This window comes from Roseiarcus fermentans, from assembly GCF_003315135.1.
In the GTDB taxonomy this organism is placed as follows: domain Bacteria; phylum Pseudomonadota; class Alphaproteobacteria; order Rhizobiales; family Beijerinckiaceae; genus Roseiarcus; species Roseiarcus fermentans.
In genome coordinates this window covers 1-54,611 of the sequence record NZ_QNRK01000025.1, presented here as the reverse complement: position 1 = coordinate 54,611, position 54,611 = coordinate 1, and the positions used below count along the sequence as shown (strand labels likewise).

Genomic DNA, 54,611 nt, shown 5'->3' with positions numbered 1-54,611 from the left:
CAGCGGGTTGCCGACCAGCACGTAGGGGCTGAGGTCGTGGAAATGATAGGCCATGAACGAGGCGGTGGCGCTGGTGGCGCAGGCGGTCGCGAGCAGCAGCGCCTGCGGCCTGTGCAGCAGTTCCGACAGGAGCGAGCGCGGCGGCGGACGCCCCCGCTGCGGCAGCCAGGGATCGGGGTCGGTCTCCAGCGCCGAAAGCCGCGCCTCCATCACCGCAACCAGCGCCGCGACCGCGGCGAAGGAGAGCTGGAAGCTCACCCCCATGATCGCCTCCGGCTCGATCGCGATCACCGCGAACACGGCGAAGGCGAGGTTGCGCATGGTCAGCGCCCGGCGGTCGAGGACCACGGCCCCGAGCACGATCAGCGTCATCACCAGCGCCCGCTCGGTGCCGACGCGCGAGCCGGTCGCGATATCGTAAAAGAGCGAGCCCGCCATGGCGACCACGGCCGCCCACTTCTTGATCGGATGGTTCAAGGCGAGCGTCGGCGACAGCGCGAGCAGCCGGCGCGTCACGAAGAAGACGATGCCCGCGACCAGCGTCATCTGCACGCCGGAGATGGTGATGATGTGGAAGATCCCGGCCTCGCGGATCAAATCCTTGGCGTCGTTCGAGAGGAAGTCGCGCTTGCCCGTCACCATCGCAGCGGCGATCGCGCCCTCGTCGCCGCCGATAATGCGGTCGACCCTGACCGCGAGGCGGTTGCGCGCCCGGTCGATCGCCGCGGCGAAACGCTGCCTCAGGCTGGCGTCCTGCGGCGGCGGCAGAATTTCGATCGCCCCGAGGGTCGAGCCGACCGCGCCGACGCCGGCGAAGAACGCATCGCGGGCGAAGTCGTAGCCGCCCGGCAGCGCCGCGTGCGAGGGCGGCAGGAGCCGGGCTTTCAGGGCGACGAAGTCGCCTGCGACCGCGCCGGGGGCCTTTCGGGTGGTCACCCGGACCCGACGCGGAACCTTTTCGGCGGGCATGCCGTCGGCGCTCGAAACCGCGATCACGAGCCGCGCCCCGACCGTCCTGAGGTCGACCTCCTCGACGGCGCCTTCGAGCGACACGATCCGGATGCGGTCGAGCACGGGCGCAGCGACCCGCGCGGTCCTGAGCGACATGGCGAGAAAGCCGCCGAACAGGGCGGCCAGCGCGAGCGCGACGCCGAATGCGATCGGCCGCGACCGCGCGACGAAGGCGAGGCCGGCGAACACGAGGGTCAGCGCCGCCGGCGCCCAGAGCGCCGGCTCGCTGTCGGCTGCGAGGTTCAGCGCCACGCCGCCCATGGCCGCGACCGGCAGCCACAGGAAGAACCGCCGCTCCTCGACCTCGCGCGCCAGCGCGCCGTCGAAGGCCGCCCGCCAGCCGACCGCCCACGACGACGCGCGGCTCAGGCCCGCGACGCCGGTCAGAACGCCACTGCGCCCCGAAGTAGACATGACGTTAGATAAGCACGGCGGAGGAATGGTGGAAAGCGTGGACTTCGAGGCGGAGCGCAGGGGACGCGCCGACAAGCAGCGGACGATGTCGGTCTCGGAGCCGGTCCACGATGTCTCGAGGCGACCGGGAATTCCCGCAGCGCAAGCGCCGTGACGACCAGAGAGGCGGCGTGCCCGCCGCCGGGGTGCGCGAGACGGGCGCCCTCCGGGAGGGACGGCGTCTCGCCGTCCAGCTCAGCTTCCTCCTGCGCGTTCTCGTCGGACCGACGGACCGGCGCGACACGCGCATCGAAAGAAAACGCCGAGGGTCGAGGCGACCGGCGTCCGAAGCGCGGCAGCGTCGGCGGCGCCCCGGCCGCGAACGCCCGGGCGGAGCCTTACCGGAACGTCGGCATCTCGCGCAGGTTGAGGTCGCGGATCTTCTTGCGCAGGGTGTTGCGGTTGAGGCCGAGGATCTCGGCGGCCTTGATCTGGTTTCCCCGCGTCAGCGCGAGGGTCGCAGCGATCAGCGGCGCCTCGAGATCGTGCAGCACGCGGTGATAGAGGCCGACCTGCGGGCTCGCCGCGCCGAACGAGCGGAACAGGTCGGCGATCGCATGTTCCATCGCCGCGTTGAAGCCTTCTCCCCCCGCAGGCGCGTTGGACGGCGCCGCGCGCGGGCGAAGGTCGTCGGCCGGCGTCGGAGCGGGCGCGAGGGACGGCGCGCCGGCGGCGGTGAGCTCCGCCTCGATCAGCGCCTCGCCGATCACGTCCTGCGGGTAGAGCGCCGCGAGCCTGCGCGTGAGGTTCTCGAGTTCGCGCACGTTGCCCGGCCAGGAATAGCGCTTCATGCGCTCCATCGCCGCCGGTTCGATCGACTTCAGCGGCAGCCCCTCGGCCACGCCGCGCAGGAAGAAGGAGCGCACCAGGTCGGCGATGTCCTCCGGCCGCTCGCGCAGCGGCGGCAGCCGGATCGGCACCACATTCAGGCGGAAGAACAGGTCCTCGCGGAAAGAGCCCTGCTGGATGGCGAAGCGCAGGTCCTTGTTGGTCGCCGACACGATGCGCACGTTGGTCTTGATCGGCGTCCGTCCGCCCACGGTGGTGTATTCGCCCTGCTGCAGCACCCTGAGCAGCCGCGTCTGCGCCTCCATCGGCATGTCGCCGATCTCGTCGAGGAACAGGGTTCCGCCCTCGGCCTGCTCGAACCGGCCGACCGAGCGCGCCGCCGCCCCGGTGAAGGCGCCCTTCTCGTGGCCGAACAGCTCGCTTTCGATCAGGTCGCGCGGAATGGCGGCCATGTTGATGGCGACGAACGGACCGTTCTTGCGCTTGCCGTAGTCGTGCAGGGCGCGCGCGACCAGTTCCTTGCCCGTGCCCGACTCGCCCGAGATCATCACGGTGAGGTCGGTCTGCATCAGCCGCGCCAGCACCCGGAAGATGTCCTGCATCGCCGGCGAGCGGCCGACGATCGGCATGACCTCGGTCGGGGCGTGGTCGTCCTCCTCGTCGCGCCGGCGCTTCGGCTCGGCGAGCGCGCGCCCGACGATCGAGACCAGTTCGCGCAGGTCGAAGGGCTTCGGCAGATACTCGTAGGCGCCCCGCTCCGAGGCCTTGATCGCCGTCATGAAGGTGTTCTGCGCGCTCATCACGATGATCGGCAGGTCGGGCCGGATGCGCTTGATCCGCGGCAGGAGATCGAAGGCGTTGTCGTCGGGCATAACTACGTCGGTGATGACGAGATCGCCCTCGCCCGCCGCGACCCAGCGCCACAGGCCCGCCACCGTCCCGGTCGCGCGGACCTCGTAGCCCGCCCGCGACAGCGCCTGGTTCAACACGGTGCGGATACCCGCGTCGTCGTCGGCGACCAGAATCTGACCAGCCGGCATGCTCACAGCTCCTAAAGCCAGCCCCGCTCACTCCCTCTCAGGCGGAGGGACGGGCGCGTGTCGACGGCAATGGCATCAGGACGCGAAAAGTCGTTCGCCGCGGATGCGACTCGCACTCGACGATGCCGCCGTGATCGCCGACGAGTTTGGCAACCAGTGCAAGTCCCAGACCAGAGCCCTGCGCCTTGGTGGTGACGAACGGATCGAACAGGTTGGCGGCGATCTCCGGGGCGATCCCCGGGCCGTTGTCGCGCACGCAGATCTCGAGCGGCAGCGACACCGGCTCGGCGTACTGCCCGGTGCGCAGACGAACGCCGGGACGGTAGGCCGTGGTCAGCGTGATCTCGCCGTCAATGCCATCTTCGCCAATGGCTTCGGCGGCGTTCTTGACCAAATTGAGGAAGATCTGGATCAGTTGGTCGCGCGATCCGTGGATGTGCGGCAGCGACGGATCGTAGGTCTCGGTCAGGCGGACGTGCCGTGCGAAACCGGCCTGGGCGAGCCGCTTCACGTGGTCGAGCACGGCGTGAATGTTGAGGCTCTCCCACTGCGACGGCGTCGAATCGGCGAACGACTGCATACGGTCGACGAGCTTCACGATCCGGTCGGTCTCGTCGCAAATCAGACGCGTCAGCGCGCGGTCGTCGTCGCCGACGCTTCCTTCCAGCAACTGCGCCGCCCCGCGGATTCCCGACAGCGGGTTCTTGATTTCGTGCGCGAGCATGGCGCCGAGCGCCGTGACCGAGCGAGCGGCGCTCCGATGCGTCAGTTGCCTGTCTATTTTTTCAGCAATTGCCCGCTCCTGCACCATGATTGCGACGGAATCGCCCGGCTGCGGCAAAGGCGCGATGAAAATGTCGACAGGCCCGCGGTTCCCCGTCCTCGGCGTGGAGATGTCGATCTTGTGGCCGGCGACCGTCGCGTGGTTCCTGCGCGCCTCCTCGACGAGTTCGAACACCGGCGAGCCGAACGGCAGCAGGTCGGCCAGCCGCGATCGCAGCAAGGCGATGCGGCCCATGTCGAAAAACGTCTCGGCCGCGACGTTGGCCTCGATCACCAGATCCTGGGCCTCGATCGTGATCAGCGGCTGCGCCAGCGCGTTCAGGACCTTGGCCGGGTCGGAGCGCCCCTTGTGGAACAGCGCCGTCATGCGGCGTCCTCCAGCCGCGTCGTTTCGAAGGCCTGGCCGAGCAGGCTCGTCGCGCGCGCGGGATCGTCGGTGGTCACCAGTTCGCGGCGGAGCGAGGCCGGCGCGCCTTCCGCTTCGGCGTAGGCCGCGAGGTGCTTGCGCGCGTGGCGCAGGCCCGCGCGCGATCCGAGCTTGCCGAGCAGCCAGTCGAGATGTCCGATCGCCGCCTCCCGGCGCTCCCCGACCGGAGGCGGTCGCAGCGGCCCGCCGTCGGCGAGCGCCCGGGCGACCGCCCCCACGAGCCACGGCGCCCCGACCGCGGCGCGGCCGATCATGACGCCCTGCGCGCCCGATCGGGCGAGCATCGCGCGCGCGTCCTCGACGCCCGCACAGTCACCGTTGACGACGACCGGCAGGGACACCGCGTCCACCACCGCCCGGACGGCGGCCCAGTCGGCCCGGCCTTCGTAGAACTGCGCCCGCGTCCGGCCGTGGACGATCACCATTGTGACGCCGGCGCGCTCCGCCCGGCCGGCGAGGTCGGGCGCGTTGATCAGGCTTTCGTCCCAGCCGAGGCGCATCTTGAGGGTCACCGGCACGCCGACCGCCTCGACCACGGCGGACACCAGACGCTCGGCGTGATCGAGGTCGCGCATCAGCGCAGCGCCGGCGAGCGCGCCCGCGACCCGGCGCGACGGGCAGCCCATGTTGATGTCGATGACAGCGGCGCCGGCGCCCTCGACCCGGCGCGCGGTCTCGGCCATGGCGCGGGCCTCACGCCCGACGATCTGGACCGCGTGAGGGACGACTCCTTCGCCCTCCGAACGAATCGCCGCCTCGGCGTCGCCGTCGAGATAGGTCTCCGCCGCGACCATTTCCGAAAACGCCAGCGCGGCGCCGAACCGACGCGCGGAGCGACGCATGCCGAGATCCGACACGCCCGACATCGGCGCGAGCATCGCCGCGCCTTCGAGCCGAAGCCCGCCGACAGCGATCGGTTCGCGTCTGCCTATTTTCTGAGCAATTTTCATGTTGCCTATAGTGTAACCATCGACCGCACGAACGCAAGGATCAAGGCGCTGTTTTCAGCGTTATGGGCTTGACCGGAGTTGTCGCAGGCCCTCCACGGGAGCAAAACCATGATCGACGTGGCCAAAATGACGCTGCGGGCCGCAACACCGCTCGCGATCGCGGTCGCAGCGCTCGCGGCTGACCCGCCAACCTCGCAAGCCGTGCTGAGCATCGCGCAGGCGAATTCCTGCTCGGACGCCTACCAACTGAAAAACATCGCGTTCGACGCCCGGATGACCGCGGTCATGATGTATTACAAGGGCTTCATCCAGAACGCGGGCGATCGCGAACGACAGGACTGCCTCAGAACGCACGTGCTTCGGGACGGCGGTTCTGTCGTGATCGACCGGACCATGGACCTCATCGACAGCCAATGCCTGCCGATCGAGGCCGCCGCCAGACAGGCGCTGGCGGACCTCTGCCCGTGACTTGACGGCGCGCCCCGGCTCGACCAAGGACGAACGATGACCCCCTCGCCCGACTCCAGACCCTCCCTCGACGCCGTGATCTTCGGGCTCTGCTCGGAAGCGCCGGCGGGCCGGACCATCTGCCCGACCGACGCCGCCAAGGCCTACGCCGAATCCCGCGGCGAGGACGAACTCGGCTGGCGCTCGCATCTGACCGAGGTGCGCCGGGCGGCGGTGCGCCTCGCCAACCAGGGCCGGCTCGTGATCACCCGCAAGGGCAAGGCCGTCGACCCCAACGACTTCCGCGGCGTCTACCGCCTCGGCGCGCCGTCGTCGGAGTAGCGCGCCGCGCCATTGGCGTCGCCGAGACGCAACTCGGGCGGATCGCGCGTCGTTGTCGACGCGGCCGCGGGCCGCATACCGCGCTCAACGAGCGCGGCGACCAGGGCGCCGGGCGCCCGCAAGTCCGCTCTCGTTACCCCGAGACCCGGGGCGCGCGGTCGTCCGGCCCCGGAAACAGCCGGTCGATCCGGCCGGTCGCGCGGTAGGCGGCGAGGCCGATCCATTCCTTGGCCGCGGTGGCGAACGTCCGCAGGTTCTCCGCCGCGTCGAGCGACCACAGCAGCGGCTGGCCGGGACCGAGCGTGCGGAAGGCGACCGGAAACGCGGCCACGTCGAAGCCGGCCTTCTCGAACAGGCCCATCGATCGCGGCATGTGGAAGGCGGAGGTCACCAGAAGCCACCGCTGACCCGGCTCGGGGTGAACCATCGCCGCGGTGAAGCGCGCGTTTTCGTCGGTATTCCGCGATCGTTCTTCCAGCGTCACCCGGGCGGGATCGACGCCGAGTTCAATCAGCAGCTTCCGCGCTTCCTGCGCCTCCACGTTGTGTCCGGGAAGCAGCGAGCCGTCTCCGCCGGTGAAGACGATCCGCGCGTCGGGATAGCGGCGCGCCAGAATCGCGGCCTCGACCAGCCGCTCGCCTTCGTCGAATACGGCCTGACCGCGCGCGCGCGATTCAGCGCCCTTGATCGCGCCGCCCAGGACGATGACGCCATAGGGCGCCGGCGCGCTGGCGGCGGGCGAGGAAAAGCGGTCTTCCAGCGGCGCGATCAGCGCCCGGCCGACCGGCGTCAGCGCGAGGACGAGCAGCGCCAGCGCCGCGACGGCCGCGAGCGCGCGCCCGAACCGCGCCGCGCGGGTCGCCGTCAGGATCGCCCCCACGAGCGTGAGCAGGATCAGCAGCGGAAGGGGCGAGAGGAACGATTCGTAGATCTTGGAGAGGGTGAAGAACATCGGCCGCTCCTGGAACGGGCGACCTTCTGGCAGCCGCGCGGGCTTGTCGCAACCCGCCCGCGCGTCCTATCGTCCGGTTCGATCGAGGGAACCAAGCCATGACCTTTCATCGCGATGTCGTCGGCGCCATCGGGCGGACGCCGCTGATCCGCCTGCGCGCCGCGTCGGAGGCGACCGGCTGCACCATTCTCGGCAAGGCCGAGTTCATGAACCCCGGCGGGTCGGTCAAGGACCGCGCCGCGCTCGCGATCGTCCGGGACGCGGTCCAGCGCGGCGCCCTCCGGCCCGGCGGCGTCATCGTCGAGGGCACCGCGGGCAATACCGGGATCGGCATCGCGATGGTGGCGGGCGCGCTCGGCTACCGGGCGGTGATCGTCATTCCCGACACCCAGTCACAGGAAAAGAAGGCCATGCTGCGCCTCGCCGGCGCCGAACTGATCGAAGTCCCCGCGGTTCCCTACGCCAATCCCGACAATTACGTGCGCTATTCCGGCCGCCTCGCCGAGGCGCTGGCGAAGACCGAGCCCGGCGGCGCGGTGTGGGCCAACCAGTTCGACAACGTCGCCAACCGGCGCGGGCACTACGAGACCACCGGCCCCGAGATCTTCGACGATCTCGACGGCAAGGTGGACGGCTTCGTCAGCGCGGTCGGCACCGGCGGAACGCTCGCCGGCGTCGGCATGGCCCTCAAGGAGCGCAACCGGGACATCACGATCGCGCTCGCCGACCCCCCCGGCGCCGCGCTCTACGCCTGGTACACGAGCGGCGCGCTGAAGAGCGCCGGCTCGTCGGTCACCGAAGGCATCGGCCAGAACCGGGTGACGGCCAACCTCGACGGCGCGCCGGTGGACCTCGCCTATCACATCCCGGACGAGGAGGCGCTGCCGATCGTGTTCGATCTCGTCGTCAACGAGGGCCTGCTGCTCGGCGGCTCCTCCGGCGTCAACATCGCCGGCGCGATTCGGCTCGCGCGCGACCTCGGGCCGGGCCACACCATCGTGACGATCCTGTGCGATTCCGGCGCCCGCTACGCCTCGAAGCTTTTCAATCCGGACTTCCTGCGCGAGAAGAACCTGCCCGTGCCGGCCTGGCTCGAGGCGAAAGGCCGCGCTCCACGGGTGTTCGTCGGATGACCGAAATCTTGTTCCGCGACGACGCCTACCGGCGCGAGGCCGAGGCGACCGTCCTGTCGGCCGACCCGCGCGGCGTCGCGCTCGACCGCACCGTCTTCTATCCCCGGGGCGGCGGACAGCCGGGCGACCAGGGCGAACTGATCGTGGAGGGCGCCGCTCCGGTCGTGATCGTCGACACGACCTACGACGCCGACCGCAAGACCATTCTGCACGTCCCGGCGGACGGCGCCGCCCTGCCCGCCCCCGGCGCCCGGGTCGTCGCCCGGATCGACTGGGAGCGGCGCTACAAGCGGATGCGCGCCCATACGGCGCTGCATCTCCTGTCGGTGGCGCTGCCCTACCCGGTGACCGGCGGCTCGGTCGGCGATGCGGAGGGCCGGCTCGACTTCGACTGCGAGGCGCCGCTCGACAAGGCCGAGGTCGAGCGCAAGCTCAACGAACTCGTCGCGCTCGACGCTCCCGTCGCCCTGCGGTGGATCGCCGACGAGGAGCTCGACGCCAGCCCGGCGCTGGTCAAGACCATGTCGGTGAAGCCGCCGCGCGGGAGCGGGCGCGTCCGGCTGGTCGCCATCGAGGGGCTGGACCTGCAGCCTTGCGGCGGCACGCATGTCGCGCGCACCGGCGAGATCGGACGCGCTTCCGTCATCCAGATCGAGAAAAAGGGACGCCTGAACCGCCGCGTGCGGATCGTCCTGTCCCCATCGTGATTGAGGCCCCCATGTCCATGCGCAACTTCTGCACCACCGCCGAGCTTGCGGCCGACCTCGGCAAGCCCGATCTCGGAATCGTCGACGGCTCCTGGCATCTGCCCAACTCCGGCCGGCGCGGCGCGATCGAGTTCCCGCTCGGCCACATCCCGGGCGCGGTCTATTTCGACATCGACACCATCGCCGACAGCGACAGCGGCCTGCCGCACATGCTGCCGAAGCCCGATCTTCTCGCCCGCGAGATGACCGCGCTCGGCCTCGGCGACGGGATGCGCTTCGTCGTCTACGACGCGCTCGGCCTGTTCGCGGCGGCGCGGGTGTGGTGGACGCTGCGCGCCTACGGCGCCGCCGACGTGCGCATCCTCGTCGGCGGCCTGACCCAGTGGATCGTCGAGGGGCGCCCGCTGGAGACCGGGGAGGCGCATCCGACGCCGCGGACCTTTACGCCGCGGCTCGACGACAAGGTGGTGGCCTCGCTCGACGAGGTGAAGGCGGCGCTCGCCAGCGGCTCGGCGCAGGTGGTGGACGCCCGCCCGGCGGACCGGTTTCGCGGCGAAACGGCCGAGCCCCGTCCGGGCCTGAGGAGCGGCCACATGCCGGGGAGCCTCAACCTGCCCTTCAGCGAGGTGGTGGAGCACGGCCGGCTGAAGGCGCCGGAGGCGCTCGCGGCGATCTTCGCCGCGCACGGGGTCGATCTCGCGCGCCCCATCATCACCACCTGCGGCTCGGGCGTCAGCGCGGCGATCCTGGCGCTCGCCGTCGAGGAGGCCGGCGGCCGGATCGAGGGCCTCTACGACGGCTCCTGGGCGGAATGGGGCGGGCGCGAGGACTGCCCGGTCGCGACCGGCGCGGCCTGACCGCCAAGGAGCCGACGGCGTGGCGGTCACGGTCTCGCACGGGGCTCGACCGGCGTTCGCGGGGCTTCGCGCGCAGCCTCGCCTGATTCCGGCGCGCGCGGCCTGCGGCGGCGGCGACGCGCCGAAATCCGCGTCGGTTACGCTCCCTCCGGCGTTTCGGCTTTGCGCTGCCGCTCGCGCGCGCCGTGATCGACCTGTCATGGTTCTCGTCCACGCTTCTCCGGCTCAATCGGCTCGGAGGGGAACCCATGAATGAAGCCGTGTCCCCGACCGGCGCCGCCTTGCGGCGCTCGGTCCAGTCTTACATCGACGAGACCCCGGTCTGGAGCGACGGCACGGCCATCCGCTCGACGCCGATGACCGACATGCAATGGCTGATCTGGACGCTCGCCGCCTGCGGCAAGTTCTTCGAGGGGCTGGTCGTGTTCATGACCGGCGTCGCGCTGCCGCTGATTTCCCAGGAATTCGGCCTCGGCAAGACCGAGCATGGGACGATCGGAGCGGCGAGCCTGTTCGGCATCCTCGTCGGCGCGATCAGTCTCGGCGGTCTTTCCGATGTCTTCGGCCGCAAGCGGATGTTCGTCCTCGAGATGTTCGTCTTCGTCGCTTTCCTGTGCCTGTTGACGGTCAGTCCGAACTATCCGCTGCTCGTCCTGTTCCTGTTCGGCCTCGGCGTCGCGCTCGGATGCGACTATCCGACCGCGCATATGATGATCTCCGAGAGCATTGCGAGTTCGGCGCGCGGCCGTTTCGTGCTCGGCGCGTTCGGCTTCCAGGCGCTGGGCGCGCTGATGGGAACCGTGGTCGGCTATCTCGTGCTGAAGAACGATCCCGAGATCGGCGCCTGGCGGTGGATGTACGCTGTCGTCGTCGTTCCGGCGCTGATCGTCGCCGTCGCGCGCCTCTGGGTCACGGAGAGCCCGCACTGGCTGCTTGCGCGCGGCCGCAAGGCCGAGGCGGAAGGGCAGATGGAGCGCCTGCTGAGCCGCGACCCCGCCTATCCGAAGACCTTGGATCTCGCGCCGCCGGCGAAGGACCACGCCAAGCCCGGCTTCGACAAGCTGTTCGGCCCGAAGCGCCGGCGCGCCACGATCCTCGCCTCCGTCCCCTGGTTCCTGCAGGACCTCGGCACCTATGGGATCGGCATCTTCACCCCCACGATTCTCGCCAGCGCCGTCGGCCACAAGGTCGCGTATGTCCGCAACCTCGCCGACCTGATCGGCAACGACGAACTCGCCGCCCGAGGCTCCGCGCTGATCGACGTCCTGCTGATCGTCGGCATCGTCGCGGCGGTGCTGCTGGTCAACCGGTTCGGCAGCATACGCCTCCAGACCATCGGCTTCGTCGGCTGCGCCGCCGGCCTGGCGATCGCCGCCGCATCGTCCTGGTTCGCCGGCGCGACGCAGATCGCGATGATCTTCGCGGGCTTCATGCTGTTCAACTTCATGACCAACATGGGTCCCAACGCCCAGACCTACCTGCTGGCGGGCGAGGTGTTCCCGACCAAGCTGCGCGGCAAGGGGGCGGGATTCGCCGCGGCTTTCGCCAAGATCGGCGCGGTGACGACGGCGTTCCTGTTCCCGATCCTGCTCGCCGACATCGGACGCGAGGCGCTGCTGTCGATACTCATCGCCACGTCGATCGTCGGCGCGATCGTCACCTGGGCCTTCCGGATCGAAACGACGGGCGTGAATCTCGAAACGATGGGGTCGGAGTAGCGCGCCCGAAAACGGGCCGAGGCCGGGCGAAGGCGCTCATGACCGATTGACGGCGGCGCTCGCGCGCCCGAAGCTCGCGCGGCGGCTCCAGTCCCCGGCCGGGGGACTCCCGCACGGGCAGAGGATCGCAGGATGGCGGACTATCGCAAGGCGTTTCGCGCCGAGCCGGGCGGCAAGATCAACCTCGGCAAGCACGATCCGTCCTTCACCGGCAAGCACGATTCCGAGGAGAGCGCCAAGAAGGAGCTCGCGGCCTACGGCGACGAGTTGTTCAAGCAGCAGGGCCTCCTCTACGCCGAGCACAAGCGCTCGGTTCTGGTCGTGCTGCAGGGCCTCGACGCCGCCGGCAAGGACGGCACGATCAAGCACTGTTTCACCGTGCTCAACCCGCAAGGGGTGAGCGTCGTCGGCTTCAAGCAGCCGACCGCGGAGGAGCTGGCGCACGACTTCCTGTGGCGGATTCATCCGCACGCGCCCGGCAAGGGCTACATCTCGATCTTCAACCGCTCGCACTACGAGGACGTGCTCGTCACCCGGGTCCACAAGCTGATCGACAAGGCGACCTGGACCGAACGCTACAAACGAATCCGCGACTTCGAGGCGCTGCTCGCCGAGAACGGCACGACCGTTCTGAAATTCTTCCTGCACATCAGCCCGGAGGAGCAACTCGCGCGCTTCGCCCAGCGCCTCGACGACCCGAAGCGCAACTGGAAGATCAGCGAGTCGGACTATTCCGAGCGCGCGCTCTGGGACAAGTACATCGAGGCGTTCGAGGACGCGATCGCCGCGACCAGCGTCGAGGACGCGCCCTGGTACGTGATCCCGTCGGACCACAAATGGTTCCGCAACCTCGCCGTGTCGCAGATCATGGCCAACACGATGGAAGACCTGAAGCTCGCCTATCCGAAGCCGACCGTCGACCTCGACGACATCCGGCGCAAGTACCACGCCGCCGAGGCGGAGGAAAAGCCCGGCAAGAAGAAGGGGTGAGCCGCGCGGCCGGCCACCGGGGCCTCGTCAATCCCGACGCGCAATGCCTCTGCAAAGGCCGACGTCTCGCTCGAACCGGGCGGAGGCGCTCGCGATCAGCGCGTCCGTCCCGCGGCGCCGGAATGGAGCGCGCTTTCGCACCGCTCGTCAGGTTCCGAACCTGTAGGCAATGCCGAAGCGGACGATGTCGAGCGATTCCGTCACGCTGTGCGAACCGAGCACGGGGATAGCCGGATACCACTTCGAGGGCATATTGTACTTACGAAAATCGGCAAACCCGATCCAATTGTTGGTGAACGCGTATTCGACGCCCAGGCCGAAGTCGTAACCGGAGCTGAACTGGTCGTATCTGCCGTAGGCATAGGGGTAGAGCGGCTGGTCGATCGTATGGGTGACGTCCATCAGCCCCAGTCCGCCGATGGCGTACACCAGCCAATGATTGAACGCATAGCCGAGCTTGAGGTCGACCGAACCGAAACTGTCGACCTTGTTCGTCGTCGTGTACAACCCGTGCGGCGCGGAGCCGCCCGTGATGTCGGCCAGGTTGTAATCGGCCTGCAGACCCAGCACGATGTTGCTGCTGAACTGATAGTCGTACCCGCCGACGACGCCGCCGAAGCCGCCGTGACGATCGGCCGACCAGGAATTATGCCACATGGCAGGAAGGTAGATGACCTCGCCGTCATAGCCGTAGCCGCCCTGGAGTCCGAGATACGGCCCCGTAAACGAGAAGGGCGGCGGAATGTCGATCGGGGCCGGAGCCGGTTTCTTGGTCGGCAGATCAGCCGCCTGCGCCGCTCCGACCAGCAATGTCAGCGTGACTCCCAACGCCCCGACAACGGACCGCCCGCTCATCCAACCACTCCGCGCATGTCAACATGCAGGAGGGTTCCCGGACTATGTTGTAAAGTCAACCCCGCACCGTCGCCGGACTACAGATTTTCCAACCGCTGTAATATTTTTCCAACACCGCAACTGGAGGGGTCCGGGGTCGCTACCGCCGGATGGCGATCTGCGGCATGGGCGGTATTTTTTGGGGTTCTTCGTCCACGCCCCGGCGCTTGCGTCCGTTGGAAGGCTCGCCACGTCGGGCCTCCGCCACGCAATTGCGACGACGCCGCGATCTTCCCCTGGCTCGGGGAGCCTCTTCGGCGGGCGCCGCCTGCCGAACATCCGGCCCGCTGGCCACGGAACCGCCGAGCCCGCCGACGCCGGCCGGTTCGTTCAGCCGCTTCGAGGCGCCACGGACGGTCGCCGAACCGGCGACGCCGACGGACGTTGACCGAATCAGAGCCGTCCTGCCCGGGGCCTCCTGCGCTCGCTCAGCCGCCGAACTTGTACGTGACGCCGAGGCGGTAGATGGTGTTCACTTCGGTTATGCTGCGCGGCCCCAATACCGGCATGGCCGAGTAAGACTGTGAAGCGCTGCGGAAGTAGCGAACGTCGGCGAACGCGGTCCAATTGGTGTTGACCGCATACTCGACGCCGACGCCGACGTTCGGCATCGCCCTGAAATCGTTGTATTTACCGTAGGCGTACGGGTACAGGGGCTGGTTCAGGGTGTAGCTGACGTTCATCAGCCCCAGACCGCCGAGGGCGTAGACGAGGACGCGGTCGGCAGCATAGCCGAGCTTGAGGTCGACCGCCCCGAAGCTATTAACCGTGCTGGATGTGTTGTACTTGCCGCCGAACGGCGACGCGCCGCCGGTGATATTCGCCACGTTGTAGTCGGCCTGCAGGCCGACCACCACATTGCCCATCTGGTAGTCGTAGCCAGCCAGCGCGCCGCCGAACCCGCCGTGACGCTCGTCGCCCCAATATCTCCACCAGACCGAGGGGAGGTAGACCTCCTGGGAGCCCCAGCCGTATCCGCCCTGGAGACCGACGTAGGCGCCTGTCCAGGAGTACGGCGCCGGCGCCATGATCGGCGCAGGAGCGGACTTTTTCGTCGGCAGATCGGCCGCCTGCGCGCCTCCGGCCAACAACGTCAAGGGGATCGCCAGAGCCCCGAAGATGCACCGCCTATCCATTCGACTACTCCACACCGTAAACTTACGTAAAGTTGACCGCGAAGGTTGAGCGAGTCAACCAAGCGCGTCGCCTCGATTGCAACTCCCGCGCAACTGTCACATTTTGGCAACACTGTTAGCAATTTGTTAGTTATCTGTTCGTTATTTTGAGCCTTTGCGTCGGGACGGGGCGGCCCGGTCTCCGGGGTTGGACGCCCGTCTCGGCCGCGTTTCTGCGTCGAGGCCGTGACAAATGCCGGCGCGGCGCGTTATCGATCGCTCTTGGGCGCGCCAACGAGAAGCGGGCGGAGCGAATGCCGGACCTTGGAACGACCGCCCTGCTCTTTCTCGGCCTTTGCGCCGCGGCCGCCGCCGGATATCTGGTCAAGACCCGCCTGCCGGAACGGCACCGCTCGCACGAGTCGCTCGAACTCGTTCAGCTCACCATCAATCTGTTGGTCACGTTCACCGCGATCGTGCTCGGCCTGCTGACCACCTCGGTCAAGGGCGGCTTCGACCGGTCGTACGACGGATTCAGCACGCTGTCCGGCAACCTCATTCAGATGGATGGCTGCCTGAGCGACTACGGGCCGGAAACGGCGCCGATGCGCGCGAGTCTTCGCCAATACGTCGCCGCCGTGATCGCCACCACGTGGCCCGACGAGAAGCCCCCCAACGGCGTTTCGAACCTGGATCTGCGTGGCGTTCCGATGGTCGGCGAGAGCGTGACGCTCGGCGCCATCCTCGACGAAGTGGGACATCGGTTGCGCGGGCTCGATCCGCCGGACGTCCGGCGCCAGCAGTTGCAGAGGCTTTGCGAGACCCAGTTCGGCGACCTGATCAAAAGCCGCTGGGCGGTCATCGAATCGGTGCGCCCGTCCTTTTCCGCGCCCTTCTACTGGGTGCTGGTGCTGTGGCTGATCATCCTGTTCGCCAGCATCGGCCTGACCGCCCCGGCCAACCCCGTGTCGGTGATCGTGATCGTCCTGTCCGCGGTCTCGATCACCGTCGCCGTGTTCGTGATCCTCGATCTCGATCTTCCGTTCGGCGGCCTGTTCGGCATTCCGAGCGAGCCCATGCGCCACACGCTCGCGGAACTCGACGCGGGCGGCCGGTGACGGCGCGCTTTCCGCCGGCCCGCCTCACGGCGCGACGGAAATGCGCGCCGGCAACTGCGCAAAACCGTGAATGAACGACGAAAAGACCCGTTTCGGCTCGCCCGCCACCTCGATCCTCCACCGGCGGTGAAGGATTTCCTCCCACAGGATCTTCAATTGCATTTCCGCGAGGCTCTTGCCGACGCAGCGGTGAATGCCGAATCCGAACGACAGGTGCTGGCGCGGTCGCGGCCGGTCGACGAGGAAGCGATCCGGCTCGTCGATCGCCTCTTCGTCGCGGTTGCCGGAAATATACCACATGGCGATCTTGTCGCCCTTGCGCACCGCCCGGCCGCCGATCTCCGAATCCTCGAGCGCGGTGCGGCGCATATACGCGATCGGGGTCTGGTAGCGGATGATTTCCGGAACGAGGGAATCGACCAGCTCGGGCTTCGCCCTGAGCTTTGCGAACTCGTCCGGGTTCTCGCTCAGGAACAGGACGCCGCCGCTCATGGAGTTGCGCGTCGTGTCGTTGCCGCCGACGATCAGCAGCAGGACGTTGCCGAGATATTCGCGGGCGCTCATGGTCCGGGTCGCCTGCCCGTGCGCGAGCATGGAGATGAGGTCGGGACGCGGCGCCGCGTTGACCCTTTCCTTCCACAGGGCCATGAAAGCCGCGAGGCAGTCACGGAAGATCGCTTCGCGCTGCTCCTCGCTCTCGACGAGGCCGCCCGGAACGGGAATCGCGGTCCCGACGTCCGACCAATAGCTCAGCTTCCGTCGCTCCTCGAACGGGAAGTCGAACAGCGTCGCCAGCATCTGCGCGGTCAGTTCCACCGAGACTCTGTCGACCCAGTCGAACGGCTCGTCGAGCGGCAGGCCGTCCAGCGTGTCTCGGATGCGGCTGCGGATCAGGTCGTGAAAATTGTCGAGATTGTCCGGCGCGACGATCGGCTGGACGACCTTGCGCTGGGCTTCGTGCTTCGGCGGGTCCATGGCGATGAACATCGGCAGCTCGATTTCGGCCGGGCGGTCGCGCAGGGTGATGCCGCCGAGCGACGAGCTCGACGAGAAGGTCCTGTGCCGCACCTCGACGTCGACGATGTCCTTGTGCTTGGTCACTGACCAGAACGGCCCGACCGGGCTCTGAGGGCAATAATGCACCGGCGCGTCGCGGCGGAGGCGGCGAAAATACGGACCCCAGACGTCCTGCTGGTAGAGCGCGGGATCGCTGACGTCGATCCGGTCGAGCGGCAGCGCCTCGGCGAGGCGCTCGTGAGCGGCGAGACCGGGCCGATCCATGGCGGCTCTCCCTGCGGCGCACGCGGTGACCGCGAACGCCGCCAGGGCCGCATGATGACATTGGGACCGTGGCGGCGCTGTGGCGACCGTCACGCGCCGCGCATCGGCCCGACCGCGCCTACTGGCCCCGGATCGCGACCGGCGTCAGCCCCGCCTGGAAGCACACGCTCATGTGCTCGACCTTGAGGATCGCGGCGCGCGCCGCTTCGGGCGGCAGGACCTCGGCGGCGGTTGCGCGAAAGATCTCGAGCCAGCGGTCGAAATGCTCGGGTTTCAGCTTCAAAGGGAGGTGAACGGTGAAGGGAAAGCCGCGATAGCGGGTCGTGTCGAGCAGCGTGCGCGACCAGAAGTCTTGCACGATCTCGGTGTGCCGCTCCCAGTCGGCGATCGCGCCGGAAAACACCGGGCCGATCAGCCGGTCCTTGCGCGCCGTGGCGTAGAACGCCCGCACCAGGCGGTCGAGCGCCTCTTCGCTCACGGTCGCGCCGTCCGCGCCCGCGACGGCCGGAAAGGCGTCGACGGCGAGATCGGGCGCGAGCGCGGCGATTGCGGCCGGCGCGCGCGCCGAGCGGTCCTCGGTGTTGCGCGGCGGGTTGAGCGCGTGGACGAGGTCGCGGACGATGTGGGCGCGCTGGCGCGCATGAGCCCGCTCCAGCCACAGCCGGCCGACCGCTCCCGGCAGCGGCGGCAGGTCGGCCGCCGCGGCGTCGAGCGCCGCCGCCACGTCCTCGCCCTCGCCGATCACGACGGGAAAGTCGCGGCCGTCGACCGCGAGCGTCAGCGCGAACACGCCCGGCGCATGGGGCGGGGCGGCGCGGCTGAAGGCGAAGCCGCCGAGCGTCGGGGCGGGATCGCCCGCCGCCGGATAGAGCGGCCCGCGCGCATGATGATGCGGGCGCCCTGGGGATGGGGCGGATTCTGTCAGGTTCACGACAAGTCTCCCAGTTGCAAGGCCTTGGCTCCCGCCTCGGCGCTGACCACAGCATTTTCCGGGCCAATCGAGCGCGTGCTTCAGATCCGCCCGGCGTCGCGCAACGGGCCGATTCGCTCGGTCTCGTCGAACAGCGCAGCGATGCGACCGAGAGTCGTCTGCCCCCTGGCGATGGCGACGACCCCGACGATGCTGAAAACGAGCAGCGGGTCGTCCGCCGAGGCGAGAACGCGAGGACCGGTCGCGACCAGCCGCCGCCAGGCGGCATGATAGCCAAAACCGACCCATCATGCCGAGTCTTCCGGCAATCCAAATCGGTCTGTGCGGCATTCGTCGCTGCCGCCGGGCGCGCGGACAGGCCAAACGGCTGACGCTCAATCAGGCTCGAAGCTGGTCGAGCGCGAGAGCGCATCCCAGGCGTCGAGTTCAATCTTCATGGTCTCGAGCTTCTGTTCGACCAGCCCCAGCGCGTCAGCGCCCAGGAACAGCCGGACTGGCGGATCCTCAGCCTCCACCAGCGCGAGCAGGGCCTGCGCGGCCTTCGCCGGGTCGCCGGGCTGTTTGCCGCTCTTGGCCTGCCTGGCGGCGCGGATCGGGTCCATGACTGCGTCATAGTCGGCAATGGCGCGCGGCGTACGCTGCATGGACCGGCCGGCCCAATCGGTGCGGAACTGGCCCGGAGCGAGCGCCGTCACCCGTATCCCGAAACCCGCGAGTTCCTTGCCAAGCGCTTCCGAGATGCCTTCCAGCGCGAACTTGCTGCCGCAGTAGAAGGCGATCCCCGGCATGGTGATGAAGCCGCCCATCGAGGTGACGTTGACGATATGGCCGCGACGCCGTTCGCGCATCCCGGGCAGCACCGCCTTCATCATCGCGACCGGACCGAACACGTTGGCCGCGAACTGACGCTGGAGATCATCCATGGAGGATTCCTCCAGCACGCCCTCATGGCCGTACCCGGCGTTGTTCACCAGCACGTCGATTGCGCCTGCCTGGCGCTCGGCATCCGCCACAGCCGCCGGGACGGCGTCGAAATCGGTCACGTCGAGCGCCAGCGGGTGGGCGCGGCCAGGAGCGAGCGCGGCAAAGGCTTCGACGTCAGCATCCTTGCGCACCGTGCCGATAACCCGATGGCCGGCGTGCAGCGCGCCTTCGGCGAACGCACGGCCCAAGCCGGAGCTGACACCGGTGATGAGAAAAGTCTTGGAAGCGGCGATTGACATGGCTAACTCCAAATTGGCAATAGGCTTATATCATGATATAGATAACGGCATGGCGAATCGCAAGATCGAGCCTTCTTCCCCCGGCGTCCGAGGCGAGCCGCTTCGTCAGCAGGTGATCGACGCGGCCGAACGGCTGCTTCGCGACGGCAAAGCCGATTTCTCGATGCGGGACCTCGCCGCCGAGGCCGGCGTCAGCTTTGCGACCCCCTTCAACCAGTTCGGGAGCAAGGCGGCGATCATGCAGACGCTCTCCACCCGTCGGATCGATACGATGGAGATCCGCTTTGCCGCCGCGCCGCCGCTGACGGACACGGTCGAGCGTGTCCTGCTGGCGATCGATACGGCGGCTGCCGTGATGCTGGAGGAGCCGGAGGTCAACCGCGCTGTGATGGGCTGGCTCGGCGCCGCAACTTCTTCGCCCGGACAGGTCTGGAGGCGTTCGATGGCGCTCTGGACGCTTGCGCTGGGGGCGGGTGACGGGCTGATTGCGGCCCGGCGAGACCGGGCGCTCCGTTGCTTGCCGGGACAACTCGCCTTCGCCTTTCGTGGGGTGCTGTCGTTCTGGACAGCGGGCGAACTGCCCGACGATGCGCTTGCGCCGAATGCGCGAGAACTCGCCAGCACCTTGTTGCTTGGCTTCGCCGAACGGCAGTGATCAGGGGGTCTCGGCTCGCAGCGCCCGGATCACGAACGGCCATTCTCGCAAGGCTCCAACCTCGGCAAGGTGATGTGAACATGACCGCCGCCTGGATGTTTGAAACCGAGGACAATGCCTTATAGCCGCCTGCGTGTCTCCACCCGCCCAATTGCGGGTCGTCCCATTCGAGGCCCGCGGCCTCGTCGCCGCCTCCGAGACTCATCGCCGCCTGTCCCGATTCACCATAGTCTGGCGGGGATCGGCCGATAGGCGCCGGACCTGCGGCGCCACGACGAGCGCAACGCCGGAACCTGAGGGAGACTGTCGATGGGGGCGTGGGGAACCGGAATCTTCGACAACGACACGGCCGCGGACTTTGCCGGAGCCGTCGCCGAAAGCGGCGGCGTGCCCGCGCTGGAGGCGGCTCTGGACCGCGCGCTCGCGGCCGGCGACGTGTATCTCGAAGCCCCGCAGGCGGAAGAAGCCCTCGCCGCGGCGGAGATCGTGGCGCGAACGAGCCAGCCCTCTGCTGGGCCGGACCCCTACACCGCCTCGGTCGACGCCTGGATCGCCGCCAACCATCCGCAGGTCGGCGCCGCGCTCCGGGACAAGGCCAGGCGGGCCATCGCTCGCGTCCTTACCGAGCCGTCCGAGTTGCTGGAGGTCTGGATGGAGTCGGGCCAGTACGAGGCGTGGGCGCACGCCGTGCGCGACGTGTCGAGCCGGCCGTAGCGGCGACCCCCTTCCGGCCGCGGGACGGCTGCTTGTCCGCCCGAGGAGAAAGGCTTGGTCGGCGACCGCGTCGCGGGGAGAGGGCGGCGGCCGGAGGCCGCCCGGCGCGGGTGAGCGAACGTCCCGGGCGTGGGACCGGTCCCGGGCGGCGAGACGCCGCCCCTCCCATCACATCCTGACGAGGGTCGCGACGTAAAAGCCGTCCGTGCCGGTCGTCAGCGGGCTCATCCGGACGCCGGGGCCGAACGGCGAGACGCGCTCGGCGAGCGCGGGAAGGCCGGCCGCGCGCGCCTGCGTCGCCGCGTCCACCGGCAGAAAGTCGTCGTGGCGGGCGAGGAAGTCGGCGACGCGATCCTCGTTCTCGGCCCGCAGCACCGAGCAGGTGACGTAGACGATCCGCCCGCCCTTCTTGACGAAGCGGGTCGCTTTCTCGAGAATTTCGTCCTGATCCTTGATGCGTTGCTCGAGCGCTCCCGGCCGCATCCGCCACTTTGCGTCGGGGTTGCGCCGCCACGCCCCCGAGCCGGTGCAGGGCGCGTCGATCATCACCAGGTCCATGCGGCCTTCGAGGTCGGCGAGCACGTCGGCCCGCCCGCGCGGCGCCCTGACCTGGACGGTGCGCGCGCCGGAGCGGTCGAGGCGATCGAAGATCGGCGTCAGCCGCCGCCCGTCGCTATCGGTGGCGTAGATCTGGCCGTGGTTGCCCATCATCGCGGCCAGCGCCAGCGTCTTGCCGCCGGCGCCGGCGCACAGGTCGAGGACCTGCAGGCCGGGCTTCGCCTCGCTCATCAGCGCGGCCAGTTGCGAGCCCTCGTCCTGCACCTCGACCAGTCCCTTGACGTAGGCGGGCTCGGCGGCGAGCGCCGGCCCCCGCCCGTCCGGCCGGATCGCGATCCGCAGCCCCACCGGAGAGAACGGGGTCGGCTGCGGGTCGAGGTGGGCGAGCGCGGCGAGCGCCTTGTCGCGTGTGGTCTTCAGGAGGTTGGCGCGCAGATCGACCGGCGCGCGCTCGGCGAGCGCCCTGCCCTCGTCGGCTGCGCGCGCGCCGAAGGCGGCCTCGAACTGCGGCGCCAGCCACTCCGGATAGTCGCCCGCGACGTGCGCCGGCGCGCCGTCGAGGCTGGCGGCGGCGAGCCGGTCGCGCTCGCCCTCCGTCAGCGGCTCCGGCGCGTGGCCCTCGCCGGTGAACAGCGCCGCGATCGCCTCGGGCGCGAGCCCGCGGGTATGCCGCAGCGCCCCGAGCATCTCCGCACGAGGCGTGGAGTCGCCCATCAGCCACGCGCTCGACGCCTTTCGCCGCAGCGCGTCGTAGACGAGGGCGGAAATCGCCGCCCGGTCGCCCGACCCGGCGAAGCGATGGGTCAGGCCCCAGTCCTTCACGGAATCGGCGGCGGGGCGGCGGCGGGTTTCGATGTCGGCCAGGATTTCGATGGCGGCGGAGACGCGTGCGGCTGGAGTCATGCGTCCTCATGCCGCAAACCGCGGGCGAAGGAAAGTTTCGCCCCGTCGCCGCGCGCTGTCGCCGCGCTCGCCGAGCGCGGTACACGGCCAGCAACCGCGTCTTTACGGCGCGCGCTCGGCGACCGGCGCTACAATTGCGGGCCGCACTGGCGCAGTTCGTGCTCGGCGCGAAATACGTTGGCGTAGAGGCCGCTGATCCACTGCCGTCCGCTCGACGTCAGGTTCAGGTAGCGGATGGCGTCCTGGATATAGGGGGAGACCGTCCGCCAGTAGAAGCTCGGATATTTGTCGATCAGGTCGGCGGGGGAATCGTAGCCGAGCTGCTTGTTCATGCCGATCTCCTCGAATTCGGCATAGAGGGCGTTGGCCTTGCGCAGATAATGCGGATCGCCGAGCTGGCCGATCAGATCCGCCGCGCGCAACAAATTCGCCTCCTCGCTGACATGAGGGTCCTCGGGCGCGGTCGAATACGGGAACCGCGTGTGCTCGATCGCGTCGGCGACCCGCCGCCCGTCGATTTCCGCGACGCTCGACAGGCGGTCGAGCACGAACAGAATCGACCGTTCCACGTGGTGGGGCGCGAGCGCGGCGTCGGAGGCGCCGCGCGGCAGGACGATCGTGTTCCCGGCCGCGTCGACGACGAATTCGTCCGCCCCGTCCCCGCGGACGATGCCGCGGACATAGCCGATATCGTGACAGAGGCAGGCGACGATGAAGTGGCAGTAGTCGGACGGCGTCGAGGGCTCGAGGAGCGCGCGCCCCTTGAACAGCTCGTGGCCCGCGAGCGTCACCAGCATGGTGTGCTCGACGTTGTGGTAGAGGGCGTCGCTGTTGCCGATGCACTCGAGCGCGAGCTGGGCCCCGAACGGGACGACCTCGGCGAGGCGCGCGTGCGACACGCCGAAGCGATCCTTCATGTCGGCGGCGAGAAAAGTCCCCAGCGCGTCGGCGGCGAGCTTCGGCAACGTGATCATGACGCGCGCTCCGTCGCCGACCCCAGCCTTGCCATCGCCGCCTCCCGGGAACGCCTCCGCCCAAGCCCGCGACGATATCGCAAACGCGGCGCCGGCGCACGCGGTTCCACGGCGGAGCCGATCACGTAGCGGCGCCAGCGGCCGGACACGGCGACCCCGGCGGCCCGCACGGCTTCGCGCAGGCGCGCCAGGGGCCCGGTCTCGCGCCACAGCACGATTCCGAACAGCGCCAGGTCCTGCCCGTCGAAGGGCGGCCGAGGCTCCCACGGCATCGGCGAACGATCGCAGGCGAGGCGCATCAACGCCCCCTCGTCGTCGGGCATCGCGATTTCGACGGAGCCGCGCGCAGGCCGGGACAGGCGCGGAACCTGCATCGAAATCACCTCGGGCAGAATGGCAAGCGCCGACTCGCACGCGTTCTTGCGCCGCGACTCGCCGCCGACCGCGATCCGATACCAGCCCGACGACCGCCGCGCGCGGAACAGGACGCCGACCAGCCGGCCATCGGCGGGAAAGACGGCGGCCGACGGACGGCGCATCTCGACCACAGGGCCGGACAACACCGCCGTCGCGCAGGTCGAGGCGAAGGCGCGGCCGGACGGCCGCGCGCGCGTCGCGTCGACGAACGCCAACGCTCGCCCCGGCGGTGGACCGGGCGGCGCGGCGCCCTTGCGCAGGCCGAGGGCGAGTCGCCGCGCCAGCGCTTCCGCGACCGTGCGCGAGGCGTCCGGCGTCAGATGGTGCAGGTCCAGGTAGTCGCCGTCGCCGATCTCGCGTTCCATCGCGTCGCGCTGGAACAAGGGCGCCGGCAGAGCGAAGGCGCGCGCGACGTCGCAATAGATCGCCGTGACGCGCCGGCTGACGGCGCGTCCGCGCAGGTCCCTCGGTTCGAGGCACAGGAACTGGAGCGCGATTCCGGCGCGCACGCAAAGGCCGGCGACATCCGTCAGGGTGTCGCGCACGAGACGGATCGAGACGACGCGGCCGTGCGCGAGCACGATGTCGTTGAGCGCATATTCGAACACGACCACGTCGGGCAGGCGGCCGCCCTCGCTTTCCAGCCGGTCGAGGCGGAACAGCCCGAACAGCGAGCCGACCGCGCCGAGGAAGCCGTTCGTCATCCGAGCGCCGAGGTCCCGCTCGGCGAGGATGACGAAGTGATGCGCCCAGCCGTCCCAGATTCCGGCGTTCGATCCGCCGATCAGGTGAATGTGCATCCGCCCAACCGCCCGAACCCCCGTTCGCGGTCAGGCGGCGTAGGCGTAGGGCCCGCCACGCACCAGCGCCCTGCGGTAGGCCGGACGGGCGTGGATGCGCTCGACGAAGGCCTCGATCTTGCGCCGGCCCTCGAAGGCGCCGGCCCGCGCGCCGCCGGCTTCCAGCGGAAAGCTCATCATCACGTCGGCCGAGGAAAACTCCTCGCCCGCGAACCACGGCCGGGTGGCGAGCTCGGCCTCGACGAAGTCGAACATGGTTTTCAGATTCGGCGCGGCGTAGGTCAGGCGCGCGGCCTCCGCAGCCGACTTCGCCGCCTCCTGCAGCGCCTCGGGCGCGCGGCCCGGGATGATCGTCAGCATGAGGTCGAGGAGAAGCTGCGGCATCAGCGACCCTTCGGCGAAGTGGCTCCAATAGGTCCAGCGCAGGCGGTCGGGCGTGCCGGCTTCGGGGCGCAGCTTTCCGCCCGACGCCTCCACCAGATAATCGACGATCGCGCCGGTCTCGGCGATGGTCACGCCGTCGTCGACCACAACCGGCGACTTGCCGAGCGGATGAACCGCCTTCAGCGACGGCGGCGCGAGCCGGGTGACCGGATCGCGCTCGTAATACTTGATCTCGTAAGGCAGCTCGAGCTCCTCGAGCAGCCAGAGCACGCGCTGCGAGCGGGAATGGTTGAGATGATGGACGGTGATCATGAGCGCTTGCCTCCCGATCCGGCGATTCCAGATTCTGCCAACGTAAGCGCGCCGGCCCTGCGGCGCCAGCGCCGGCGGTCGCCGCCGCCGGGGGACCCTCGCCGGCCATGGCGCGGGAGCCCGAAGGGCGACGCGGCGATCCGGCCGCCGCCGGCGCGAACGGCGAGGAGCGGCGACGGGCGAAGGGCGCCCTCCCCGACATTGCGACCCGCCCCGCCCGCTCTATACTGGCGCGGGGAGGCCGGAACGAAGGCTGCGACGCGGATGGCCGAGGACGAGATCGACGCGATCCGGGCGCTGCTGGCGTCGAAGCCTCGCCCGGTCGGCTGGGCCGCCCGGCGCGCGCGCCTCGACGAGGTCGGCTCGGTCTGGCCGGTCGCCCCGGACGTGACGCTGGAAACCGTCGACGCCGGAGGCCGGCCCGGCGAGGTCTTGCTCGCCCCCGAAAGCGACCCGACCAAAATTCTGCTGTTCTTCCACGGCGGCGGCTATTGCTCCGGCTCGATCCTCAGCCATCGCCGGATGGTGACCGAGGCGGGCCGCGCCTGCGGCCTGCGCACGCTCGCGCTCGACTACCGGCTGGCGCCGGAGCACCCCTTTCCCGCCGCGCTCGACGATGCGCGCGCCGCCTGGCGCCGTCTTCGCGAGAGCGGCGTCGAGGCCGGCCGGATCGTCGTCGGCGGCGACAGCGCCGGCGCCGGCCTCGCGCTCGCCCTGATGCAGCGCCTGCGCGAGGAGGGCGAAGCGCAGCCGGCCTGCGCCTGGCTGGTTTCCCCGTGGACGGATCTGACGATGTCGGGCGCGACGCTGACCAGCAAGGACGCCGACGATCCGCTGATCCACAAGACGTATCTCGAAGCCCTGGCGTCGGCTTACGTCCCCGACGACATGGACCGCGCGAACCCGAGCCTTTCGCCGCTGTTCGCGGACCTGAGCGGGTTTCCGCCCATGCTGATCCAGGTCGGCTCCGAGGAGACGCTGCTGTCCGACGCTGCGCGCCTCGCCGAAGCCGCAGGCGGCGCCCGGGTCGCGGCGACCCTGGAGGTCTGGCCGCGCATGATCCATGCCTGGCCGCTGTGGAACGCGCGGCTCAATGCCGGGCGCCGCGCGCTCGCGCATCTGGGCGCGTTCGCGCGGTCAGCCCTGTGATCGCCGCCGACCGGCCGGTCAGGCGAAAACCGTCTCCCTCTCGACCTCGTATGCGTGCGCCCTCGCGCTCGCGAGCGCCTCGCACGCCTCGGCGACGAGCTCCTTGATCTTCGGCAGGGCGTCGAGCGCCCGCTCCTCGGCCCGGTCCAGTCCGTCGTCGAAGTCGGACGGCAACGGCCTCATGTGGCTCATCAACTGGCCGACGTGCCACAGCCAGTCGCGCGCGCTGCGCACCGGCGCGACCAGTTCGTCCATTCGGTCGCTCATGACGTCGTCGAGCCCGCCGCTCGCCTCCATGGCGTAGGCGAGTCCGGTCACGAACTCGCACAGCGTGCAGGCGGCGCCATAGCGCGCATTGGAAATCTGCGCATTGGAAAACTGATGATCGAACATTGCTGCGTCCTCCCTGTTCGCCGCCGAAATTCGGAAGCGAACATCGCTGGGCGCGCGCCCGATTGTTTTTGGGACTTGGACGGCGGCCCATGAAAGGAACTGCGAGGGATGGGTGACAACATGCCCGACGCTCGCCGCGCCTTTCACAGCGACTATGCTAGAAGAGCGCGCCTTAACGCCGCAATGCGGCTTATTGTCGCTCAAGGTGTTCTATAACGATTTATCCAGACGTCTGGGACATCTTCGGCGCGAGCGCCCAGCCGTCGCCCGCGAGCCACGCCTCGCTCGCCGGCGCCGGTCCGAACCTGAGCCAGCGCACCCCCTCCGCCCCGCCGCGCCGGAACGCCGCGTCGAGCCTGCGGCCGGCGGCGGGATCCTGCGCGCCCTCGCAGGCGATGAACACGACGCCGCCGAAAAGCCGCGCCGGCCAGGCGTCGCCGCCGTCCCTCGGCCGCGTGATCATGAGCATGGCGCCCGACGACCCCGCCGCCTGCAGCGGGAACAGGAGGCGGCCGCCGGGCGCGAGCGCGTCGAGCCAGGCGCGCACCGGATGGGTCGCGGCGGCGTTGACGATGATCGCCTCGGCCTTCGGCAAGTCCTCGGCCACGCCCGATCCGGCGCGCACCTCGACCTGCGGAAACCCCGCGAGATTGGCGCGCGCCTTGTCCGCGAGGTCGGCCTCGATCTCGTAGGCGACGACCTTGCCGGACGGGCCGACGAGGCGGGCGAGGATGGCGGTGTAATAGCCGGCGCCGGCGCCGACCTGCACGACGGTCTCGCCCTCCTTGACGGCGAGGGCCGCGAGACCGCGGGCGTGCAGCGACGGCTGGCCGTTGTTGATGCCGCGCCGCGCGTCGATCGCCACCAGCACGTCGTCGTAGAGCGCGGCGATGTCGCGGTCGCCGCCGGAGAGGCCGAACAGGCCGCCCGACACGCGCCACGGCGGCGGGCCGACGAAGTCCTCGCGCGGGACGGCCGCGAAAGCGCTCTCGAGACGCGGGTCTCGAACCCCGGCGAGCCGCAGGATCCGGGCGGCGTAGGCCTTGCGCAACGTTTCCGACCGGCTCTGCATCCGCCTCCCCGACAAGGCCCCCCGAGGGGACGGCGCCATGCTCCCGCCGTCTCGAGACCCCAGGCTCCGCAGGCGCCCGCCGGTCCGGCGGGCGCCTGCGCAACCATATACCAGCACGAGGACAACATGCCGACGATCACGACGCGCGAGGGCGTGGAGATTTTCTACAAGGACTGGGGAAGCGGCCGGCCGATCGTGTTCAGCCACGGCTGGCCCCTGTCCGCGGACGACTGGGATCCGCAGATGCTGTTCTTCCTCGCCCACGGCTTTCGCGTCATCGCCCACGACCGGCGCGGTCACGGACGCTCGTCGCAGGTCGCCGACGGGCACGACATGGATCATTACGCCGCCGACCTCGCCGCGCTGACGGAAACGCTCGATCTCCGGGACGCAATCCACGTCGGTCATTCGACCGGCGGCGGCGAGGTCGTCCGCTACGTCGCGCGTCACGGCGCGGGCCGGGTCGCGGCGGCGGCGATCATCGCGGCGGTGCCTCCCCTCATGGTGCGCACGGAGGCCAATCCCGGCGGGCTGCCGAAAGACGTGTTCGACGGCTTGCAGACGCAGGTCGCGACCAACCGCCCCCAGTTCTATTACGACCTGCCCGCCGGTCCCTTCTACGGCTTCAACCGCCCCGGCGCGACGCCGCAGCAGGGCCTGATCTGGAACTGGTGGCGCCAGGGCATGATGGGCGGCGCCAAGGCGCATTTCGACGGGGTCGTCGCCTTTTCGCAAACCGATTTCACCGGGGACCTCGAGGCGATCGCCGTCCCCGTCCTGGTCCAGCACGGCGACGACGACCAGATCGTGCCCTATGCCGATTCCGGCCCGCTGTCGGCGAAGCTTCTGAAGCGAGGAACGCTGAAGACTTATCCCGGCTTCCCGCACGGCATGATCACCACGCACGCGGACACGATCAACGCCGACCTGCTGGCCTTCATCAAGGGCTGAAGGCGTCGCTCGCGCAGCCCCGCGGCGGCGGGACCGCCGCCCCGCGGGCCGTTCGGGGACGCGGCGCGGCCGGCCGCCGGGCGATCCGGCGTTGCGCCGACCGCCCGGCCGAGGCAGGCTGGCGCGCCAGGCCGCAGCCCTCAACGGAGACCCGATGTCCGACGCGCCCGCCTACCCCGTCACCTCGGTCAATCGCGTCAGGCGGCTGCACGAGCGCGGGTCCTACGACCACGCGACCGTCCATGCGATCCTCGACGCCGCAGCGCTCTGCCACATCGCCTATGTCGTCGACGGCCAGCCGTATTGCACGCCGACTCTGTTCTGGCGCGAGGGGGAACGGCTCTACTGGCACGGGTCGAGCGCGAGCCGGATGCTGAGCGGCCAGTCCGGGGGCGAGCCGGTGTGCCTCACCGTCAGCCATCTCGACAGCCTCGTGCTCGCGCGCTCCGGCTTCAACCATTCGGTCGACTATCGTTCGGCGATGGCGTTCGGCCGGGCCCGCATCGTCGACGACGAGCACGAGAAGGCGCGCGCGCTCGCCGCCATGATCGACCGCTTCTACCCCGGGCGCTGGGCCACCTTGCGGCCGGCGACGCAGCAGGAGATCAAGGCCACGCGGGTGATCGGCATGACGATCGAGCAGGCGTCGGCGAAAGTCCGCGCCAAGGGAATCGGCGACGACGAGGCGGACGTCGCCTTGCCGATCTGGGCCGAACGCATCCCGATTCGCACGGTCGTCGGCGCGCCGGAACCCTGCCCGCGCCTCGCGGCCGGCGTCGAACGGCCGGAAACGCTGGCCGGCTACCGCGAGGGGCGCAGGCTCGACGACGCGCTGACGCAAGCCCATGCGACGACGTTTCCGGGCTGACGGCGCGCACGGCGGCGGCTTGTGGTAAAGTCTCCGCCGTCGGTCGGACGACTGAAGAACGCCAGGGTTTCGCGCGAATGACCATGCTCGAGGGCGGCTGCGCCTGCGGCCATGTTCGCTATCGGCTCGCCGCCAAGCCGATGTTCGTCCATTGCTGTCATTGCCGCGAATGCCAGCGGCAGACCGGCAGCGCCTTCGTCGTCAATGGGCTGATCGAGTCGGATCGCGTCGACAGGCTCGCGGGCGAGACGGAGGCGGTCCCGGTCCCGGGGGAGAGCGGAACGCCGCAGATCATCCACCGCTGCCGGCTCTGCAAGGTCGCCCTCTGGAGCCATTACGGCGGGCGGCGGCGGCTGAGCTTCGTTCGCGTCGGGACGCTCGACGAACCCGCGGCGCTGCCCCCGGACGTGCACATCTACACCCGCTCGAGACTGCCCTGGGTCGCCCTGCCCGCGAGCGTCCCCGCGTTCGAGGCCTATTACAATTCGAAGGATCTCTGGCCCGCCGAGAGTCTGGAGCGGCGCAAAGCGATCTTCGGCTGACCGGCGGGCCGTCCTTCGCGGTCTCCGGCTCGCCCTCTCCGGGCGGCTGCCGAGATCCCCGCGACGGGTCGGTCATCGGTCGGCCGCTCGCCATCCGGCCCGATCGGAAGCGGGACTCCGACACCCGGCGCCGCTTCCTCTCGCGGGCCGAGCGGGCGCTCGAATCCCGCCTTCCCGTCATAACACGTCCGCGCCAGACGCGGCGATCGCCGGCCGTTCACCATAACTCTCTGGCGAGAAAGCAGGAACCCGCGCGCCCGAGCGGCGCGCGCCGACGGACGTGACGACGCTGCGACGATTTAGCATCTAGTCAAAGGGCTGAGAATGCTGCATTGCAACATAACCAGAGCGTCCCCATTTCAGGGGCGCCGGCCGGGCGGGAACCCGTAAGGCGGCCAACAATGTCAATATCGATTACGCCCCCAAGGAATCGGTCTGGCCTAGTTTCGCTCGGGACGAAATATTCCCGCCTGCTCGCGGTGATCGAGAAATCGGCGCGCGCCGCCGAAAGCGGGGCCAGAACGACGTCGCCCGATGTCCTCGATCTGCAACGCCGAGCGATCGCGTCGCTTCAGGAATCGGCCGAAATCGCGGTCAGCCTCGCGGAGCGGCTGGGCGACACGTGTCCCCGCGACATCACCTGCCTGCACCTGGGCGACTGGAACCGCTGCAACTCGTGCTTCGACGAGCAGGCCGGCCGGTTTTTCGAGCAGGCCGGCAAATACCTCGCCGCGATCACGACCGCGACCGATCCCACGCCGATCATCAACACGAAAGGCAGGACCGTGCAAAAGTCCTGCGACGCCTTCCCCGAGCGCGCCGCCTCGTTCACCGAGGCCCAGCAGCGGGTGTTCGATCTTCTGGTCACGGGCCTGCCGAACAAGCTGATCGCCTACGAGATCGGGGTTTCCGAGGCGACCATCAAGGCTCACGTCAGCGCGGTGCTCCGAAAGCTCAGGGTGCGCAGCCGGGCGCAGGCGATCGCTCTCTCGTCCGCGTTCGAGCGCACGCGAAACGGAGAGGCGAGTTCCTCCTCCTTGTCGGAACTCGACTAGCCGGTCACGACGACCGCGCCGCGCCCAGCCGGTCGCGCGCGCGCCCTCGTTCACAGCCGCCGCTCCGGCGCGGCCTGCGGCCCCGGCGGGACCGAACAGCGGCATGCCGCTGTAGACCCACTCGTCTTCGCCGGCGGGCGCGAGATAGGTCTCGCGCCAGACTCGCCCTTCCGCGACGCGCCGGTTGAAGCCGACCCGCGCGGCCCATGCGCCTTGTCGCGGGCCCGCGCGTAGCGTCGAGATGATCGAAGCTTCCCCAGGACTGGACGAGCGTCGAAACGATGAAATCTGCGTCGCGCCGCGCCGTCACCCGGCTGTCGAGTACGGCGGCGGTCAGAACCTCGGCCGCCGTTCCGATCGCCGCTCCATCAGAACGCGTAGCGCAGGATCGCGGCCAGCGCCGCCCCGTCGGGAATGTCGGCGCGGCGGGCGGCGACGACCCGGGCGCCGGTCGCCCATGCGCGTCGGGCGATCTCGTCGGTGACGTCGTGGTTCACCGCATCCGCCTTGTCGTCGAACGTGACCGCGCCGGTCTCCTCGTCGACGAAGCCGGGGACGTCCTCGTCCATGTCGATGAGCAGCGTGTCGATCGCGCCGAAGGTCGCAGCCCTGGCCGCCTGGGCGATGTCGGCGGTCGTACGTCCCTGCCCTTTGCGCGTCTCGTACAGGTCACGCAGCGACGCGACTTCCGCGGCGTAGAGCCTGTCGAGGAGAGGCCGGGCCGCGGCGGCGAGTTCGTGGTTGGGCGTCTCGTCGGCGCTGAGCGAAATCGTCTCGGCGACGAGATGCGGATAGCTGCAGACCGAGCGGAAGATCGAGGCCATCGGCTCGCTGGCGACCACGATCAGCGGCCGCTCCTGGCCCGCGAGCGTGGGCCGGAGCGCGGCGTCGACCGCACGGGCGTAGCGGGTGTAGAGGACGGTCTGGTCCGATCGGGCGCCGTCCTGATGCTCCGCCTGGCTGAGCGCATGGCTGCGCCGTCCAGCCGCGTCCGCCGCGCCCTTCGGCAGGCCGGGAACCGAGACCTCGTCCACCGGACCGTCGGGCAGAACCTCGACCAGCCGCGCCGAGCCGATGCTGATCGGCAGCAGGAAGGCGTGATGGGAGAAGGTCACCGCGCGGATGAGTTGGGCGAGCAGGAACCGGTCCGACACCTCGACCGCGTTCGAAAGCCGGTTGGCGAGGCGGAACGCGCGCAGGAAGCCCGGCGCCGCAAACACCGCGAGGCTGTGGGCCTGCTTCGCCCAGAACTCGTCGTCGCCGATCAGGTCCTCGACCCGGTCGCGGATCCCCTCGACGTCGCGCTTGGCGACGCCCGCCGCCTCGACCTGGGCGACGGCGGCTTTCAGCAGGTTCCTGAGCTCGATCCGGTCGCCTTGCGCGTCCTGCGTGACCGGCGTCGTGCGCAGATAGAGCGTCACCGCCGGGTTGCCGCGAAAGCCGATCAGCTTGGCGATTTCGGCCCGGGTGGGAAGGTCGATGTACAGCAAGGCGCGGTCTCCAGATTGCCGGCGCCTCTCTAACATGAAACAACGGCCGCGCGACAACCTCAGGCGCGCGGGGCGTCAGCCCGGCGCGCCGCGTTTCGGACGCGGAACCTGATTGACCTTTTTCTTGGCCGAGGCCTTCGGCGCGGGCTTGGCGGCGACTTTCTCCATGGCGACTTTCTCCATCAGGAAAGTGGTCGATATCGCGCCGTCGGCGGCGCCGAGCGCATTGTCCGACTCCGCCTCGAGGGGCTTCACGCCATGCCGCCACGCGAGATCGAAGATCGCCTTCTGCGGCAGGACGTGCGTCTCCGTCCCGGGGTCCCGCCCGTCGTCGAGCCAACTCTTCAGGTCGAAGGCATAGCCAGCGCGATAGGTTGGAATCTGGAAGAACGCCAGGCCGGGCGCTCGCAAGCCGGCGAACGCGTGGTCGAGTATCTCGGCGATCATCGGCGGGGGGTCGTGCTGCAGGACGCCTTGCGAATAGAAGACGTCCGCTGCGGCAAGAGGACCCAGATCCGCCGCCGACCGCACATGCACGAATTCGACGTTCCCGATTCCTTCGGCCTCGGCTTTCTTGCGCGCCAAATCGAGAAGCGGCGCGGACACGTCCAGCGCGACGACGCGCTGAAATCGCCGCGCCAGCCAGATGGTGCTGCGCCCCACCCCGCACCCCAGTTCGACGCAGGTCGCAGCGCCGTCGGTCGAGACGCCGTTGCGCGCCAGCCAGGCGTCGAAGCGCTGCATGTCCGCAAGACCCGTGGCGTAGAAAGCGTCCAGATTCTTGCCCCCGGTCATTTCGCCCGATTTCCATCGCGGGTTGGGGACGAGGGAATAATACGGCTCCTCGGCTCCCAGCTTCGACCAGACGCTCTCCACGCGATCCCAGAGTCGTCTGCCGTCATCCGGTGTGACGGCGAGTTCGATCGGCAGTGGCTTGGCCGAATCGAGCGGGCGCCAATTGATCTTGGCTGCGAACTTCTTCAGGAATTCCGCGGACTGCACGAAGGATCGAGCCACCTCGGCGGGCGGCGCCCCGTTTTCGACCCTCGCTGCGTTAGACGCGAGTCCCTTCTCGTCCGGACCTCGGCCGAGGATCCCCGTGTATAAGGCCGTAACGAACTGCGTCGCGTCGATCATGAAGAAACCTTTCAGGGCGAACCTAGTCCAGAAGACGGCGCGCACACAATCCCCCGCCATTCGCGACGTCACGGGCGGCGGCGGGAGCGATTTCCGCACTGCGCGCCGGACCGGGACGCGCGCGGCGTCGGTGTAGAAGCGGCCGTCGACTGCGCGGAACTCGCTCGAGCCTGGCGCGCCGCCGAAACCGCCGGCCACGGAATTGCCGCGGTTGTGGTTCGACCTCCGAATCCGGCGGTTTCCATTGACGGCGACCCAGCCTTGTGGCCTTTGCCTCTCGGCCTCGCAAGCGGCCCAGGAGGGGCAAGACCGATGAAGACCGAGATCGCCGTCGCAATTGGGCTGTTCGTCTCGATGCTGGGCGCGCCGGCCCGGGCCCAGCCGGCGGACTACAGCCGCGGCTACTATGACTGTCTCGCGGGGCGCTACGACCCGGACGCCGAGAGCCACGCCTACCGGCAAGGCTGTCGCGCCGCCCAGCGCGAACAGGAGCGCGGACCGGGCGGCCCGCCTCCCCCGGGACCGGGATGGGGTCCGAACGGCGAAAGGCCGGGCGACGGCGGCGGCGGCCCCGGATGGGGACAGAACGGCGGCGGGTGGAACGGCGGCGGGAGGCCTCCCGTCGCGGGAGGCGTCCCCAACGTCCGCGGCCTGCAGCCCGGGCAGGTGATGGGGGCGATGGCGGGGGCCGGATTCCGCAACGTCGGCACCGAAGTGTCCGGCCCGGCGATCTACGGCTTCTACTTCAACCCCGCCACCGGCCAATGCATTCAGGTCGCCAACATGAACGGCCGCGCGATCGGCGCGACGCCGACCGCCAATCCGCGCTGCCGCTGAACGGCCGACGTTGGCAGGGACGGCGTCTCGCCGTCCCGGGCGCGCGACGCGCGCCCTCCCGAGGCCCGGCCTATTCCGAGAGAGTGGACCGCGCCACCGTCGTTTCCGCAGCCCCCGGCGAGCGCGGCGGCGCGACAGGCGGGGCCTACTCCGGCCAGAACGCGTCGTCGACCGCCTGCTCCAACCGAAAGGGTATGGCCCTGGGAAAGGCCGTATCCGGCATGCCCGTTTCCCGCGCAGCGCCGACGACCGCAAGCTCGTAGGCCTCGGCGTACGCCTCGTCGAGCCTCGACTTGAGGCTCGGATTGTCCTTCAAGTGGCTACGCAGGCGAATGCGCTGCTCGCGTATCGTCGAGTTCCAGCTTGGACTGCGGAAGCCCGGCTGAAACTGCCACTTCAGCAGGTGCAGCAACAGGACCGCCAGCCGGTTGACGAGTTCCCGCTTCTCTCCCCGCCCCATGCTCTCGATCTCCTCGGCGATGTTGTCGATGTCCGCCGCATCGAAGCGGCGGGCGCGCAGCAGTTCGGCCTGCTCCATCGCCCATGCGTAAAAATCGCTTTCGTAGACGTTGGACATTTGAGCGCCCGGTGAGGTTTGGCGACGATTATGGACCTTGAGCGCACGTCGGACAAACGCGGCGCGGCGCGAGCATGCGGCTCCCCTTCCCCAGCTTTGGCTGGGGAAGGGGACGCGCAGCGCCGGATGGGGTGTGGAAAGCAGGACTACGGCTGTGAAAACAAGACGGCGACGGTCGTGCAATCCGTCCAGCGTCGAAGCCGCGGCCTACACCCCATCCGTCGCCTACGGCGACACCTTCTCCGCTTCGCGTCGCTTCGCGGAGAAGGTGGGGCGCGATGCATCGGACGCTCACCGCCACTGGCGACGACGACGCTACCCCGGCGCCTCGCCCTGGCCCGTCGCCCCTCCGTCGAGCCCATACCGCGCCCGCACCGCCGCCGCCTCCTCGCCGCGGCCGAGGGCGTCGAGAGCGGCGGCGACGGCGCGGGCCGAGTCTTTCGTCCATGTGTGATCGGCGCGGAGGGCCTTGTCGTGCGCCGCGAGCGCCGCCTCGGCGAGCGCCAGCGCCTCCGCGGGCGCCCCGTCGGCGAGGCGCAGCCGGGCGAGATTGGCGCGGGTCAAGGCAGTGCTCGGATGGCCCGGGCGGAGCGCTGTCTCCCGGATCGCCAGCGCCCGCTCGAACAGCGGCCGCGCGCCGGCGCGGTCGCCCTGGGACTGAAGCAGCTCGGCGAGGCTGTTGAGGCTCGCCGCAGTGTCGGGATGGTCGGGGCCGAGCGCCTTCTCAAGGATCGCCAGCGCCCGCTCCAGCAGCGGCCGCGCGCCGGCGAGGTCGCCCTGGTCCCGAAGCAGGATGCCGAGGTTGTTGAGACTCCTCCCAGTGATCGGGTGGTCGGGGCCGAACGCCTTCTCCAGGATCGCCAGCCCCCGCTCGAAAAGCGGCCGCGCGCCGGCTAGGTCGCCTTGGTCTCGAAGCAGCACAGCGAGGTTGTTGAGGCTCCTACCCGTGGTCGGGTGGTCGTGGCCGAGCGCCTTCTCCAAGATCGCCAGCGCCCGCTCGAGAAGCCGCCGCGCGCCGGCTAGGTCGCCTTGGTGCCGAAGCAATTCGGCAAGGTTGTTCAGGCCCACCGCGGTGTCCGGATGGCCAAGGCCGAGCGCCGTCTCCCAGATCGTCAGCGCCCGCTCGAAAAGCAGCCGCGCGCCGGCGAGGTCGCCCTGCGCCTGAAGCAGGAGAGCGAGGTTATTGAGGCTCGCTGCGGTCGCGGGATGGTCAGGGCCGAGCGCCTTCTCTCTGATCGTCAGCGCCCGCTCGAAAAGCGGCCGCGCCTCGGAATAGGCGGAAAGCGCTCCCTGTCTGTAGCTTGCGAGCCAATCAAGCACGGAGGCCGTTGCCGCCTCCGCGCCGTCCGGCGTCTCGTCCGCTTGCGCCAGATCGACCATGATCGCGTCGAGCCTTCGCGTGCGCGGCCAAGCAGCGGCGTCGCTGTCGACTCCGACCGGATACACGCCCGCCATCGCCTCAATCAGCGCCCGCCTCGTCGCCGACGCGTCGCCCTGCCCGCGCCGCGCCGCAGCCAGCCGCACCAGCTGGTGCAACCGGATCGCATCCGTCGCGATCGACGGATCGCGTTCGTCAGGAATCGTCTCCCGATCGACGAGGGCGAAGGCGCGCAGCGCCGCGACCGCCTCGTCGAGACCGTCGTCGGCGAGCAGCGACGCCAGCGGCTCGCCGAGCTTCTCGCGCCCCTCGGCGAACAGGAACAGCGGGATCGGCTCCGGCGCCAGCAGCGCGGCGAAGACGATTAGCGGCTCGGCGGCGGGATGCAGCTTCGCCGCCTCGTCGATGGCGAGGGCAAAGGTTTTCGCGACCGTCAGGCCGTCGTGATACTCGGCCGGCGCGTGCTTCGCGTCGTCCAGAAACCGTGCCGGCGCGGAGACGAAGCGACGACGGTACTCGGCAAACGGTATTTCGAGCCGCTCGCAATAGGCCGCCGCCTGCTCGTGCGCGAGCGGCAGGCCGCCGAGCGTCTCGGACAGCGCCTCCGCGTCGGCGCGCTCGGCGCCGCGTCCCGTGCGGGCGACGAGATAGTCGGCCCCGACCTCCTTCGGCCAGACCTTGATTTCGACCGGCGCGGCGATCCTGCGCCAGTCGTGCGCGTTGGACGTGACGATCACGCGGGCCGCGCCGGCACGCGGCAGGAATGGCGCGAGACTCTTGGCGTCGACGGCGTTGTCGTAGACGATGAGCAGCCCCTCGCCCTCGTCGCGCAGCTTGTCGAGCACGCGCGCGAGTGCCTCCTCCTCCTTCGCGTCGGCTGAAACCCAGCCGAGCCGAACGCCGAGCGCGACGATGTCGGCGCGCATCGTCTCCGGCGTCTGCGCCCGCACCCACCACGTCGCCCGATACTCCGCGCGCCGACGCGCCACATAGGCCGCCGCCAGCACGGTCTTGCCGACGCCGCGCAGCCCGAAGAGCGCCGTAATCGCCGCCCGCCCGCCGCTTGCCCTCAACGCCGCGTCGATCGCCGCGATGGCAGGCTCGCGGCCGAGGAAATGGCGTGGGACGGTGATGGGGATGTTGGAGACGCAGGTGGGCTTGGCCGGGGTAGCCTCCGGCGCATCCTCTGTGGGCGGGACGTCAACCTGCTCCCCGCGCATACGCTGGACGGCGGCCAAGGCCTCGCGCAGCTGCAGGCGGCAATTGAAATGCTTGCTCGGGTCCGGGCCGAGAAGCACGCGCTCGATCATAATGAGATCGCGAGGCGGATGCCTGTCGCGCCGCCAGTTGTTCACCTACCGCTCGCTGACCCCACACGCGTCGGCGAACGCTTTGTATCCCCATTTGTCGCCGCGCCGGCCGTGGCCCGGGCCGCGCACGCCCTGAATGAGCAGCCATTCGAGCAGCGCTCCGAAGCTCAGGTCCGGCGGCGGGTCGAGATCGTCATGCAGCGACGTCGGAACGCGCCCCCGCGCCCACTTCCGGAAATTTCCATCGAGCGGCGGACCGCTTCCGCCAGTGCCGTATTCTCTGCGCGCCGGGACAACCTAAAAACGGTGCTCGGCCATGTTGAATACGCTCTCGCAAAACTCCGTCGCCCTCCTCTACCTCCTGCAGGCGGCGACCTACGCCGCGGCGGCGCTCTTCGCCCGCCGCGAGGACCACGTCGCGCTCACGCAGTGCTACCTCGCCAGCGCCCTGCTCCACGGTCTGTTCGGCGCCTGCCACGCCATGCATCTGGGATGACGCCGCAGCCGCCGGAGCCGGCCCGCAGGCGCGGGCCGGCTCCGGCCCCGAACGGGTCCAAGGCGGGGTGATCCGATTCACACGGAACACTGTCCTAACGACAGGCGGCGAGACGGGCCGCCTCGAGGCTCAGAGCGAATGGGCGTCCTCGCGCGCCCACGGCCGAATCAACCAGTTTTCCCTTGACGAACTCCGGCGCCATGTTCTATCTTTGTTCTCGACGAGGCGACGCTCCCGCTGCGCCTTGGGCAACCGCTGTTTGACACCGGAATGGCCCTTCCGCCCTGGGCGACGGCGTCTTCCCATGAGAGCGCGAAATCGACGACGGGCGGGTTGGTCGCCTGCGCACGGCGCGGGCGTCGGGCGAACGTCGATTTGATCATGGCGCGCCTCGGGCGCTGGTCGGCTGCCGAGGCGGGGCGCCCGGGCCGTGATCGCTATGACGGCGGAAGCGTCGCGGCCCCGGGATACACGAATCGGAACTCCACCCGCGCGCAACGTCCTGAAAAACCACAAAACGGAATCCGCGGGCTCTTGTCCTGATTTGGCGCCGTCTGGGTTTGGCGCCCGCCCGCTTGCGCCGGAACGGCGGAGCGCCGCCCGGCGGCTGGGCGTCGCCTTCTTCAACGTTTGCGCAGGCGGCCCTTGGATCGCCGCGTCGCCCTTCGGGCTCCTCGCGATGACCGCCGCAACGGCGGCGCCCTCGGCCGTGACAGAGTGACAGGTTTGGGCGCCCAGGTCCTTGAAAAGGCGGCGCGCCTGCCAAGACCGGCGCCGAAGCGAGAGGAGCGCAGAAGCGAGGCGCCGATATCCGAGATCGCTCGGGCGCGCAAAGCTGTGCGCGGGCGCGCATCCGCACTGTCCCTCCCCTCGACCCTCGCCCGCCCGCTTGCGACAATGCCGGCCATGGACTCCTCGATTCTCAAATCCGTCGGCTTCGTTCACCTCCACGTCCACAGCGCCTACTCCTTGCGCGAGGGCGCGCTGCCGATCGAGACGCTGGCGAAACTCGCCAAGGCCGACGCCATGCCGGCGCTGGCCATCACCGACACCAACAATCTGTTCGGCGCCCTGGAATTCTCGGAAAAGCTCGCCAAAGGCGGGATCCAGCCGATCGTCGGCGCGCAGGTCACGGTCGATTTCGGCGACGCGCCGCCGTCCTCGTCTCGTCTTGCCGAGACGCGCCTCGCGCGCGCGCCGATCGTGCTGCTGGCGCAGTCCGAAGCCGGCTACGGCGCCCTGATGAAACTCGTGTCGTCGCTGTGGCTCGACCCGAGGGACGGCGACGAGCCGCATGTCCCGTTCGCCGCGCTCGCGGGCGCGCAGGGGCTGATCGCGCTGACCGGCGGTCCCGCCGGCCCGATCGACCGGGCGTTCGGCGCGCACATGCCCGACCTCGCCGAGACCCGCCTCGGGCGGCTGAGCGGCGTCTTCAGCGACCGCCTTTATGTCGAACTGCAGCGCCACGGCCTCGACGCCGAGATCCTGATCGAACCGGCGCTGATCGACCTCGCCGACGCGCTCGGCCTGCCGCTGGTGGCGACCAACGAACCCTATTTCGCCGCCCGCGCCGACTACGACGCCCACGACGCGCTGCTCTGCATCGCCGAGGGGGCGCTCCTCTCGACCCCCGAGCGCCGGCGGCTGTCGCCCGATCACCGGTTCAAGACCCGGGCGGAGATGGTCGATCTGTTCGCCGACCTGCCCGAGGCGGTGGAGGCGAGCGTCGAGATCGCCATGCGCTGCGCCTACCGTCCGCTGACCCGCAAGCCCATCCTGCCGCATTTCTCGTCGGCGACCGGCGAGTCGGTGGACGAGGTCGAGGAGCTACGCCGGCAGGCGCGCGAGGGGCTCGAGGCGCGGCTCGCCCATCAGGGGCTCGCGCCGGGCCAGACGCGCGAGGACTATGACAACCGCCTCGCCTTCGAGCTCGACGTCATCGTCAAGATGAAGTTTCCCGGCTACTTCCTGATCGTCGCCGACTTCATCAAGTGGGCCAAGGCGCAAGGCATTCCGGTCGGGCCGGGGCGCGGTTCGGGCGCGGGCTCGCTGGTCGCCTGGTCGCTCACCATCACCGACCTCGACCCTATGCGCTTCGCGCTCCTGTTCGAGCGCTTCCTCAATCCCGAGCGCGTGTCGATGCCGGACTTCGACATCGACTTCTGCCAGGAGCGGCGTGACGAGGTGATCGCCTACGTGCGCGACCGCTACGGCGCCGACCGCGTCGCCCAGATCATCACCTTCGGCTCGTTCCTCGCCCGTGGCGTGCTGCGCAACGTCGGGCGGGTGCTCGAAATGCCGCTCGGCCAGGTCGACCGGCTCGCCAAGCTCGTGCCGCAGAACCCGGCCCACCCGGTCACCCTGAAGCAGGCGGTGGCGGACGAGGCCCGCCTGCAACAGGCGGCGGCGGAAGACGAGCGGGTCGCCAACATGCTCGCCATCGCGGAGCGGCTCGAGGGCCTCTATTCCAACGCGTCGACCCACGCCGCCGGCGTCGTCATCGGCGACCGGCCGCTGACAGAGCTCGTGCCGCTCTACCGCGATCCGAAGGCGTCGATGCCGGCGACCGAGTTCAACATGAAGTGGGTCGAGCCCGCCGGGCTCGTCAAGTTCGACTTCCTCGGCCTGAAGACCCTGACCACGCTGCAGAAGGCGATCGACCTCGTCGCGCGCCGCGGCGTCGCGATCGACCTCGGCAAGATCCCGCTCGACGACGCGAAAACCTACGAGATGATGGGGCGCGGCGAGACCATCGGGGTGTTCCAGGTGGAAAGCGCGGGCATGCGCAAGGCGCTCGCCGAAATGCGCGCCGACCGGTTCGAGGACATCATCGCGCTCGTCGCGCTCTACCGCCCGGGCCCGATGGCCAACATCCCCACCTACTGCGCCCGCAAGCTCGGACAGGAGAGGCCGGAATACCTGCACCCTCTGATGGAGCCGTCGCTGCACGAGACCTTCGGCGTCATCATCTACCAGGAGCAGGTGATGCAGATCGCGCAGGCGCTCTCGGGCTATTCGCTCGGCGAAGCCGACATGCTGCGCCGCGCGATGGGAAAGAAGATCAAGAAGGAGATGGACGCCCAGCGCGCCCGCTTCGTCGACGGCGCGATCGAGCGCGGCCTGACCCGGGCCAAGGCGGACGAGATCTTCGACCTCCTGGCCAAATTCGCCGACTACGGCTTCAACAAGAGCCACGCGGCGGCCTATGCGCTGATCGCGTACTGGACCGGCTGGTTCAAGGCCAACCACCCGGCGGAGTTCCTCGCCGCCTCGATGACCCTCGACAAGGGCAACACCGACAAGCTCGCCGAATTCCGCGGCGAGGCGATGCGGCTCGGAATTCCCGTCGCCCCGCCCTCGTCCAACGCCTCGGAGGTCGACTTCGACGTCCGCCTCGCCGCGGACGGCAAGGCGACGATCGTCTACGCCCTGAGCGCGGTCAAGGGCGTCGGCGACGCGCAGGCGGCGGCGTTGGTCGCGGCGCGGGGCGCCCGTCCGTTCGCCTCGCTCGCCGACGTCGCGGCGCGGCTCGATCCGAAGCTCGTCAACAAGAAGGCGCTGGAGAGCCTCGCCGCGGCGGGGACGTTTGACGAGCTGGAAGCCGACCGCGCCGTCGCGTTCGCCTCGATCGAGCCGATGCTGGCGATCGCCAACCGGGGCGCGCTGGAGAAGGAGTCGGGCCAGAACGCATTGTTCGGCGAGGCGGAGGCCGCCCCGCTTCGCGTCCGCGCGACGCCCTGGACCGAGGCCGAACGGCTCAAGCGCGAGTTCGACGCGGTCGGGTTCTTTCTCAGCGGCCATCCGCTCGAAGCCTACGATACCGCGCTGAAGCGGCTTCGCGCCACGCGCTGGGCCGACTTCGTCCGCTCGGTGCGCTCCGGCCACTCGACCGCGCGGCTCGGCGCCAGCGTGCTCGAGCGCGCCGAGCGGCGCACCAAGACCGGCTCGAAGATGGGGATCGTGCAGCTGTCCGACCCATCCGGCCAGTACGAGGCGATCGTGTTCCAGGAAGGGCTGAACCAGTGGCGCGACCTGCTCGAGAAGGGATCGGACGTGCTGGTGACGCTGCAGGCGAATGTCGAGGGCGAGGACGTGCGCGCCCGGATCGTCGGGGTCGAGCGCCTCAACGACGCCGCCGCCAAGGTGCACAGGGGGTTGCGCATCTTCGTGCGCGACGAGAGCCCGCTCGCCTCGATCGAAAGCCGGCTCCGCCCGCAGGGCGACGGCGAGGTGTCGCTGGTCGTCATGCTGGGCCCCAAGGAGGGCGAGGTGGAGATCCGCCTGCCGGGCCGCTACACGGTCAATCCCGCCGTCGCCGGCGCGCTCAAGGCCTCGCCGGGCGTGGTGGCTGTGGAGCACGTGTGATTGCGCGCGGGAAAAGCCGCTCGCGCGTCGCGCGAAAGGCTTGCGTCAGCGCTCCGCCTTCGCTATTGACGCCGCCTGCGCCGGACGCCTCGCCCCGGCGGCCGTTGGGGGATAGTTCAACGGTAGAACAGCGGACTCTGACTCCGTCAATCTTGGTTCGAATCCAGGTCCCCCAGCCACCTAAATCATTGAAATAATTATCTTTCGTAAACTCGTGTCACAGAGAGCCGGTTCTGTGTCACCGTCATGTCACGACATGGCGCAGAATCGCGCCGCGGCGCGGACAGGTCGCGATCGGCCCGCTGCTATCATCGGGCCGCCTCGCTGCTCGGTCGGTAGCGGCGTTGGGCGGCGGGACCGGCGAGGAAAATCAGGACGGCCTTTCGGCGCGATGCGAGAACGCGATTCGGGCGGATTGCCTTCCCTCTGATCCCACGACCTTCGGCTCACCGTCTTGCGAAATCAAAGACGAGCGCCGCGGCGATCCGGGTCGACCGCGCCGCTCTTGAGTCGCTTCAGATCGAGCACGGCGGACCAGAGAACCCGGTCCGCTGCGCCTTCGAGCCCATCGAGCTCGTCGTCTTCGACGAACAGCGCAGCCGCCTCGATCTTGGCGAGGATCGCGGCCGGCGAGGTCGCCTGTACCGCCTCGATTTGCGCCAGGACCGCACCCGTGCTTCCCGCCGCGCTTTCGGGCGCCCATGATCCCATGAACTCGGCCTCGACCAGGCCGCGAAGGCGATCAACCAGGCCGGTCAAGACGCCGTCGGCGCCCGGCAAGTCTCCAGCCGCGGCGGCCGGGACGGCGAAGAATGTGGCGGCGCCTGCCACGGCAGCGAACGCCGAGCGCCGGGAAACTAGCGGGTCCGCGTCATGAACGGCGGCGGTCTTGGCCTTTTTCGTCACTGTCTTGCCCTCCTGTCCGAGTGATGGTACATCATGCAAAATGCATGACGCTTTCGGTTACGTCAAGACAATTTGCATGAGGTTGGGCCGATGGAGATATCAGCCGCGCAACTCCGAGCGGCACGCGGGCTTCTGGGATGGTCGCAAACCGAGCTGGCGCTCGCGGCCAAGATCGGTCGCGCAACAATTGCTGATTTCGAGTCGGGGAAGCGCGGTCCCTACGCACGAACGCTCGATGTCTTGCGCTCGACCCTCGAAGGCGCGGGCGTCGAGTTCACGAACGGGGGCGAGCCGGGTGTGAAATTGAGGCGAGCTGCGCAGGAGCATGGAGCGACGCCATGATGAGCGATTGCCGGCCTCAGGCCCGTCTCCGGTGCAAGGCTTTCGAGGGTATGTTCAATCACACCGAGCACTGCGACGCGCTCTATTACCACGAAGCCGGACACGCAGTCGTCCGCTGTGCGCTCGGTCTTGGGATTAGCCGCATTGAGATCAAGATCGACGGGTCTAGCGGCCGAGTTTACGGCACTCAGAGATGGAAACGATCATTCGCGTCGGCAAAGCGACGCTTGCTGGCCGGCGCCCGGAACGCCGGCGACCTCCGTCTTTTCATTGCAATAGGCATCTCTAGCGCCGCGGGAATGGCCGCCGAGCGCAAGCTCGCAATCCTCGACGGCACTCCGTTGGCGCCCGAAGCGGCCGCCAAGGGCGGCCTCGTCAGCGATCACGACTATTGGAACATTGAGAATATCGAGAAGATGTTAGCACGCTGGAGACGGCCATTCGCATTCGAGCGGCTCGTTTGGTCCCGCGCTCAAACGGCCATGGACGACCCGCGCGTGTGGGCGGCGGTCGAGGGCATCGCCGAGGAGCTATCGATTGGTTGGGACGACGCCGACCGCGATGATGTCTATACGATGAACGGACAACGCGCGCGGGCGATCATGCGCAGCCATGGCGTCCGACCGGGCATGGCGCTTTGCCGACCCGCTACGAACGATCGTTCATTTCGAGCGGAGCCCGCTCCGGAAACTCCGGCCCCCCCTCGCAAGGATCATCCGCTCGAGCGGCTCGACGAACCGCCGGACGGCGGGCAGGTCGAGGCTTAGCACACAGGCGAACGCACGATTCGGAGACTTGCTCCAAGCGGCTCGACTCGACGGGTGACGCCGGCCGGCGACGGGAAGGTCTCGGCGATGGGCGGACGGGCGACTGCTAGTCGGGCGTGCCCGACGGCGACGCCGTCTGCCTTGGCGCGAGCTGGCGAATGGTCGGGCCGGCGAGCGGGCTGCGGCTCGACGGTGACGCCACCCCGAGGGCGGGTGGCACGACCCCAGGCGCGGGCTGTCGAAACGATCGCGGCGGCGGCCGGTCGGAGGGCGGCACAGCGGCGAGGGCCGCACAACGGCCCTGGCGCGGGCTTGTCCAACGATCGCGGCGACAGCCGGTCGAGCGGCCCAACGGTGACGCGGTCGAGCGGCCTGACGGTGACGCCGGAGGGCGGAGCTGAGGCCCTGGCGCGAGCTATCGACGGCGAGACCGGAGGGCGCTGTGGCCCCGACGCGAGGTGGCGACGATCAGGTAGACGATCGGGGAGACGGCGCGTCGGACGCCGTGGACGTGACGGCGCCCGGCGACGAGGCGTTGCGGAGCGCCTCGAGCGCGCGGCGCAAGGTCGTGAAGGCGCCAACCGAGCGGCCGGTGAGGTCGGCGGCGAGGTAGCGGCGACGGTCCGCGTGCACCACCTCGCCGGCGTAATCGCATCCCGCCGGGCGGACGCTGTCGCCGATCCGTAGGCGGACGGGACCCGGGCGGCGTTTGAGGCGGCCGGCCCTGGCCTTCGGCGGCTGGCGCGGCGCGGCGGCGCGCGTCGCCTCGAGCTGTTCGGCCGCCTCGTTGGCCTTGACGATGGCCGCGATGGCGGCGCGCTCGGTCGGAAATTCGCCGAGCAGCCGCCAGCGTCGATCGCGCGCAGCGAAGCGGCGGCCGGCGAGGCGGTGTAGGCCGCCGCAGGCGGACACGCCGACGAGCAGGCCGAGTTCGCCGACCCGGAGCCCGGAGTTCCCGCCGCCGCTCATGCGCATTTCGCGCCGAGCCGGTCGAGAACGACCGCGACGAGATCCTCGACGCCGGCGAGGAAGGCGTGGGCGAAGGGGTCGGACAAATCGGCCGGCGCGACGCCGATCAAGGCGGCGAGCGCCTCGTCGGTTGGGCGCGGCCCTTCGGCGGCGCGGAGCGCGGCGAGCGCGCCGCCGGCGATCTGCGCCGGGCCGATTTCGGCTACGCGCGCGAAGCGCCCGGCGGTCGCCCGACCGCTTTTCGCCCAGGCGAGTCCGGCGGCGCGGGCGGCCGATCGCGGCGCATCCGAGGCGCGGGCGGCGCACTGTGGCGCTGCGCGGCGTCGGACGACATGGACCCCCGGCAACGCCATTGTCAGGCCCTTCCGGCGCCCGCGGGCGGCGCGGCCCTGTTCCGCACCATCGACTCCAGTTCGTCGAGCATGTCGGCGGCGTCCGTCTGCGCCCGGGAGGCGATGGCGTCTCCACCCTGTCGCGCCGCGTTCTGCCGCAGGCCGGCGGCGAGCGTCTTGCCGAAGGCGAAAAACCGCTGCGGATCGATTGCGCCGCGGTCGAGCAGGGCGAAAAACAGCGAGCCCTGCGCATAGAGCGCGAAGGTTCGAACCCCGGCGAGCGCGGCCGCGGCCTCCTGAAGCGGCGTCAGCGCGCCGGGCGGGTCGTCGATGTTCGCCATGGGGTCGGTCCTCATAGTGTCCGGAGGCGGCGAGTGCCGAGCGCGGCGCCGGAGCGGACGGCGGCGTCGATGCCCTTCATCATGTCGGACCCGTTCGAGCGCCACCAGGAGGCCATGCTCGGGCCGTCGATCGCCGAGAGGTGGACGTTGGTGGTCGGGTGGATCGAGACGCCGCCCGGGCCGCCGGCGCCGCCGCCGCTCACCATCGCACGGAAGGCGCCGGCCTCGGCAGCCGGCATGATCAGCTCGTTGTGGTGCACCAGGGTCAGCATGTCCTGCGGAACGCTCCACATGCCGATATCGGCCGAGGCGAGGCCCTCGGTCGCGGCGAAGGCCGCCGCGGCTGCGGCGGGCGCGAGGATCGGGCCGATAACCGGGACTTCGCTGGCGCTCGCATAGGCGCCGGCGGCAGCGCGGCCGGCGTCGCCGGTGATAGCCTGAAGGTCCATCGTCTTCTTGGCGGCGAGACCGGCCGCCCAGGTGGAAATCATCTTCTCGACCCCGCGCAGCGATGCCTCGGCGATGCCGTCGAAGGCCTTCGCCGCCGCCTGGCGCAGGGTTTCGTGGCCAGCGGCCATGTCCTTGATCGCGGTGTTGAACACGCCGACCACCGAATCGATCGCCTTTTGCCAGGCCTGCGCCGACGCTTCAGCGGCTTTCGTCTGGGCGTCGCGCTCCTGGCGGGCGATGTCGGCCACCTCGTCGCGCTCGCGCCGCAGCAGCGCCAGCTTTTCGGTCGAGGTCAGCGCGGTCGAGGCCTCGAGCTCGGCCGCCGCCTTCTGGATGGCGGCTTTTTCCGTCTCCAGCGCGGCGACGGTCTGGCGCGCCCACTCGTCCATCGAAATCTTGTGAAGGCGCAGCTCGTCGTCGAGGATGTCGCGCCTGTCCTTCGCCGCCTGGCGGGCGGCGTCGAGTTCGTCGGCGAAGGCCTGGCGCGCCTGCTCGCCGGCGTCGCTCTTGCCCGACGCGCTGTCGGGAACCGTCGGATTGCCGGCGTCGCGCGTTCCCTGCGGCCCGACGCGCAGGCCGCCGGCGGCGACCAGGTCCTCCTGCGCCCTCTTCTGCGCCTCGAGCCGCTTGATGACGCCGTCGATCGCCGAATCCTGGTCGCGGAGGTCCGACTTCATCCGGTCCCAGGCGGCGATGGTCTCGTCGCTGTAGACGTTGCGCGACGCCTCCTTGATCTGGCCGACCATGGCGCCGTGCGCGGCGGCGATGTCGGCCAGCGCCGCTTTGGCGCCGGCGACGTCGAAGGTGAGCGCCGCCTTCGCCGCCTCGGCGAAGTCGCCGAGCTCGCGCGCCACCGCCGCGATCGCGGCGTGGAACGCGCTGGCGAGGAATTGGGCGGCGCGCGACATGGCGGTTTCGAGGTCGGCCGCGAAGCCCTGCACCACCCTGGACAGGCCGACGAAGCGGATCCCCATGTCGGCGACGACCTGATAGACCCGGGCGCCGAATTCCTGCGCCCAGGCGGACGCATCAATGATCGCCGCGGTGAAACTCTTGGCCGCGTCGGCGAGGATGCCGGTCGAGGTCGCGGCGTGTTCGCCGGCGCCGGTCAGTCCGTTGAAATCCTCGATCGCCGCCGTGACATTGCCGACAAGGTCGTTAATCACCTGCACAAGACCATCGGCGGCCGGCTTGAAGGCGGCGAAACTCTGCAACATCAACCCGTCGAACGTCGCCCGCAATTCGGCCATGTGGTCGCCGGTCTGCTGGAAAAGCTCGTTGGTTCCGGCGAGCGCCGCCTGCAGGTCGGGGCCGATCGCGGTCCCGGCACGGTGGGCGGCGGCCTCGAAATTGGCGAGCACTTCCGGGCCGCGGCTGAGACCGGCCACGATCCGCCCCGCGTCGGCGCCGAACAAAGCGACGCCGGCCTGCGCCTTGAACGCCGAATCGCGCACTCTCGAGAAAGCGCCCGCCATTTTGACGGCCAGCTGCGTCTCGGTCAGGTTCGCGACGTCGGCCGCCGTGAGGCTGATCGCCTTCAGCGCGGCGACGGTCGCCGCGTCGCCCTCGCGGGCCTTCTGTTGCATCGTCTGGAACGACTTGCCGAGGTCGTCGAGACCGAGGCCGGCGCGATCCGCGAACGGCTTCAGTTGGCTCATCTGCTGAAAGCTCGCCGAGGCGTCGCCGGCGGCGCGCTGGATCTCGGCGCCGAAGTCGGCGGCCTGCTTGTCGACCGTAACGAGATAGCCGGAAATCGCTGCCGCCGCGGCGGCGAGGCCGAGCGTCATTTTCTCGACCATGCCCTTGAAGTCGTCGAACGCCGATTCGGACTTCTTCATCGACACCTGCGCCGCCGACATCGAGTTCGACAGGGACGAGGCGAAGGCGGCCATGATCGATTGGGCCTCAGCCATCTTGCTATTGAGGTCGGAGACGTCTGCTCCGAACACGACAGATATGTCTTGTGACATCTATGGTCCTTTCAACCGATAGCCTGTGGGGCGCGGAATGAGGAAACTCCCGACCCCTTCCGGAGGCGGCCCGCCCGAGCTTCGAGCCGCAGTCGCGCCGCCCAGCGGGGCGCGGCGAAGATTCGGCCGGCGCGCCCATGTCCAAGCGCGCCGGCCCTGGCGCCCGACCTGTCGCCCGGCGCCGCCCGACCGGCCACAAACCCGGCGAGCAAACGAGGATTCGCGCGGCCTCGATCCGGTCATCATCGGCCGGGCGAGCGCAATTCGCGGCGGCCGCTGTCGACGGCGGCCCGCTCGGCGGCGAGTAGGAGCGGGACCGAGGTCCTCGCGACGCCGGCTGGTCCGATCTTCGCGACCGTCAGCCGGCCGCCGGTCGCACGCGGCGCTTTTGCCTGCACGAAGGCGAGTTGCGTTTGGGCGAGCGCCAGAACTCCGGCGCCGTTGCTCGCCGGGCGATCGACGAACGGCGACGACCAGGCCTCGCGCTCGACCGGCTCGAACTCGCGCGCCTCGGTGAAGACGGCGCCGCGAATCCGGCCGGCGCTATCGGCGCCGATCAGCGCGAACTTCGTCTTCGGCTCGTACTCCACATCGACGCTCACGAGCTCCTCGCGCCATTCGCTGCGCGCCCGGCGCAACTCCGTCGGAAGGCGCGCGACCGCGGCCGAAAAATCCGCGCGCTCGAGGCCCGCGACCATGACGCAAAATTGCCGCAACAGGCTCAGATAGCCGGTCGACATGCCGACGAGCCCTCCCGGCGAAACCGCGAGCTTTTCAACACGTCCAGGCAACGGCTGATCGTCGTAGTAGACCTCTGTGTCTGCCCACGCCCAACCGACGCCGCCGCCGGATATGGCGAAACCGACCACAGTCACGCCTTGCCCCCGTAATAAGCCCAGATGCGCCGCTGCTCTTCCTCCCGCACCTGGGCCGTGAGAAAGGCGCCGCCGAGCTGGCGGACAGCCGGAACCGCGGGCGCGGCGACCGCGCCGACGGCGGAGCGGTCGAGCCGGTCGAGCGCGGCCCGGCGGCTTGCGGGAGTGAAAGACAGTTCGCCGTCGGCGCCGCCCGCGCCGCCGCCGCCGCTGTCGCGAATCTTGCGGCAAATCTCGGTGGCGCGGTCGAGATGCGCCCGCGAGGCCTCGACCGATTTTCGCATGGTCGCCAGCGCCGCTTTCGGATCGACTCCGCCGTCCTGCGCCTCGTCGGCGAAATCGAGGGCGTCGACATGATGGCGCTCGGCTTTGTCGAGATGGTCCAGCAATTCTGCAATCGGAGAGAGCATCTTCGGCCCTTTCGTGGACGTGCGGGCGCGGCGCTCGACGACGAGCGCCTCTGGATTCGCGGGCACGGCGACGAGGCTGATTTCGAGGAGCTCCCAGGTCCTGAAGCGCGTCCCCCCGCCGCGAAGCGGCTCAATCTCGATCGGGGCGAAGCCGATCGAAACGGCCGACATGACGCCGGCCTTGTAGAGGCCGCAATATTCGTCGGCCTTGGGGGAAACGCCCGCCGGCGCGAAGGTGATCCGCGCCTCGAGCCGGCCGCCGACGATGGCCGCTTGCGCGGCGCCCACGGCCTTCGTCCGGTCGTGGTCGGCGAGGACGATCGGGTTCTTGAGGTACGCCCGCAGGTCGCAGCCGCCCGGCTCGACGATGTCGCCGACGCGGTCCGGCGACGCGGTCGCCGCGACGACTCTGATCTGGCGCGGGCCGAGGCCGGCGGCGTCCTTGACGACAGTGACGTGAAAAGTTCGGGACGTCATTCTTGGTTTCTCACGAGATCAGGCTGTCCGCCGGCGAACGGGTCGGCGCCTTGCGCGCCGTAGTCGGCCGAACCGCCGCGCACGAAGGCGGCGGCTTGCTCGGCCGGAACGAGCACGGTCTCCCCCGCGCGCGGGCGGTCGCGGCCCTCGATCTCGATGCCGTGCCGCAGGATGACAATGGGGACGCGCCCATCGACGTCGGGGGTCGGCGGGACGAACGGCTTGGCCGGCGAAGGCGGCGCGGCGGCGGGTTTGGGCTTCGGCCGAGGCGCCGGCGGAGGCGGAGGCGCGGCGGCGACCTTGGGCGCCGGCCGCGGCGCAGGCGCGGGGTTCGGGCGCGCCATTTCGCGCGCGCGCTCGATCGCGGCCTCGAAATCGTTGAGCGCCTCGATCGTCAGCATCCGAGTCGGCGGAATGAACGTGGACATGACCTCGCGCTCGAAGCCCTGGCGGCGCGCTTCGTCGTTCAGGTTGAGCATTTGCGCCTGGCGCTGGATCGCGCCCCGCATGGCGTTCGCGTACTCGAGCGCCGCCGCGTCGTAGCGCGCGCGCAAGTCCTGCCAACAGGCTTGCTTCGCAGCGCTCCGAAGGTCTTCCAGCTCGGCGAGCAGCAGCGGCTCCGCCTTGTCGCAACGCTCGAGGGTCAATCGGTGGCGATCCGCCAAGGCGTCGAGATCGGCGATCCGGGCGTCCGTCTCGTCGACCAGGAGCAGTTCGTCGCGCTCGCGCATCGCATCTGCTACGGCTGCTCGCGCGGCGTTCCGCTCGTTGCCGAGGCGCGCGAGGGCCGCCTCGACGTCGGCGAGCGCGCGCGGCGCGGGCTTGGCGCCAGCGGCGCGGATGTTTCCGAGGATGTCTGCAATCAGTCCCAAGGACTCGATCTCCTATTTTGCCGAGGTCGAGTGTGTCGCGGACCGCTTTGCAGTTTCCACCGCGAAAACTGCAAGAAATTATCTCTAGGTTTCAATGATTTCGAGGATCCGCCGCCAGGCGAGGCCCTGGCCGTCGGTGAGCCGCGCGATTCGGAACAATTCCAGTCGCAACGATGACGAGTCCGGCGGCGGCGACAGCGCGCGGTCGGCGAGCTCGCGATCGACCCGCAACCAGGCGCCGGCCAGATAGCGCCGGATCTCGTGTCCCAGCGCCTTCGCGGTCGCCGACGGCGCCGGCTGTCGAACGAGGGCCGCGGCGGCGCGGATCGCCGCGGCGCGCGCCCCGCGCGGGTCGCGGTGTTCCGCCAGGTTGCGCACCCAATCCGCGGCGGCGGGGGAAACGTTGAAAGCGATCAACGCGATCGTCGCCTCCGTCGAAAACGTATGATCACCCTCCGCCGCGATCCGGCAGGAGACGAACCGCGAAGCCGGCGAAAGGTCCGCGGCGGCGGGCGGCCGGGCTGGGGCGGGCATGGCGGCGCGCCTTCAGTTCGGCCGGTCGGGGCGGAGGAGGTCGCCCCACTCGGTCCCTTCGCCGGCAGTCTCGGCCTCCTGGCGCGCAATCTCCTTCTTGCCGGGGGTCGGGGCCGGCTTGGCCTTCGATTCCCACAAGGGCAAGATGCCCTGCTCGGGGTGAGGCCTCGCCGCCTGGTCCGTCGGCGCGAACGGCTGCTGGAAATAGCGCGCGAGCCGCACCGCCAGGGCGCCGGCCTTCTCCGCCTTGCCCTCGGCCTCGAGCTGGCGCATCGCGCGCAGACCGACGCTGAGCGGATCGCCGGGCAGGTCGGGAGGGGGCGGCGCAGGTTCTGGCCGGCGCGTCTTCGCGCCTTTCGGCCGGCCGGCGCCAGGTCGTTTATCGCCGTGCTGCGTCACTGTCGCCTCCACCACACAATTGGATCGGGCCAGCCTTCCGGCCCATCGAGCGCGTCGAGCCATACCGCCAGTTCCAAAAGGCTGATCGAAATTGCGGACGCCAGCGGTATGTCTCCGGCCGCCAGCGCGGCGTCAAAGATCTTCAACCGAATGTCCATCGGAAGATCGACAGTCGTGTCCTGCCATCCCTCTCTAACGTTCGGTTTCGATCGTGTGTTCATGTTGAATACCAAGATCCTTGATATTGAATTGGCTTGATTAAAGGCAGTGTTTTTTCTCGGAAGACTTTTTTTTCTGTGCGTTTTTTGGGTTGCGGTTACGGCGGGTCCGGCGCCCGGGGAATCAAACCCCCTACCCCCTGGACCCTTCGATCGGCGGTCGCGGACACATTGGACGCGATCAAGGATTACCGACGTCGTCAGGCGCGCGTGACGCGCGCGTGTACGTCCCAAATAGGAAGTCGTGTCCAATGTGTCCGACACGCCGATTTTCGATCGAAGGCTACCCGCCTCAGCCCGCCTGCCGCCCGCATGAGGACAAGTTTGCCGCGTCCCGCGTTTATCGACGTCTCCCCGCGCTCCAGCCCCGCGCGCGCAGACGTCCCAAACCGTGCGAAGCGTCCCATGTGTCATCGGTAGCCCTCGTCGGGGTTTGAAGAGGACTCGTCCGCCGGGGGTGTTTTCAGGCTCAACCCGCGGATCGCGCGCACTCCGCCAATCTTGTCGCGCGCGAAGCCGCGCGCCTCGAGTCGCTGTGTGAATTTTTTGGCGGACCCGATGAACTCGCCGGCCTTCGTCGCCCAATGACTCCAGCTCGCGAAGAGACTGGCGGACGTTTCCCAGGCTGCTGGGTTCTGTTCGCAACGATCGTCGATCCATGCGGCGACGGAATCTTCCGCCTCGAGATAGTCAGCGGTCGCATCGCGCACGGCCTGCGGCTGGCGCAAGCCCTCGGTCCGCCACTCCAGCGCGCCTTCGATCGCCCAGGCGAGAATGCCAGGCCATTCCGCCCGGAGCTTCTCCGCGAGCCCCGGATCGCGGTCCTCGGGCGGGATCGTCACTGCGAAGGGGATGAGATGAAAGCGCCGCCGGATCGCCTCGTCGACGCTGCGCAGGCCCGGCTTGTGGTTGCCCGCGATGACGAGCTTGAAGGTCGGCCGGAACTCGAAAAAGTCGCCGCGCATGAACCGCGCCGAGATCATGTCGCCGCCCGTCAGCTGCTTGATGCGCGATTCCGCCCAGCGCCGCCCGTCCTCGGTCTCTGTCGCGGTGACGAGCCGGGCCCCGCGCAAGCCGGCGATATCGGTCGGGTGACGATCGACCGCGCTCGCCGTGAACGTCTCAATCGGCGCGGTCCGCGCATAATCGGCCATGACGCCGGCGAGCGTCGCAATGAAGACGCTTTTTCCATTGGCGCCGAGGCCATAAAGAAAGAACAACGCGCTTTCCGTCGTCTCGCCGGTCAAACAATATCCGGCGACCCGCCGTAGGTAGGCGGCGAGCTCGGCGTCGCCCCCCGTGACCGTGCGCAGGAATTCGTCCCAGCGCGGGCAATCGCCGCGCGGTCCGACGGCCGCAATCTTGGTGATTTGATCCTCCTGACGATGCGGCTTCAGGTCGCCGGAGCGAAGGTCGACGGTTCCGGCCGGCGTGTTGAACAGCAAGGAGTCGAGGTCCCATTCCTCGGCCGTCGCCGCGAGCCGACGATCGGCGCGCGCAAGCCGCTCGACAGCCGCGACCCTCTTGGCGCTCGCGATGTCGACGGCGGTTTTCGAGTTCTGGCATTGGCGCGCCACGCTGCGATTGAGCGCCCGCACGCGATCGAAGCCGGCGAGCGTGACGTCGCTCACCCAACGCCTACCGTCGAAGATGAGGTATTTTCCCCAAACGGAAACGTATCGCAGATCCGCCTCATGCAAGGCCGCGAACCGAAGCGCGAGCGCCTCGTCGCTGAATTCCGGCGCCTGGCCCTCGCCGCCGTCCGCGCCCTCGTCGGTACTCGCCGGCCCGGCGCCTGGCCCAGCCCGGCCGCGCCGCGGCGGCGACGGCCCCTCGGCGCCTACGTGCGTCTCCGCCTCGCCGATCGCGACTTCGACGGCCTCGGCGATGGACTTCAGGGGATCGTCCATCGTTCGGCAGCCTTCCGCGCCAGATCGTTGAAGTCGGCGCCCGGAGGCGCCATCGCGACGGCGCATCGCCGGCCGGCGCGTTCGAATCGCCGGCGCGCGCATTCGAGCCGCGCGCGGGTGACGAACGGATCGGAATCCCCGTCGCCGAGAATGACCGTCACGTCCGCCCATTCGGGCGGCATGAGGCCCGGCGCGGCCGGGTCCGGCGCGCGCGACGGGACCCAGCGCCCAGGCTTCTCCGGATGCTGTCGGGCGACATGCAAAAGGGGACCGGAGGCGACAGGCAAAAGGGTACCACCTCGGCCTGAGAGGAGGCGCCTTTGGTTAACGTTTCGGCTGAG

Annotated in this window: 53 protein-coding genes and 1 tRNA gene (1 of these 54 running past the window's edge); 21 read left to right on the top strand and 33 right to left on the bottom strand. The window is 69.5% G+C overall.

Going from position 1 to position 54,611, the window contains the following annotated elements; all coding sequences use genetic code 11:
* The 4 genes from DFR50_RS20615 to dusB all read right to left on the bottom strand — a co-directional run.
* Positions 1 to 1,425 carry the 5' portion of a ComEC/Rec2 family competence protein gene (locus DFR50_RS20615; protein ID WP_113891152.1) on the bottom strand. The gene continues 837 nt to the left of window position 1, outside the view, so 1,425 of the gene's 2,262 nt are visible here — the first part of the coding sequence; the start codon lies at positions 1,423 to 1,425; the stop codon falls past the left edge of the window.
* Positions 1,426 to 1,802: 377 nt separating this feature from the next.
* Positions 1,803 to 3,293 carry a nitrogen regulation protein NR(I) gene (gene ntrC, locus DFR50_RS20610; protein WP_113891151.1) on the bottom strand — a complete coding sequence of 497 codons (1,491 nt, stop codon included), beginning with the start codon at positions 3,291 to 3,293 and terminating at the stop codon, positions 1,803 to 1,805.
* 37 nt (positions 3,294 to 3,330) lie between these two features.
* Complete coding sequence (locus DFR50_RS20605) at positions 3,331 to 4,443, bottom strand: two-component system sensor histidine kinase NtrB (RefSeq protein WP_113891150.1); 1,113 nt, start codon at positions 4,441 to 4,443, stop codon at positions 3,331 to 3,333.
* A complete protein-coding gene (gene dusB, locus DFR50_RS20600) occupies positions 4,440 to 5,381 on the bottom strand; it encodes a tRNA dihydrouridine synthase DusB (RefSeq protein ID WP_245428003.1) in 942 nt (313 codons plus the stop codon). Before dusB ends, DFR50_RS20605 begins: the two co-directional genes overlap by 4 nt.
* Positions 5,382 to 5,561: 180 nt before the next feature.
* Here dusB and DFR50_RS20595 point away from each other — a divergent pair, with 180 nt between their 5' ends.
* Both DFR50_RS20595 and DFR50_RS20590 read left to right on the top strand, forming a co-directional pair.
* Complete coding sequence (locus DFR50_RS20595) at positions 5,562 to 5,921, top strand: hypothetical protein (RefSeq protein ID WP_113891148.1); 360 nt, start codon at positions 5,562 to 5,564, stop codon at positions 5,919 to 5,921.
* A gap of 36 nt (positions 5,922 to 5,957) precedes the next feature.
* Positions 5,958 to 6,242 carry a DUF3253 domain-containing protein gene (locus DFR50_RS20590; protein WP_113891147.1) on the top strand — a complete coding sequence of 95 codons (285 nt, stop codon included), beginning with the start codon at positions 5,958 to 5,960 and terminating at the stop codon, positions 6,240 to 6,242.
* 133 nt (positions 6,243 to 6,375) lie between these two features.
* Here the strand turns inward: DFR50_RS20590 and DFR50_RS20585 are convergent, their stop codons facing one another.
* Positions 6,376 to 7,194, bottom strand: coding sequence for a YdcF family protein (locus tag DFR50_RS20585; RefSeq protein WP_113891146.1), 819 nt, complete (start codon positions 7,192 to 7,194; stop codon positions 6,376 to 6,378).
* Between the two features lie 98 nt (positions 7,195 to 7,292).
* On the opposite strand from DFR50_RS20585, the gene DFR50_RS20580 reads away from it, so the two are divergent.
* The 5 genes from DFR50_RS20580 (at position 7,293) to DFR50_RS20560 (ending at position 12,599) form a co-directional block, all read left to right on the top strand.
* Entirely contained in the window at positions 7,293 to 8,327 is a 1,035-nt protein-coding gene (locus tag DFR50_RS20580) for a cysteine synthase A (RefSeq protein ID WP_113891145.1), read from the top strand.
* Positions 8,324 to 9,034, top strand: a complete 711-nt coding sequence (locus DFR50_RS20575; protein ID WP_113891144.1) for an alanyl-tRNA editing protein — start codon at positions 8,324 to 8,326, stop codon at positions 9,032 to 9,034. Before DFR50_RS20580 ends, DFR50_RS20575 begins: the two co-directional genes overlap by 4 nt.
* Positions 9,035 to 9,045: 11 nt before the next feature.
* Complete coding sequence (gene sseA / locus DFR50_RS20570; protein WP_113891143.1) at positions 9,046 to 9,891, top strand: 3-mercaptopyruvate sulfurtransferase; 846 nt, start codon at positions 9,046 to 9,048, stop codon at positions 9,889 to 9,891.
* Positions 9,892 to 10,139: 248 nt separating this feature from the next.
* Positions 10,140 to 11,609, top strand: coding sequence for an MFS transporter (locus tag DFR50_RS20565; RefSeq protein WP_245428001.1), 1,470 nt, complete (start codon positions 10,140 to 10,142; stop codon positions 11,607 to 11,609).
* A 132-nt stretch (positions 11,610 to 11,741) separates the two neighbouring features.
* On the top strand, positions 11,742 to 12,599 hold the full coding sequence (locus DFR50_RS20560; RefSeq protein ID WP_113891142.1) for a polyphosphate kinase 2 family protein: 858 nt from the start codon (positions 11,742 to 11,744) through the stop codon (positions 12,597 to 12,599).
* 147 nt (positions 12,600 to 12,746) lie between these two features.
* On the opposite strand, the gene DFR50_RS20555 is transcribed toward DFR50_RS20560, so the two are convergent.
* Together DFR50_RS20555 and DFR50_RS20550 are read right to left on the bottom strand one after the other, a co-directional pair.
* The gene (locus DFR50_RS20555; RefSeq protein WP_113891141.1) at positions 12,747 to 13,454 is read right to left on the bottom strand and encodes an outer membrane protein; all 708 of its coding nucleotides are present in this window, start codon (positions 13,452 to 13,454) and stop codon (positions 12,747 to 12,749) included.
* A gap of 467 nt (positions 13,455 to 13,921) precedes the next feature.
* Entirely contained in the window at positions 13,922 to 14,629 is a 708-nt protein-coding gene (locus DFR50_RS20550; RefSeq protein WP_113891140.1) for an outer membrane protein, read from the bottom strand.
* A gap of 293 nt (positions 14,630 to 14,922) precedes the next feature.
* Between DFR50_RS20550 and DFR50_RS20545 the strand changes: the two genes are divergently transcribed.
* Entirely contained in the window at positions 14,923 to 15,726 is an 804-nt protein-coding gene (locus tag DFR50_RS20545) for a bestrophin-like domain (RefSeq protein WP_113891139.1), read from the top strand.
* 24 nt (positions 15,727 to 15,750) lie between these two features.
* On the opposite strand, the gene DFR50_RS20540 is transcribed toward DFR50_RS20545, so the two are convergent.
* From DFR50_RS20540 to DFR50_RS20530, 3 genes are all read right to left on the bottom strand, one after another.
* A complete protein-coding gene (locus DFR50_RS20540) occupies positions 15,751 to 17,007 on the bottom strand; it encodes a cytochrome P450 (RefSeq protein WP_113891138.1) in 1,257 nt (418 codons plus the stop codon).
* A gap of 118 nt (positions 17,008 to 17,125) precedes the next feature.
* Positions 17,126 to 17,938, bottom strand: coding sequence for a group III truncated hemoglobin (locus tag DFR50_RS33125; RefSeq protein WP_113891137.1), 813 nt, complete (start codon positions 17,936 to 17,938; stop codon positions 17,126 to 17,128).
* A 374-nt stretch (positions 17,939 to 18,312) separates the two neighbouring features.
* Positions 18,313 to 19,161 carry an oxidoreductase gene (locus DFR50_RS20530; RefSeq protein ID WP_113891136.1) on the bottom strand — a complete coding sequence of 283 codons (849 nt, stop codon included), beginning with the start codon at positions 19,159 to 19,161 and terminating at the stop codon, positions 18,313 to 18,315.
* Between the two features lie 49 nt (positions 19,162 to 19,210).
* On the opposite strand from DFR50_RS20530, the gene DFR50_RS20525 reads away from it, so the two are divergent.
* Positions 19,211 to 19,816: a TetR/AcrR family transcriptional regulator gene (locus tag DFR50_RS20525; protein ID WP_113891135.1), complete on the top strand. Its 606-nt coding sequence runs from the start codon at positions 19,211 to 19,213 to the stop codon at positions 19,814 to 19,816.
* A 309-nt stretch (positions 19,817 to 20,125) separates the two neighbouring features.
* Positions 20,126 to 20,530 carry a DUF4259 domain-containing protein gene (locus tag DFR50_RS20520; RefSeq protein WP_113891134.1) on the top strand — a complete coding sequence of 135 codons (405 nt, stop codon included), beginning with the start codon at positions 20,126 to 20,128 and terminating at the stop codon, positions 20,528 to 20,530.
* A gap of 168 nt (positions 20,531 to 20,698) precedes the next feature.
* Here the strand turns inward: DFR50_RS20520 and DFR50_RS20515 are convergent, their stop codons facing one another.
* The 4 genes from DFR50_RS20515 to DFR50_RS20500 all read right to left on the bottom strand — a co-directional run bounded on the left by DFR50_RS20515 (position 20,699) and on the right by DFR50_RS20500 (position 24,878).
* Complete coding sequence (locus tag DFR50_RS20515; RefSeq protein WP_113891133.1) at positions 20,699 to 21,991, bottom strand: RsmB/NOP family class I SAM-dependent RNA methyltransferase; 1,293 nt, start codon at positions 21,989 to 21,991, stop codon at positions 20,699 to 20,701.
* A gap of 128 nt (positions 21,992 to 22,119) precedes the next feature.
* Positions 22,120 to 22,965 (bottom strand): HD domain-containing protein, encoded by an 846-nt coding sequence (locus DFR50_RS20510; protein ID WP_113891132.1) that lies wholly within the window; start codon positions 22,963 to 22,965, stop codon positions 22,120 to 22,122.
* The gene (locus DFR50_RS20505; protein WP_113891131.1) at positions 22,962 to 24,182 is read right to left on the bottom strand and encodes an SGNH/GDSL hydrolase family protein; all 1,221 of its coding nucleotides are present in this window, start codon (positions 24,180 to 24,182) and stop codon (positions 22,962 to 22,964) included. Before DFR50_RS20505 ends, DFR50_RS20510 begins: the two co-directional genes overlap by 4 nt.
* Positions 24,183 to 24,212: 30 nt before the next feature.
* Positions 24,213 to 24,878: a glutathione S-transferase gene (locus DFR50_RS20500; RefSeq protein ID WP_113891130.1), complete on the bottom strand. Its 666-nt coding sequence runs from the start codon at positions 24,876 to 24,878 to the stop codon at positions 24,213 to 24,215.
* A gap of 264 nt (positions 24,879 to 25,142) precedes the next feature.
* Between DFR50_RS20500 and DFR50_RS20495 the strand changes: the two genes are divergently transcribed.
* Positions 25,143 to 26,027, top strand: a complete 885-nt coding sequence (locus DFR50_RS20495) for an alpha/beta hydrolase (protein ID WP_113891129.1) — start codon at positions 25,143 to 25,145, stop codon at positions 26,025 to 26,027.
* 18 nt (positions 26,028 to 26,045) lie between these two features.
* Here the strand turns inward: DFR50_RS20495 and DFR50_RS20490 are convergent, their stop codons facing one another.
* Entirely contained in the window at positions 26,046 to 26,420 is a 375-nt protein-coding gene (locus DFR50_RS20490; protein ID WP_113891128.1) for a hypothetical protein, read from the bottom strand.
* Positions 26,421 to 26,640: 220 nt separating this feature from the next.
* Positions 26,641 to 27,492, bottom strand: coding sequence for a protein-L-isoaspartate O-methyltransferase family protein (locus DFR50_RS20485; protein WP_113891127.1), 852 nt, complete (start codon positions 27,490 to 27,492; stop codon positions 26,641 to 26,643).
* A 126-nt stretch (positions 27,493 to 27,618) separates the two neighbouring features.
* Between DFR50_RS20485 and DFR50_RS20480 the strand changes: the two genes are divergently transcribed.
* The 4 genes from DFR50_RS20480 to DFR50_RS20465 all read left to right on the top strand — a co-directional run bounded on the left by DFR50_RS20480 (position 27,619) and on the right by DFR50_RS20465 (position 30,908).
* Positions 27,619 to 28,443, top strand: a complete 825-nt coding sequence (locus DFR50_RS20480) for an alpha/beta fold hydrolase (protein WP_113891126.1) — start codon at positions 27,619 to 27,621, stop codon at positions 28,441 to 28,443.
* Positions 28,444 to 28,597: 154 nt separating this feature from the next.
* Entirely contained in the window at positions 28,598 to 29,311 is a 714-nt protein-coding gene (locus DFR50_RS20475) for a pyridoxamine 5'-phosphate oxidase family protein (RefSeq protein ID WP_113891125.1), read from the top strand.
* A gap of 77 nt (positions 29,312 to 29,388) precedes the next feature.
* A complete protein-coding gene (locus DFR50_RS20470) occupies positions 29,389 to 29,853 on the top strand; it encodes a GFA family protein (RefSeq protein ID WP_113891124.1) in 465 nt (154 codons plus the stop codon).
* 401 nt (positions 29,854 to 30,254) lie between these two features.
* On the top strand, positions 30,255 to 30,908 hold the full coding sequence (locus DFR50_RS20465; protein WP_113891123.1) for a helix-turn-helix domain-containing protein: 654 nt from the start codon (positions 30,255 to 30,257) through the stop codon (positions 30,906 to 30,908).
* 368 nt (positions 30,909 to 31,276) lie between these two features.
* Here DFR50_RS20465 and DFR50_RS20460 read toward each other — a convergent pair whose 3' ends face one another.
* Both DFR50_RS20460 and DFR50_RS20455 read right to left on the bottom strand, forming a co-directional pair.
* Entirely contained in the window at positions 31,277 to 32,398 is a 1,122-nt protein-coding gene (locus tag DFR50_RS20460) for a baeRF11 domain-containing protein (RefSeq protein ID WP_113891122.1), read from the bottom strand.
* 75 nt (positions 32,399 to 32,473) lie between these two features.
* Positions 32,474 to 33,595 carry a methyltransferase domain-containing protein gene (locus DFR50_RS20455; protein WP_147262827.1) on the bottom strand — a complete coding sequence of 374 codons (1,122 nt, stop codon included), beginning with the start codon at positions 33,593 to 33,595 and terminating at the stop codon, positions 32,474 to 32,476.
* Positions 33,596 to 33,847: 252 nt separating this feature from the next.
* Here DFR50_RS20455 and DFR50_RS20450 point away from each other — a divergent pair, with 252 nt between their 5' ends.
* On the top strand, positions 33,848 to 34,372 hold the full coding sequence (locus DFR50_RS20450; RefSeq protein WP_113891120.1) for a hypothetical protein: 525 nt from the start codon (positions 33,848 to 33,850) through the stop codon (positions 34,370 to 34,372).
* A gap of 145 nt (positions 34,373 to 34,517) precedes the next feature.
* Here the strand turns inward: DFR50_RS20450 and DFR50_RS20445 are convergent, their stop codons facing one another.
* A complete protein-coding gene (locus tag DFR50_RS20445) occupies positions 34,518 to 34,949 on the bottom strand; it encodes a DUF29 domain-containing protein (protein ID WP_113891119.1) in 432 nt (143 codons plus the stop codon).
* 315 nt (positions 34,950 to 35,264) lie between these two features.
* The gene (locus tag DFR50_RS20440) at positions 35,265 to 37,637 is read right to left on the bottom strand and encodes a tetratricopeptide repeat protein (protein WP_147262826.1); all 2,373 of its coding nucleotides are present in this window, start codon (positions 37,635 to 37,637) and stop codon (positions 35,265 to 35,267) included.
* A 316-nt stretch (positions 37,638 to 37,953) separates the two neighbouring features.
* Here DFR50_RS20440 and DFR50_RS20435 point away from each other — a divergent pair, with 316 nt between their 5' ends.
* From DFR50_RS20435 to DFR50_RS20425, 3 genes are all read left to right on the top strand, one after another.
* A complete protein-coding gene (locus tag DFR50_RS20435; protein WP_113891117.1) occupies positions 37,954 to 38,133 on the top strand; it encodes a hypothetical protein in 180 nt (59 codons plus the stop codon).
* An 897-nt stretch (positions 38,134 to 39,030) separates the two neighbouring features.
* Positions 39,031 to 42,498, top strand: coding sequence for a DNA polymerase III subunit alpha (gene dnaE / locus DFR50_RS20430; protein ID WP_113891116.1), 3,468 nt, complete (start codon positions 39,031 to 39,033; stop codon positions 42,496 to 42,498).
* Between the two features lie 105 nt (positions 42,499 to 42,603).
* Positions 42,604 to 42,677 (top strand) — tRNA-Gln (locus DFR50_RS20425).
* Positions 42,678 to 42,960: 283 nt separating this feature from the next.
* Here the strand turns inward: DFR50_RS20425 and DFR50_RS20420 are convergent.
* Positions 42,961 to 43,404 (bottom strand): hypothetical protein, encoded by a 444-nt coding sequence (locus tag DFR50_RS20420; protein ID WP_113891115.1) that lies wholly within the window; start codon positions 43,402 to 43,404, stop codon positions 42,961 to 42,963.
* A gap of 90 nt (positions 43,405 to 43,494) precedes the next feature.
* Here DFR50_RS20420 and DFR50_RS20415 point away from each other — a divergent pair, with 90 nt between their 5' ends.
* Together DFR50_RS20415 and DFR50_RS20410 are read left to right on the top strand one after the other, a co-directional pair.
* On the top strand, positions 43,495 to 43,746 hold the full coding sequence (locus tag DFR50_RS20415; RefSeq protein WP_113891114.1) for a helix-turn-helix domain-containing protein: 252 nt from the start codon (positions 43,495 to 43,497) through the stop codon (positions 43,744 to 43,746).
* 50 nt (positions 43,747 to 43,796) lie between these two features.
* The gene (locus DFR50_RS20410) at positions 43,797 to 44,513 is read left to right on the top strand and encodes a hypothetical protein (protein ID WP_147262825.1); all 717 of its coding nucleotides are present in this window, start codon (positions 43,797 to 43,799) and stop codon (positions 44,511 to 44,513) included.
* A 468-nt stretch (positions 44,514 to 44,981) separates the two neighbouring features.
* Here DFR50_RS20410 and DFR50_RS20405 read toward each other — a convergent pair whose 3' ends face one another.
* From DFR50_RS20405 to DFR50_RS20360, 12 genes are all read right to left on the bottom strand, one after another.
* Positions 44,982 to 45,482: a hypothetical protein gene (locus tag DFR50_RS20405; protein WP_113891112.1), complete on the bottom strand. Its 501-nt coding sequence runs from the start codon at positions 45,480 to 45,482 to the stop codon at positions 44,982 to 44,984.
* The gene (locus DFR50_RS32215; RefSeq protein ID WP_170153308.1) at positions 45,479 to 45,835 is read right to left on the bottom strand and encodes a hypothetical protein; all 357 of its coding nucleotides are present in this window, start codon (positions 45,833 to 45,835) and stop codon (positions 45,479 to 45,481) included. The genes DFR50_RS20405 and DFR50_RS32215 overlap by 4 nt, the downstream gene beginning before the upstream one ends.
* Positions 45,836 to 45,837: 2 nt before the next feature.
* Positions 45,838 to 46,155: a hypothetical protein gene (locus DFR50_RS20400; protein ID WP_113891111.1), complete on the bottom strand. Its 318-nt coding sequence runs from the start codon at positions 46,153 to 46,155 to the stop codon at positions 45,838 to 45,840.
* Positions 46,156 to 46,166: 11 nt separating this feature from the next.
* Positions 46,167 to 48,518 (bottom strand): hypothetical protein, encoded by a 2,352-nt coding sequence (locus tag DFR50_RS20395; protein WP_210208987.1) that lies wholly within the window; start codon positions 48,516 to 48,518, stop codon positions 46,167 to 46,169.
* 299 nt (positions 48,519 to 48,817) lie between these two features.
* Positions 48,818 to 49,450, bottom strand: coding sequence for a hypothetical protein (locus DFR50_RS20390; protein WP_147262823.1), 633 nt, complete (start codon positions 49,448 to 49,450; stop codon positions 48,818 to 48,820).
* Complete coding sequence (locus tag DFR50_RS20385) at positions 49,447 to 50,337, bottom strand: HK97 family phage prohead protease (protein ID WP_113891108.1); 891 nt, start codon at positions 50,335 to 50,337, stop codon at positions 49,447 to 49,449. Before DFR50_RS20385 ends, DFR50_RS20390 begins: the two co-directional genes overlap by 4 nt.
* The gene (locus tag DFR50_RS20380; RefSeq protein WP_113891107.1) at positions 50,334 to 51,209 is read right to left on the bottom strand and encodes a hypothetical protein; all 876 of its coding nucleotides are present in this window, start codon (positions 51,207 to 51,209) and stop codon (positions 50,334 to 50,336) included. The genes DFR50_RS20385 and DFR50_RS20380 overlap by 4 nt, the downstream gene beginning before the upstream one ends.
* A gap of 84 nt (positions 51,210 to 51,293) precedes the next feature.
* Positions 51,294 to 51,743 carry a hypothetical protein gene (locus DFR50_RS20375; protein ID WP_113891106.1) on the bottom strand — a complete coding sequence of 150 codons (450 nt, stop codon included), beginning with the start codon at positions 51,741 to 51,743 and terminating at the stop codon, positions 51,294 to 51,296.
* Positions 51,744 to 51,755: 12 nt separating this feature from the next.
* Positions 51,756 to 52,142 carry a hypothetical protein gene (locus DFR50_RS20370; RefSeq protein ID WP_113891105.1) on the bottom strand — a complete coding sequence of 129 codons (387 nt, stop codon included), beginning with the start codon at positions 52,140 to 52,142 and terminating at the stop codon, positions 51,756 to 51,758.
* A complete protein-coding gene (locus DFR50_RS32210; protein WP_170153307.1) occupies positions 52,139 to 52,288 on the bottom strand; it encodes a hypothetical protein in 150 nt (49 codons plus the stop codon). Before DFR50_RS32210 ends, DFR50_RS20370 begins: the two co-directional genes overlap by 4 nt.
* A gap of 482 nt (positions 52,289 to 52,770) precedes the next feature.
* On the bottom strand, positions 52,771 to 54,270 hold the full coding sequence (locus tag DFR50_RS20365) for a phage/plasmid primase, P4 family (RefSeq protein ID WP_113891104.1): 1,500 nt from the start codon (positions 54,268 to 54,270) through the stop codon (positions 52,771 to 52,773).
* Positions 54,255 to 54,431, bottom strand: coding sequence for a hypothetical protein (locus DFR50_RS20360; protein WP_210208986.1), 177 nt, complete (start codon positions 54,429 to 54,431; stop codon positions 54,255 to 54,257). Before DFR50_RS20360 ends, DFR50_RS20365 begins: the two co-directional genes overlap by 16 nt.
* Positions 54,432 to 54,611 lie beyond the last annotated feature (180 nt).

Excerpts from the sequence above, each read along its gene's own strand:
- ntrC (WP_113891151.1), bottom strand. The coding sequence starts at position 3,293 with ATGCCGGCTGGTCAGATTCTGGTCGCCGACGACGACGCGGGTATCCGC.
- DFR50_RS20605 (WP_113891150.1), bottom strand. The coding sequence starts at position 4,443 with ATGACGGCGCTGTTCCACAAGGGGCGCTCCGACCCGGCCAAGGTCCTG.
- dusB (WP_245428003.1), bottom strand. The coding sequence starts at position 5,381 with ATGCTCGCGCCGATGTCGGGCGTGTCGGATCTCGGCATGCGTCGCTCC.
- DFR50_RS20595 (WP_113891148.1), top strand. The coding sequence starts at position 5,562 with ATGATCGACGTGGCCAAAATGACGCTGCGGGCCGCAACACCGCTCGCG.
- DFR50_RS20590 (WP_113891147.1), top strand. The coding sequence starts at position 5,958 with ATGACCCCCTCGCCCGACTCCAGACCCTCCCTCGACGCCGTGATCTTC.
- DFR50_RS20585 (WP_113891146.1), bottom strand. The coding sequence starts at position 7,194 with ATGTTCTTCACCCTCTCCAAGATCTACGAATCGTTCCTCTCGCCCCTT.
- DFR50_RS20580 (WP_113891145.1), top strand. The coding sequence starts at position 7,293 with ATGACCTTTCATCGCGATGTCGTCGGCGCCATCGGGCGGACGCCGCTG.
- DFR50_RS20575 (WP_113891144.1), top strand. The coding sequence starts at position 8,324 with ATGACCGAAATCTTGTTCCGCGACGACGCCTACCGGCGCGAGGCCGAG.
- sseA (WP_113891143.1), top strand. The coding sequence starts at position 9,046 with ATGTCCATGCGCAACTTCTGCACCACCGCCGAGCTTGCGGCCGACCTC.
- DFR50_RS20565 (WP_245428001.1), top strand. The coding sequence starts at position 10,140 with ATGAATGAAGCCGTGTCCCCGACCGGCGCCGCCTTGCGGCGCTCGGTC.
- DFR50_RS20560 (WP_113891142.1), top strand. The coding sequence starts at position 11,742 with ATGGCGGACTATCGCAAGGCGTTTCGCGCCGAGCCGGGCGGCAAGATC.
- DFR50_RS20555 (WP_113891141.1), bottom strand. The coding sequence starts at position 13,454 with ATGAGCGGGCGGTCCGTTGTCGGGGCGTTGGGAGTCACGCTGACATTG.
- DFR50_RS20550 (WP_113891140.1), bottom strand. The coding sequence starts at position 14,629 with ATGGATAGGCGGTGCATCTTCGGGGCTCTGGCGATCCCCTTGACGTTG.
- DFR50_RS20545 (WP_113891139.1), top strand. The coding sequence starts at position 14,923 with ATGCCGGACCTTGGAACGACCGCCCTGCTCTTTCTCGGCCTTTGCGCC.
- DFR50_RS20540 (WP_113891138.1), bottom strand. The coding sequence starts at position 17,007 with ATGGATCGGCCCGGTCTCGCCGCTCACGAGCGCCTCGCCGAGGCGCTG.
- DFR50_RS20530 (WP_113891136.1), bottom strand. The coding sequence starts at position 19,161 with ATGTCAATCGCCGCTTCCAAGACTTTTCTCATCACCGGTGTCAGCTCC.
- DFR50_RS20525 (WP_113891135.1), top strand. The coding sequence starts at position 19,211 with ATGGCGAATCGCAAGATCGAGCCTTCTTCCCCCGGCGTCCGAGGCGAG.
- DFR50_RS20520 (WP_113891134.1), top strand. The coding sequence starts at position 20,126 with ATGGGGGCGTGGGGAACCGGAATCTTCGACAACGACACGGCCGCGGAC.
- DFR50_RS20515 (WP_113891133.1), bottom strand. The coding sequence starts at position 21,991 with ATGACTCCAGCCGCACGCGTCTCCGCCGCCATCGAAATCCTGGCCGAC.
- DFR50_RS20510 (WP_113891132.1), bottom strand. The coding sequence starts at position 22,965 with ATGATCACGTTGCCGAAGCTCGCCGCCGACGCGCTGGGGACTTTTCTC.
- DFR50_RS20505 (WP_113891131.1), bottom strand. The coding sequence starts at position 24,182 with ATGCACATTCACCTGATCGGCGGATCGAACGCCGGAATCTGGGACGGC.
- DFR50_RS20500 (WP_113891130.1), bottom strand. The coding sequence starts at position 24,878 with ATGATCACCGTCCATCATCTCAACCATTCCCGCTCGCAGCGCGTGCTC.
- DFR50_RS20495 (WP_113891129.1), top strand. The coding sequence starts at position 25,143 with ATGGCCGAGGACGAGATCGACGCGATCCGGGCGCTGCTGGCGTCGAAG.
- DFR50_RS20490 (WP_113891128.1), bottom strand. The coding sequence starts at position 26,420 with ATGTTCGATCATCAGTTTTCCAATGCGCAGATTTCCAATGCGCGCTAT.
- DFR50_RS20485 (WP_113891127.1), bottom strand. The coding sequence starts at position 27,492 with ATGCAGAGCCGGTCGGAAACGTTGCGCAAGGCCTACGCCGCCCGGATC.
- DFR50_RS20480 (WP_113891126.1), top strand. The coding sequence starts at position 27,619 with ATGCCGACGATCACGACGCGCGAGGGCGTGGAGATTTTCTACAAGGAC.
- DFR50_RS20475 (WP_113891125.1), top strand. The coding sequence starts at position 28,598 with ATGTCCGACGCGCCCGCCTACCCCGTCACCTCGGTCAATCGCGTCAGG.
- DFR50_RS20470 (WP_113891124.1), top strand. The coding sequence starts at position 29,389 with ATGACCATGCTCGAGGGCGGCTGCGCCTGCGGCCATGTTCGCTATCGG.
- DFR50_RS20465 (WP_113891123.1), top strand. The coding sequence starts at position 30,255 with ATGTCAATATCGATTACGCCCCCAAGGAATCGGTCTGGCCTAGTTTCG.
- DFR50_RS20455 (WP_147262827.1), bottom strand. The coding sequence starts at position 33,595 with ATGGCGGGGGATTGTGTGCGCGCCGTCTTCTGGACTAGGTTCGCCCTG.
- DFR50_RS20450 (WP_113891120.1), top strand. The coding sequence starts at position 33,848 with ATGAAGACCGAGATCGCCGTCGCAATTGGGCTGTTCGTCTCGATGCTG.
- DFR50_RS20445 (WP_113891119.1), bottom strand. The coding sequence starts at position 34,949 with ATGTCCAACGTCTACGAAAGCGATTTTTACGCATGGGCGATGGAGCAG.
- DFR50_RS20440 (WP_147262826.1), bottom strand. The coding sequence starts at position 37,637 with ATGATCGAGCGCGTGCTTCTCGGCCCGGACCCGAGCAAGCATTTCAAT.
- DFR50_RS20435 (WP_113891117.1), top strand. The coding sequence starts at position 37,954 with ATGTTGAATACGCTCTCGCAAAACTCCGTCGCCCTCCTCTACCTCCTG.
- dnaE (WP_113891116.1), top strand. The coding sequence starts at position 39,031 with ATGCCGGCCATGGACTCCTCGATTCTCAAATCCGTCGGCTTCGTTCAC.
- DFR50_RS20415 (WP_113891114.1), top strand. The coding sequence starts at position 43,495 with ATGGAGATATCAGCCGCGCAACTCCGAGCGGCACGCGGGCTTCTGGGA.
- DFR50_RS20410 (WP_147262825.1), top strand. The coding sequence starts at position 43,797 with ATGTTCAATCACACCGAGCACTGCGACGCGCTCTATTACCACGAAGCC.
- DFR50_RS20405 (WP_113891112.1), bottom strand. The coding sequence starts at position 45,482 with ATGAGCGGCGGCGGGAACTCCGGGCTCCGGGTCGGCGAACTCGGCCTG.
- DFR50_RS32215 (WP_170153308.1), bottom strand. The coding sequence starts at position 45,835 with ATGGCGTTGCCGGGGGTCCATGTCGTCCGACGCCGCGCAGCGCCACAG.
- DFR50_RS20400 (WP_113891111.1), bottom strand. The coding sequence starts at position 46,155 with ATGGCGAACATCGACGACCCGCCCGGCGCGCTGACGCCGCTTCAGGAG.
- DFR50_RS20395 (WP_210208987.1), bottom strand. The coding sequence starts at position 48,518 with ATGGCTGAGGCCCAATCGATCATGGCCGCCTTCGCCTCGTCCCTGTCG.
- DFR50_RS20385 (WP_113891108.1), bottom strand. The coding sequence starts at position 50,337 with ATGACGTCCCGAACTTTTCACGTCACTGTCGTCAAGGACGCCGCCGGC.
- DFR50_RS20375 (WP_113891106.1), bottom strand. The coding sequence starts at position 51,743 with ATGCCCGCCCCAGCCCGGCCGCCCGCCGCCGCGGACCTTTCGCCGGCT.
- DFR50_RS20365 (WP_113891104.1), bottom strand. The coding sequence starts at position 54,270 with ATGGACGATCCCCTGAAGTCCATCGCCGAGGCCGTCGAAGTCGCGATC.